Origin of the sequence: Mesorhizobium sp. LHD-90, assembly GCF_030929505.1 — a bacterium.
Lineage (GTDB): Bacteria > Pseudomonadota > Alphaproteobacteria > Rhizobiales > Rhizobiaceae > Kumtagia.
Window position 1 is genome coordinate 167,030 of record NZ_JAVFVV010000012.1, and the last position, 47,740, is coordinate 214,769.

General features: G+C 65.2%; 45 protein-coding genes (1 of these 45 only partly in view). 32 read left to right on the plus strand and 13 right to left on the minus strand.

Translation table 11 applies throughout. The features are described 5' to 3' along the window. Positions 1-1,117, plus strand: the 3' portion of a protein-coding gene (gene gntF, locus RB623_RS18545; RefSeq protein WP_308058395.1) for a guanitoxin biosynthesis pre-guanitoxin forming N-methyltransferase GntF. It extends 203 nt beyond the left edge of the window; only the last 1,117 of its 1,320 coding nucleotides appear in the window; the start codon falls outside the window, past its left edge; the stop codon is at positions 1,115-1,117. A 158-nt stretch (positions 1,118-1,275) separates the two neighbouring features. Further along, the gene (locus RB623_RS18550; protein ID WP_308058396.1) at positions 1,276-2,418 is read left to right on the plus strand and encodes an alanine--glyoxylate aminotransferase family protein; all 1,143 of its coding nucleotides are present in this window, start codon (positions 1,276-1,278) and stop codon (positions 2,416-2,418) included. Positions 2,419-2,486: 68 nt separating this feature from the next. Here the strand turns inward: RB623_RS18550 and RB623_RS18555 are convergent, their stop codons facing one another. From RB623_RS18555 to RB623_RS18580, 6 genes are all read right to left on the minus strand, one after another. Then, entirely contained in the window at positions 2,487-2,834 is a 348-nt protein-coding gene (locus RB623_RS18555) for an ArsC family reductase (protein ID WP_308058397.1), read from the minus strand. Between the two features lie 70 nt (positions 2,835-2,904). Then, entirely contained in the window at positions 2,905-4,725 is a 1,821-nt protein-coding gene (locus RB623_RS18560; protein ID WP_308058398.1) for an indolepyruvate oxidoreductase subunit beta family protein, read from the minus strand. Next, complete coding sequence (locus RB623_RS18565) at positions 4,718-6,871, minus strand: indolepyruvate ferredoxin oxidoreductase subunit alpha (protein ID WP_308058399.1); 2,154 nt, start codon at positions 6,869-6,871, stop codon at positions 4,718-4,720. Before RB623_RS18565 ends, RB623_RS18560 begins: the two co-directional genes overlap by 8 nt. A gap of 184 nt (positions 6,872-7,055) precedes the next feature. After that, a complete protein-coding gene (locus RB623_RS18570; protein WP_308058400.1) occupies positions 7,056-7,538 on the minus strand; it encodes a MarR family transcriptional regulator in 483 nt (160 codons plus the stop codon). Next, a complete protein-coding gene (locus RB623_RS18575) occupies positions 7,538-9,106 on the minus strand; it encodes an NAD(P)/FAD-dependent oxidoreductase (protein WP_308058401.1) in 1,569 nt (522 codons plus the stop codon). Before RB623_RS18575 ends, RB623_RS18570 begins: the two co-directional genes overlap by 1 nt. Positions 9,107-9,372: 266 nt before the next feature. Beyond that, positions 9,373-10,161, minus strand: a complete 789-nt coding sequence (locus tag RB623_RS18580) for a cyclase family protein (protein WP_308058402.1) — start codon at positions 10,159-10,161, stop codon at positions 9,373-9,375. Between the two features lie 118 nt (positions 10,162-10,279). Between RB623_RS18580 and RB623_RS18585 the strand changes: the two genes are divergently transcribed. The 18 genes from RB623_RS18585 (at position 10,280) to RB623_RS18670 (ending at position 29,329) form a co-directional block, all read left to right on the plus strand. Further along, positions 10,280-11,854 carry an NAD(P)/FAD-dependent oxidoreductase gene (locus tag RB623_RS18585; protein WP_308058403.1) on the plus strand — a complete coding sequence of 525 codons (1,575 nt, stop codon included), beginning with the start codon at positions 10,280-10,282 and terminating at the stop codon, positions 11,852-11,854. A gap of 59 nt (positions 11,855-11,913) precedes the next feature. Then, positions 11,914-12,318: a RidA family protein gene (locus RB623_RS18590; RefSeq protein ID WP_308058405.1), complete on the plus strand. Its 405-nt coding sequence runs from the start codon at positions 11,914-11,916 to the stop codon at positions 12,316-12,318. Positions 12,319-12,356: 38 nt separating this feature from the next. Next, positions 12,357-13,886 carry an ABC transporter substrate-binding protein gene (locus RB623_RS18595; protein ID WP_308058406.1) on the plus strand — a complete coding sequence of 510 codons (1,530 nt, stop codon included), beginning with the start codon at positions 12,357-12,359 and terminating at the stop codon, positions 13,884-13,886. Positions 13,887-14,100: 214 nt separating this feature from the next. After that, complete coding sequence (locus RB623_RS18600; protein WP_308058407.1) at positions 14,101-15,108, plus strand: ABC transporter permease; 1,008 nt, start codon at positions 14,101-14,103, stop codon at positions 15,106-15,108. Continuing rightward, positions 15,101-15,946, plus strand: coding sequence for an ABC transporter permease (locus tag RB623_RS18605; RefSeq protein WP_308058408.1), 846 nt, complete (start codon positions 15,101-15,103; stop codon positions 15,944-15,946). The genes RB623_RS18600 and RB623_RS18605 overlap by 8 nt, the downstream gene beginning before the upstream one ends. Beyond that, positions 15,943-16,821, plus strand: a complete 879-nt coding sequence (locus RB623_RS18610; protein WP_308058409.1) for an ABC transporter ATP-binding protein — start codon at positions 15,943-15,945, stop codon at positions 16,819-16,821. Before RB623_RS18605 ends, RB623_RS18610 begins: the two co-directional genes overlap by 4 nt. Positions 16,822-16,934: 113 nt before the next feature. Then, positions 16,935-17,768: an ATP-binding cassette domain-containing protein gene (locus RB623_RS18615; RefSeq protein ID WP_308058410.1), complete on the plus strand. Its 834-nt coding sequence runs from the start codon at positions 16,935-16,937 to the stop codon at positions 17,766-17,768. A 71-nt stretch (positions 17,769-17,839) separates the two neighbouring features. After that, the gene (locus RB623_RS18620; protein ID WP_374121700.1) at positions 17,840-18,439 is read left to right on the plus strand and encodes a VOC family protein; all 600 of its coding nucleotides are present in this window, start codon (positions 17,840-17,842) and stop codon (positions 18,437-18,439) included. 158 nt (positions 18,440-18,597) lie between these two features. After that, on the plus strand, positions 18,598-20,889 hold the full coding sequence (locus RB623_RS18625; RefSeq protein ID WP_308058411.1) for a bifunctional salicylyl-CoA 5-hydroxylase/oxidoreductase: 2,292 nt from the start codon (positions 18,598-18,600) through the stop codon (positions 20,887-20,889). Between the two features lie 223 nt (positions 20,890-21,112). Continuing rightward, a complete protein-coding gene (locus RB623_RS18630) occupies positions 21,113-21,871 on the plus strand; it encodes an SDR family NAD(P)-dependent oxidoreductase (RefSeq protein WP_308058412.1) in 759 nt (252 codons plus the stop codon). Beyond that, on the plus strand, positions 21,865-22,341 hold the full coding sequence (locus tag RB623_RS18635; protein WP_308058413.1) for a MarR family transcriptional regulator: 477 nt from the start codon (positions 21,865-21,867) through the stop codon (positions 22,339-22,341). Before RB623_RS18630 ends, RB623_RS18635 begins: the two co-directional genes overlap by 7 nt. Positions 22,342-22,352: 11 nt before the next feature. Next, on the plus strand, positions 22,353-23,156 hold the full coding sequence (locus RB623_RS18640; protein WP_308058454.1) for an enoyl-CoA hydratase family protein: 804 nt from the start codon (positions 22,353-22,355) through the stop codon (positions 23,154-23,156). Between the two features lie 176 nt (positions 23,157-23,332). Next, complete coding sequence (locus tag RB623_RS18645) at positions 23,333-24,490, plus strand: acyl-CoA dehydrogenase family protein (protein WP_308058414.1); 1,158 nt, start codon at positions 23,333-23,335, stop codon at positions 24,488-24,490. A gap of 20 nt (positions 24,491-24,510) precedes the next feature. After that, positions 24,511-24,963 (plus strand): cupin domain-containing protein, encoded by a 453-nt coding sequence (locus tag RB623_RS18650; protein ID WP_308058415.1) that lies wholly within the window; start codon positions 24,511-24,513, stop codon positions 24,961-24,963. A gap of 1 nt (position 24,964) precedes the next feature. Then, on the plus strand, positions 24,965-26,584 hold the full coding sequence (locus RB623_RS18655; RefSeq protein ID WP_308058417.1) for an AMP-binding protein: 1,620 nt from the start codon (positions 24,965-24,967) through the stop codon (positions 26,582-26,584). Positions 26,585-26,861: 277 nt separating this feature from the next. Then, positions 26,862-28,055, plus strand: coding sequence for a kynureninase (gene kynU, locus RB623_RS18660; RefSeq protein WP_308058418.1), 1,194 nt, complete (start codon positions 26,862-26,864; stop codon positions 28,053-28,055). Then, positions 28,052-28,891, plus strand: a complete 840-nt coding sequence (gene kynA / locus RB623_RS18665; protein ID WP_308058419.1) for a tryptophan 2,3-dioxygenase — start codon at positions 28,052-28,054, stop codon at positions 28,889-28,891. The genes kynU and kynA overlap by 4 nt, the downstream gene beginning before the upstream one ends. 42 nt (positions 28,892-28,933) lie before the next feature. Continuing rightward, a complete protein-coding gene (locus tag RB623_RS18670) occupies positions 28,934-29,329 on the plus strand; it encodes a RidA family protein (protein WP_308058420.1) in 396 nt (131 codons plus the stop codon). Between the two features lie 18 nt (positions 29,330-29,347). On the opposite strand, the gene RB623_RS18675 is transcribed toward RB623_RS18670, so the two are convergent. Genes RB623_RS18675 through RB623_RS18695 form a run of 5 tightly spaced genes read right to left on the minus strand, consistent with a single transcriptional unit; the run spans position 29,348 to position 34,250 of the window. Beyond that, the gene (locus RB623_RS18675) at positions 29,348-30,808 is read right to left on the minus strand and encodes an aldo/keto reductase (RefSeq protein WP_308058421.1); all 1,461 of its coding nucleotides are present in this window, start codon (positions 30,806-30,808) and stop codon (positions 29,348-29,350) included. After that, complete coding sequence (locus tag RB623_RS18680) at positions 30,792-31,808, minus strand: branched-chain amino acid ABC transporter permease (RefSeq protein WP_308058422.1); 1,017 nt, start codon at positions 31,806-31,808, stop codon at positions 30,792-30,794. Before RB623_RS18680 ends, RB623_RS18675 begins: the two co-directional genes overlap by 17 nt. Beyond that, positions 31,805-32,716: a branched-chain amino acid ABC transporter permease gene (locus tag RB623_RS18685; protein ID WP_308058424.1), complete on the minus strand. Its 912-nt coding sequence runs from the start codon at positions 32,714-32,716 to the stop codon at positions 31,805-31,807. Before RB623_RS18685 ends, RB623_RS18680 begins: the two co-directional genes overlap by 4 nt. Continuing rightward, positions 32,713-33,456, minus strand: coding sequence for an ABC transporter ATP-binding protein (locus RB623_RS18690; protein ID WP_308058425.1), 744 nt, complete (start codon positions 33,454-33,456; stop codon positions 32,713-32,715). Before RB623_RS18690 ends, RB623_RS18685 begins: the two co-directional genes overlap by 4 nt. After that, positions 33,453-34,250, minus strand: coding sequence for an ABC transporter ATP-binding protein (locus RB623_RS18695; protein WP_308058427.1), 798 nt, complete (start codon positions 34,248-34,250; stop codon positions 33,453-33,455). Before RB623_RS18695 ends, RB623_RS18690 begins: the two co-directional genes overlap by 4 nt. A 254-nt stretch (positions 34,251-34,504) precedes the next feature. Between RB623_RS18695 and RB623_RS18700 the strand changes: the two genes are divergently transcribed. The 4 genes from RB623_RS18700 to RB623_RS18715 all read left to right on the plus strand — a co-directional run bounded on the left by RB623_RS18700 (position 34,505) and on the right by RB623_RS18715 (position 37,968). Continuing rightward, positions 34,505-35,221: a GntR family transcriptional regulator gene (locus RB623_RS18700; RefSeq protein ID WP_308058428.1), complete on the plus strand. Its 717-nt coding sequence runs from the start codon at positions 34,505-34,507 to the stop codon at positions 35,219-35,221. Beyond that, complete coding sequence (locus RB623_RS18705; protein ID WP_308058429.1) at positions 35,214-35,561, plus strand: TIGR04076 family protein; 348 nt, start codon at positions 35,214-35,216, stop codon at positions 35,559-35,561. Before RB623_RS18700 ends, RB623_RS18705 begins: the two co-directional genes overlap by 8 nt. A gap of 10 nt (positions 35,562-35,571) precedes the next feature. Then, a complete protein-coding gene (locus RB623_RS18710; protein ID WP_308058455.1) occupies positions 35,572-36,621 on the plus strand; it encodes an aldo/keto reductase in 1,050 nt (349 codons plus the stop codon). An 87-nt stretch (positions 36,622-36,708) separates the two neighbouring features. Beyond that, on the plus strand, positions 36,709-37,968 hold the full coding sequence (locus RB623_RS18715; protein ID WP_308058430.1) for an ABC transporter substrate-binding protein: 1,260 nt from the start codon (positions 36,709-36,711) through the stop codon (positions 37,966-37,968). Positions 37,969-38,047: 79 nt separating this feature from the next. Here RB623_RS18715 and RB623_RS18720 read toward each other — a convergent pair whose 3' ends face one another. Continuing rightward, positions 38,048-39,166, minus strand: coding sequence for an LLM class flavin-dependent oxidoreductase (locus RB623_RS18720; protein ID WP_308058431.1), 1,119 nt, complete (start codon positions 39,164-39,166; stop codon positions 38,048-38,050). Positions 39,167-39,286: 120 nt separating this feature from the next. On the opposite strand from RB623_RS18720, the gene RB623_RS18725 reads away from it, so the two are divergent. Continuing rightward, entirely contained in the window at positions 39,287-39,883 is a 597-nt protein-coding gene (locus RB623_RS18725; RefSeq protein ID WP_308058432.1) for a winged helix DNA-binding protein, read from the plus strand. A gap of 1 nt (position 39,884) precedes the next feature. Next, positions 39,885-40,274: a cupin domain-containing protein gene (locus RB623_RS18730; RefSeq protein WP_308058433.1), complete on the plus strand. Its 390-nt coding sequence runs from the start codon at positions 39,885-39,887 to the stop codon at positions 40,272-40,274. A gap of 282 nt (positions 40,275-40,556) precedes the next feature. Here RB623_RS18730 and RB623_RS18735 read toward each other — a convergent pair whose 3' ends face one another. Beyond that, on the minus strand, positions 40,557-41,648 hold the full coding sequence (locus RB623_RS18735; RefSeq protein ID WP_308058434.1) for an LLM class flavin-dependent oxidoreductase: 1,092 nt from the start codon (positions 41,646-41,648) through the stop codon (positions 40,557-40,559). A gap of 126 nt (positions 41,649-41,774) precedes the next feature. Between RB623_RS18735 and RB623_RS18740 the strand changes: the two genes are divergently transcribed. From RB623_RS18740 to RB623_RS18765, 6 genes are all read left to right on the plus strand, one after another. After that, the gene (locus tag RB623_RS18740; RefSeq protein WP_308058435.1) at positions 41,775-42,566 is read left to right on the plus strand and encodes an aldolase/citrate lyase family protein; all 792 of its coding nucleotides are present in this window, start codon (positions 41,775-41,777) and stop codon (positions 42,564-42,566) included. Positions 42,567-42,766: 200 nt separating this feature from the next. Beyond that, a complete protein-coding gene (locus RB623_RS18745; protein WP_308058456.1) occupies positions 42,767-43,963 on the plus strand; it encodes a pyridoxal phosphate-dependent aminotransferase in 1,197 nt (398 codons plus the stop codon). A 77-nt stretch (positions 43,964-44,040) separates the two neighbouring features. Continuing rightward, positions 44,041-44,838: an ABC transporter substrate-binding protein gene (locus RB623_RS18750; RefSeq protein ID WP_308058436.1), complete on the plus strand. Its 798-nt coding sequence runs from the start codon at positions 44,041-44,043 to the stop codon at positions 44,836-44,838. Positions 44,839-44,931: 93 nt separating this feature from the next. Beyond that, on the plus strand, positions 44,932-45,603 hold the full coding sequence (locus tag RB623_RS18755; RefSeq protein ID WP_308058437.1) for an amino acid ABC transporter permease: 672 nt from the start codon (positions 44,932-44,934) through the stop codon (positions 45,601-45,603). Between the two features lie 59 nt (positions 45,604-45,662). After that, positions 45,663-46,034, plus strand: coding sequence for a nuclear transport factor 2 family protein (locus tag RB623_RS18760; RefSeq protein ID WP_308058438.1), 372 nt, complete (start codon positions 45,663-45,665; stop codon positions 46,032-46,034). A 43-nt stretch (positions 46,035-46,077) separates the two neighbouring features. After that, the gene (locus tag RB623_RS18765; RefSeq protein WP_308058439.1) at positions 46,078-47,367 is read left to right on the plus strand and encodes a cysteine desulfurase-like protein; all 1,290 of its coding nucleotides are present in this window, start codon (positions 46,078-46,080) and stop codon (positions 47,365-47,367) included. Positions 47,368-47,740 lie beyond the last annotated feature (373 nt).

Consider the following 47,740-nt stretch of genomic DNA (forward strand, 5'->3'; position numbering starts at 1 on the left):
GTGGGCCGGCGGACTGTCGGCCAGCCTCGGCGCCAACTGGCGACTGCTGGAGGCGACTGGAACCAGTACGAGCCTTCTCTCCAAACTGGCCTACGATCTTGCCGGACTCCGGACCAGGTGCGCCAGCGTCCGCCGCTTCCTGAGCGCGGCGGGATATGTGGTGTTCGAACTGGCAAAGGAGTCGCCCTACTACGTAGTAGCCTTCGGGCTCGCTTTCGCCAGCGATTCATTCACCGGTGAGGAAGCGCTTGTTTTCCTGGCCGGCGCCAATGCCGGCGCCGCGGCTTACGAGTACGGACTTGGCTGGTCGACCTCCATTCTCGTCGGGAAGGCCGGACAGGCGCAATACGCATCCTTCGAAGAAGAGTGGGCGCCGAGGCAATATCTCGCCGACTACTACAGCACCGTCGATGCCGACGAGAAGAATACAATTGCGTTTTTCACGGAGGCCGCGCGGCGGATGCCCGCGGGCGAGCCTGTGCTGGTTTTCGGCGCCGGCCCGACGCTTCATCATGCCTTTGCATTGGCAAGGCGAGCCTCCGAGATCCACATGGGAGACTATCTTCGCTGCAATCTGGATGAGATTTCCCGCTGGATCGGCGGCGAGAAGAGTGCTCACGACTGGCAGGCATTCGTTCGCTACACACTCCAATGCGAGGGTGGCGAAAACCCCTCCCGGACGGACGTTCTTGCACGTGAGCGCCTTACGCGCGCCAGGATCACCGCCCTGCTGCAAGTCGACATCCGCAACGACCGTCCATTGGCAGGCACGCAACGATGCTATGCGGCGGTGCTGAGCGCCTATTGCGTCGACTCGGCGACGGACAATCTCGACGATTGGCGACATTACATGCGGCGGATCGTCGAACTGGTGCAGCCCGGTGGGACACTTTTTGTCGCGGCTCTCGGCGAAACACGCAGCTACTTCGTGGGCGGGAAGGTTTTTCCGAGCCCGTCGATCGGCGCGGCCGACATGGAAAGCGTGCTGAAGGATCACTTTCCGCCAGCGGAACTGACGATCAGGACTGTGTCCGTGCCGGAATGCGCAGCACACGGCTATGCGAGCATCATTCTCGCCGCCGGCCATGACCGAAGGGCAAAGCCCAGACCGGAATAATGACCGGCGGTCGACTCGGCAACGCCCTGGATGGCGCCGATTGGACTAAATCGGTTTTAGCACATTGCTAAATTCTTTAAATTTTACTTAGTGCGCTCCTTTACCTCATATGTCCTCACCGAACGGCGCTGGCGGCGCGCTCGCGGGAGGACAGGGCCATGAATGCGTTTTCCAGGAATGCGTTTTCGACCGTAGCGTTTTCGCCGCCGGCGCGGCTGCTGATGGGGCCGGGGCCGTCCAATGTCGCGCCAGAGGTGCTGGCCGCACAGGCGCAGGCCACGATCGGCCATCTCGACCCGGCCTTCGGCGAGTTGATGGAAAGCATCAAGGACCAGTTGAAGGCGGCGTTCCGTACGCACAACCGCGTGACGTTTCCGCTTTCGGCGCCGGCTTCACTCGCCATGGAGATGGCGCTGGTGACGCTGCTGGAGCCCGGCGACACCGCCATCATCGCCCAGAACGGCGTGTTCGGAGGGCGCATGGCGGAGATCGCCCGGCGGGCGGGCGCCGAGGTAAAACTCGTCGCCGGCGAATGGGGCCGGCCCGTCGACCCGCACGATGTGCGCGCGGCGCTGGCCGAGGCGCCGCACGCGAAAGTTTTGGCCTTCGTGCATGCGGAAACCTCGACCGGCGCGCTTTCCGACGCGGCGACGCTGTGCCGGCTGGCGCGCGAGGCGGGCATGATGAGCGTGGTCGACACGGTGACCGGGCTCGGCGGCGTGCCGGTTTCGGTGGACGAATGGGGCGCCGACGTCGTCTATTCCGGTACGCAGAAATGCCTGTCGGCGCCGCCCGGCCTGGCGCCCATCACTTTTTCGGACCGGGCCGTGGCGGCGGTGAAGGCCCGCAAGACGCCGGTGCAGAGCTGGTTCCTCGACCTCGGCCTGATCCTCGGCTACTGGGACGGAGAAGGTGCGCGCTCCTATCACCACACCGCGCCGGTGAACGCGCTGTTCGGCCTGCACGAGAGCCTGCGGCGGCTGCTTTCGGAAGGGCTGGAGGCGGCCTGGGCGCGGCATGAAGCCAACCATGAGCTTCTGGCCGAACGGCTGGAGGAACTGGATTTCGCCTTCGTCGTCGACAGACCATACCGGCTGCCGCAGCTCAACACCGTGTGGATACCGCAAGGCATCGACGACGCGCCGGCGCGGCGGCGGCTGCTCGACGAGTTCGGCATCGAGATCGGCGGCGGGCTGGGGCCGCTGGCCGGAAAGATCTGGCGCATCGGCCTGATGGGCGAGACTTGCCGGGCGGACAATGTCGAGCGCCTGGCGGAGGCGATCGCGGTCGTGAAGGGCTGAGGCGGGCGGCCGCTTCTGATGGCGTGCGAGCGCTTGGGGCGAAGGCGTCGGAGCGTATGCCGGGTTAGTCACCCGACCGCCTGCTCATAGACCTCCGGCTTGAAGCCGACGGTGAGTTTCCCGTCGATGTCGAGCACCGGCCGCTTGATCATGGTCGGATGTCTTAGCATCAGGCTGACCGACTTCGCCTCGTCCAGTCCGGCCTTGTCGGCGTCCGGCAGTTCGCGAAACGTGGTGCTGGATTTGTTGAGCAGCTTTTCCCAGCCGAGTTTTTTCACCCAGCCGCGCAAGGTCTTCTCGTCCAACCCCTCGGCCCGGTAGTCGTGGAAGCGGTATTTTCGGCCGTGGCCGTCGAGCCAGGTCCACGCCTTCTTCATCGTGTCGCAGGTCTTGATGCCGTAGATGGTGATGGGCAAGGGGGGCTCCTGGAATCGATGGATGCGCCTTTGTATGAGCCATCGGAACGATTGGCCATCCGCGATCGGTCTACTGCCCCAGCGACGCCACCGTCTTCAGCGCGCCGTCGAGCATATCCCCCTTCTCGTCCTTCAGCGCCGCCTCGCGCAGGCGGCGGATCCAGTCGGCGGCATCGGTGCGGCCCTTGACGAGGTCGAGGCCGGAGAGCACGCGCTCGAATTTCGACTGGGCGCGGGCGTGGGTGTCGGAATAACCCTTGATCAGCCGGCGGCATTCGAGGATCTCGACCGCCAGCGCGTAGTCCGTGGCAACATGATCTAGTGCGAGTGCGTACCAGCGCTCCAGGTGCTCGGTCTCGACCGCATGGCGCAGCAGCTTTCGGCGCCAGCGACGCAGGCCGCCGATGATCCACAGCGTGGCGAAGCCGGCAAAACCGTCGGTGCGCACATGGCGGCCGCGGTTGATGCGCCGGTCGAGCCAGGCGGAAAATTTCGGCCGTGCTTCTATGTAGCGGCCGAGGCCGGCCGGCATGGTGCCGCAAAATTCCTCGATGCGCGGATGGAAATATTCGGTGACGCGCAGCACGTTCTCGTCCCTGACGCCGACCTCGCGGCGCACGCGCGCGGCGCGGGTGGAGCGGGTCTTCAGGTCGGCGACGCGGATCATGTCGTCGTAGCACATGGCGTTGGCGAGATGTTTTGCCGCGGCCACCGACAGCGCGTAGTTGTGCGTGGGGGAGTCGAGAGCGACGGCGCGGGCGAGCCGGTCGAGATATTCGCCGCCATAGGCGAGATCCTGGTAGTCCACGACCTTTTTCAGCCCGCGCGCGGCCATGTCGCGGACGGGTTCGGGAAGGGCTGAGATGCGTGCGGTGAGGGTTTTCCAGCCGGCGAGTTGCGAAGCGGGGCCGGAGACTCCGAATTCGGTGGGGTTTGCGCCGCCCCTCACCTGGCTGCCGCCATCTTCTCCTCGCAAGGACGGGGAGAGGGACGCTGTGTCTCGGGTTTCGCTAACCTTCAACGACGCAGAAGACGCTGCGGGCGCGACGACAGCCCCCTTCTCCCCGTCCTTACGGGGAGAAGGTCCCGGCAGGGGGGTCCGAAGGACGGGCGGCGCCGACATTTCGGTCGAGGACGCCGAGTCGGCAGCGGTTGCCGAGCTAGGGGTCAGATGCGCTTTGCCCTGATCGGGCAAGCCTCCCGGCCCGGAACCATGTGGCGGCACCGACGCCTCACCCCCTGCCCGCTCATAGGCGCCAGCAAACGCGGCAAGGCTCTGCTTGACGCCCCGGCCTCCGGCGCCGATCGCCGCCTCGTAGCTTTCGCGCGGGAATGGCAGCGCGCCGGAGCCGGCGAGCGCGCCGAGCAGGCTGGCGGAGATGACGGAGCCGGCCTGGACGGCGATCCTTTCCATGTCGAAGGTGACGAAACGTTTGGAGGCGGCCTCGGCGGCGGCCAGCACCTTCGGCGAGGAGGCGCGGCCGTCACCAGGTTCGATCTTTTCCGAGACGGCGGCGATGCGGTGCGAGGAGGCGATCAGCGTCGTGCGGTCGGGCGTGACGAAGCCGCGCATGATGGCGCGGCCGGCTTCCATCAGTTCGGCGGCGACCAGGATGTCGACGTCGCCTTGCGCCGGCGACAGCGCGAAGACCGGGCGGCGGCCGGTGTCGCGGCACATCTCGATGTAATAGATGGTGGCGCCGGTGCGCTGGGCGACGCCTGCGACCGAAGTGGACTGGGCGAGGTAGCCGCTGCGCTCGGCGGCATCGACGATCCAGTCACCGAGAACGCCGCCGCCCTGGCCGCCGACGGCGAGCAGCGCGAGCTTTATGATCTCGCCGTCTGCCGGCTCGTGGGTGCCTTCGGGCAGGATGATGACGGGCTCAGGCATCGGCGAAGGTCAGTCGCCGGGATTCGCGGAACCGCTGCAGCAAGCCGATCGCCTTGCGGCGGATGCGGTCGAGCAAACGGTCCCAGCCGCCCGGATTGTGGACGGTGTCGGCGCGGTAGAAGGATGGGCAGAGCACGGCGGCGTCCGCCACCTCGCCGCAATTGCCGCAGCCGACGCAGCTCTGGTCGATATGGGCGACCGGATCGTCGCGCAGCGGGTCGTCGAGCGACTTCACTGACAGCGACGGGCAGCCGGAGAGCCGCATGCAGGCGTGGTCGCCGGTGCAGATGTCCTCGTCGACGCCGAAGCGCGGTTTCACCACCGTCTCGCCGCCCTTGATGGCCTTGTCGAGCAGCGGGCGCTCGCGGCGCTGCCTGTTCAGCATACATTCGGACGAGGCGACGATGACCTTCGGGCCCTTCTCCTCGGTGGTGAGGGCCTCCCTCAGGGTCGCTTGCATCTTGGACACGTCATAGGTGCGGTCGATGTGGCGCACCCATTTGACCCCCATGCCCTTCACCGCCTCGGTGATCGGGTGTTTTGTCGACTTCGAGCGATTGGTGGCGCGCGAGGACAAAATGTCCTGGCCGCCGGTGGCGGCCGAGTAAAAATTGTCGACCACGACGATGACGCCGTCGTTGCGGTTGAACACCGCGTTGCCGATCGAGGAAGTCAGGCCGTTGTGCCAGAAGCCGCCGTCGCCGACGAAGGAGATGGAGCGTTTTTTGGCGTCCGGCGAATTGAAGGCGGAGGCCGAGGCAGGGCCGAGGCCGTAGCCCATCGTGGTGGCGCCGAGCTCGAAGGGCGGCATGATCGAGAACAGATGGCAGCCGATGTCGGAGGCGATGTGGTGTTTTCCCAGTTCCTGCTCGACCAGTTTTGTCGCGGCGAAGATCGGCCGTTCGGGACAGCCCGTGCAGAAGCCGGGCGGACGCCCGGGCACGACGCGCGACAGGTCGGGAATTTCGTGGCCGTTGCCGGCCTTGTTGGGCGCGCGCACCGCGGCAGGAAGCATGTGCGGCGCCTCGGCGCGCAGGAAGGCGCCGAGGCCGTCGAGCATCACCTGACCGGTATATTCGCCTGCCATCGGCAAAAATTCCTTGCCGACGAGTTTGGTGTCGCGCCCGGCCTTGTGAAGCATGGCGGCGAAGGCCTGCTCGATATAGTTGGGCTGGCCCTCCTCGACGACGAGGACGGCGTCCTTGCCCTCGCAGAAGTCCAGAAATTCGTCGTCGACCAGCGGGTAGACGGCGTTGAGCACGTAGAGCGGAATTTGCGTGTCGCCGAAATTGTCGGCGAGCCCGATGCGCTGCAGGGCGCGGATGACGGCGTTGTACATGCCGCCCTGCATGACGATGCCGACCGAGCCATTTTCGGCGCCGAAAAACTCGTTGATCTTGTTGCGGCGGATGAAATCGACGGCGGCGGGCCAGCGCTTTTCCACCTTCTCCTTCTCGTGCAGGAAAGAGGCCGGCGGCAACACGATACGGCCGGTGTCGCGGCGCGGGGCCGATAGTGCGTCGGCGACGGTCATGGCTGGACGCTTGTTGTCCTTGGCGATGAACTGGCCGTGCACATGGCAACAGCGGATGCGCACCTCCATTATCACCGGCGTGTTGGAGGCTTCCGAGAGCTCGAAACCGTCCTCGACCGCCTTGACGATCGACGGCAGGTTCGGCCGAGGGTCGAGCAGCCAGACCTGGCTTTTCATGGCAAAGGCGTGGCTGCGCTCCTGCATGATCGAGGAGCCTTCGCCATAGTCCTCGCCGCATATGATCAGCGCGCCGCCGGTGACGCCGCCGGAGGCAAGGTTGGCGAGTGCGTCGGAAGCGACATTGGTGCCGACGGTCGATTTGAAGGTGGCGGCGCCGCGGATCGGGTAGTGGACGGATGCCGCCAGCATCGCGGTGGCGGTGGCTTCCGAGGCCGAGGCTTCGAAATGCACGCCGAGTTCGCCGAGAATGTCCTGGGCGTCGGCCAGCACGTCCATCAGATGGCTGATTGGCGCGCCCTGGTAGCCACCGACATAACCCACGCCGCATTGCAGCAGCGCCTTGGTGATGGCGAGAATGCCTTCGCCGGAAAATTCCTCGCCGGCGCCGAGGCGGAGTTTTTTGACTTCCTCTGCGAAGGACCGTTCAGCCATGAGGTGTCTCCATATGGAGGTCCAGATAGGTTGTGCCCCCTCCACCGCCTCCGGCGGTCCCCCTCCCCCGCTCCGCAGGGGAGGAACCAGCGGCGCCGCTTGATCCTCCCCCGTTTACGGGGGAGGGGGACCACGCGTAGCGTGGTGGAGGGGGCGTCGAGGACGACGGTTGAATACCCATCCGTCAAATCTCATGCTTCCGGATGTTCTTCAGCATCTTCTGCAACGTCACGATGAGGGCCGAATATTCGTCCTCGCCGATGTCCTCGAACATCGCCTCGAAGGCGGCGTGCATGGCCGGCCAGGCGCGGCCGAACTCGGTGCGGCCATCGTCGGTCAGAAAAACCTTGCGCACGCGGCTGTCGGTCTCGCCGGTCTCGCGGCGCACCAGTCCGTGCGCTTCCAGCGCGTCCAGGGTGCGCGACAGCGTCGACTGCTCGATGACGGTGTAGACCGACAGGTCGCCGACGGTGACGCCGTCCATCACCGACAGCACGGCCAGTGTGCGCACCTGCGGGATGGTGCGGTGTTTCTTGCGGAAATCCTCGCGCAAAGTGGCGTTGTAGCGGCCCATGATGCGGTTCATCAGATAGGGCGCAAACTGCTGCAGCCCGATCTGGCCGAGCGTCGAGATGGGCACGCGTTTCTCGGCTACCTTCTGGTCCATCAGAGCCTGCTCCCGAGAAGGAAGCCGGAGCCGCCGCCAAGTCCCGCGCCCGGATGGGTGGAGGCGCCGATGTGATAGAGATTCTTCACGTCGGTCTCGTGGTTGCGCGTGCCCTTGAACGGCCGCCACAGGAACGCCTGGTCGATGGTCGAGGAGCCGCCATAGGGGTCACCGCCGACGAGGTTGATGTTCATGGTCTCGAGATCGGCCGGCGAATAGCTTTTTCGCGCGATCACGGTTTCCTTGAAGCCGTCGATATGGCTTGCAAGGATCGCCTCGGCGCGGTCGGCGTAGGCTTCGCGCAGTTGTTCGGTCCAGCCGCCATCGGCGACGATCAGTTTTCCGGCGGCGTCGCCCTTGATGTGGCGCGGCGCCTCGGGAAGCTGCAGCCACAGGATCGCCTTGCCGGCCGGGCAGCGCGACGGGTCGAGCGCATGCGGTTGGCCGACGCAGATGGTCGGCACGTCCGGCAGCATGCCCCGCGCGGCCTCGTTGCAGGCCTTCGACACGCCGTCGAGGCCGGGCGTCAGATGCAGCAGCGCCACTTGGCCCAGCCCTTCGCCCTTCCAAGCCGGCGGGCGGTCGAGCGCGTAGTGGATCTGGAAATTGCCCTTGCCGTAGCGAAAATTCTTCACCGCGTCCGGCTCGCCGGCGGGTTTTGCACCGCCGAGCAGGCGGTCGTAGAGCTGTGTCGGCGTGACCGAGCAGATGACCCCCTTGCTCGCGGAAATCTCCTGGCCGGAGGCAAGCCGAACGCCGGTGGCGCGGCCGCCTGCCTGCACGATCGAGGCGACGTCTGCGCCGGTTCGGATTTCTCCGCCGCGCTCGCGGATGAGCTTTTCGAAGGCCGAAAGCAGGTTTTTCCCGCCGCCCTTGACGATGGACGCGCCGGCCGCCTCCAGCGCGAAGGCGATGACTTTAGCGATCTGGCCGGAAAAAGCGTCTTCGGGGCCGAGACCGGCATGCAGCACCCAAGGCGCCCATAAGGCCCGGGTCAGGTCCGATTCGTAGCCGCTTTCCAGCCAGCCGCGCGCCGGCACAAGCGCCTCGCCAAGGAATGCCGCCAGCCCACGCGGGCCGCGCCGCCACGCTTCGCCCGCCAGCAGCTTGAAGGTCGGATAGCTCCAGAGATTGCCGCCGAGCAGCGAAAACAGCAGGCCGGCATTACGCTCGATGCCGCCGACGTCGTTTGCGTGCCGGTCGCCATCGCCCGGCTCGATGGCGTTGAGGGCGGCGATATTGGCGGCGCGGTCGGTGCGGATGATGGCGTGGCTGCCGTCCGGCCGCAACACGCCGGTCGGCGTCACCGTGTGGCAGAACTCGAGGCCGTGCCGGGCAAGGTCGGACCCAAGCGCCGCATAAGCCGGGCCGGTGATGAACAGCACGAAAGTGGTGGCCATCACGTCGTGGACAAAACCCGGCGCGGTGATCTCCTCGGTGCGGACGCAGCCGCCGATACGGTCGTTGCGCTCCAGCACAAGGACTTTTCGGCCCTTGCCGCCGAGGATCGCCGCGCAGACGAGAGCGTTGATGCCGCTGCCGACGATGATGTGATCGGGAGCGGTCATGGGGTTTGCGCCCTTACCCTCCCCCTTGTGGGGAGGGTCGATGAGCAGGCGGAACGAAGTGAAGTCTGCGAAGCGGGGTGGGGGTAGACGTAGGGCGCCGAGAACCCGAGATCATTTGCGCGGCGCAGACGTGATAGCGTCCTCACCCCCACCCCGTCTCTCTCGCCTTGCTTCGCAAAGCTCGCTCGCCGACCCTCCCCACAAGGGGGAGGGTAAGAGATCGTGCCTCCGGCCGCGCGCATGACCTACTCCTAGGCCGCTTGGTCCTACCTCGCCACCAGCGCCAGGGCGCGGATCGGGCTGCCGGTGCCGTGCTCGATCTTCAGCGGCGCGACGATCAGGATGGCGCCGCGGGCCGGCAGCTTGTCGAGGTTGCACAGGCTGGCGAGGCCGTATTTGTTGGCCTTGTGCATCAGCGTATGGGCCGGGAACGGCGGCTCCATGCCGCCCGCCTTGCCGGCATCGGTGCCTATGGTCTGCGAACCCCAGCCGGCGACGTCCTTCTCGATCAGATAGATGATCGCCTCGGCGGTCGGGCCGGGCGTGTGCGGGCCGGTCTCGTTGGCGTTGAGGAACTCCGCCTCGGAACCGCCGTGCCGGTCCCAGTCGGTGCGCATGACCACCCATTCGCCGGGATTGATGGCGCCGTGTTTGGCTTCCCACGCCTTGATGTGGTCGACGGTGAGCAGGAAGTCCGGGTCGGCGGCGGCTTCCTTCGAGCAATCGATGACATTGACCGGTCCGACGAACTTTTGGGCCGGAATGGTGTCGGTGGCGCCGTCGGCATAGTCCTTGCCGGAGATCCAGTGGATCGGCGCGTCGAAATGCGTGCCCGAATGCTCGCCGAGCTTCAGCCAGTTCCAGGCCCACCACGGGCCGTTCTTGTCGTATTCGGAGATCTTGTGGATCTCGACCTTGGGCGTGTCGACCGCCAGCTCCGGCGGCAGCTTGATCAGCGGGGTGTCGGGGCCGAGCGGCGCCGAAAGGTCGACCACCTCGATGCCGCCCGAAAGCAACTGGCCGGCGAGTTCGCCGAGAAGTTTCTGCTTGTCCATGATCGTCGTTCCCTCTTGCGGTGTCACCCAAAGACTCTGCGGTCGTTGACATATCCTACTAGACGAAAACCCATGCATCTGCAATTATCTTTAAGCCTAAAACAAAATGGGTGGGGGCGTGAGCGAGTTCGACGCCATACTGGTCGGGGCGGGCCACAACAGCCTGGCATGCGCCGCGCATCTGGCCGCGAAAGGCTGGAAAGTCGGCGTTTTCGAACGCAACGCGACGCTTGGCGGCGCCGTCAGGACGCAGGAATACACGCTTCCCGGTTTCCGTCACGATTTCGGCGCGATGAATCTGAGCCTGTTCGCCGGCTCGGCCTTCCACAAAATGTATGCAAATGAATTGAAATCGCATGGGCTCGAATTCGCGCCCGTGGCCGATTGTTTCGCCAGCGTCTTCCCCGACGGCAAATGGTTCGGGGTGAGCACCGACCTGGAAAAAACGGCGACGCGCATCGCAGCCTTCTCGTCCGCCGACGCCGATGCATGGCGAAAGCTGGTGGCGGCGTTTCCGGGTGAGGCGGAGCATCTGTTCCGCCTGCTCGGCTCGCCGATGGGTTTTCGCGCGCTGGCCGGCACCGGCTGGAATCTCTGGCGGAAAAAGGGGGTTTCCGGCGCGCTCGACACCGCCCGGCTGCTGCTGTCGTCGCCGCGCGCCTGGCTGGACGAGAATTTCGCCTCGCCGCATGTCAAGGCGACGCTGGCCGCCTGGGGCATGCATCTCGACTTCGCACCCGACATCGCCGGCGGCGCGGTATTCCCATATCTGGAATCCATGGCCAACCAAAATTTCGGCATGGTGCTCGGCAAAGGTGGGGCCGACACGATGATCCGGGCGCTGGAGAACATGGTGACCGCGGCGGGCGGAAAAATCTTCACCAATGCCGATGTGGCCGAGATCACAACGGCGGGCGGCAAGGCCACCGGCATCCGGCTCGCCTCAGGCGAGACGCATAGTGCGGCGAAGGCGGTGATCGCCGGCGTCGCACCAGGCGCCTTGGCGGGCAGGCTTTTGCCCAACGGTTCCGGCGATGCGGGATTTGACACGGCGATGAAAAAATTTCGCCACGCGCCGGGCACCATGATGATCCACCTGGCATTGGACGATCTGCCCAACTGGCAGGCGGGAGCCGAGCTTCGGCAATTCGCCTATGTGCATCTGGCACCGTCGCTCGACCAGATGGCGAAAACCTACAGCCAAGCAATTGCCGGCCTGCTGCCCGACGAACCGGTGCTGGTGGTTGGCCAGCCGACTGCGATCGATGCTTCCCGCGCGCCGGCGGGAAAACATGTGCTGTGGGTGCAGGTGCGGGCGCTGCCTGCCGAGATTGCCGGCGATGCGGCGGGCGAGATCCAGCCGGCCCCGTGGGAGACCGTGAAAGAGCGGTATGCGGAGCGCGTGCTCGACATCATCGAGCACTATGCGCCGGGGCTGCGCGGAAAAATCCTCGGGCGCGCGATATTCTCGCCGCTCGACCTCGAACGCGAGAATCCGAACCTGGTGGGCGGCGACCAGATCTGCGGCAGCCATCATATCTCGCAGAATTTCCTGTTCCGGCCGGCACGCGGCTTCGCCAAGTGGAATACGCCGGTGGAACGGCTGCATCTGACGGGCGCGGCGACCTGGCCGGGCGCCGGCGTCGGCGCGGCATCGGGCTTCATGCTGGCCCGGCAGCTTGCGGGCCGTTGAAACGACAAACGAATAGGACGCCGCCTCAACGGGCCGGCGAGGAACGAATGGAGGTGCCGATGAAACGCAAACCGATCAATCCGGCAACCATGTACAAGGCGACACCGTATGGGTTCTCCCATGCCGTGGAGCAGAATGGCGGGCGCACGCTGCACATGTCTGGCCAAGTGGCCTGGAACGCGGCAGGCGAACTCGTCGGCAGGGGCGATCTGGCCGCGCAAACGCGGCAGGCGCTTGCGAACTTGAAGCAGGTGCTGGCCGAAGTGGGCGGCACGCCAGCCAACATCGTGCGGCTGAGAACCTATGTCGTCGGCCACACACCGGACAAGCTCGGCCCAGTCACGGAAGAGATCCTTGCCTTCTATGGCGACACCGTGCCGGCCGCCAACACGTGGATCGGCGTGCAGGCGCTCGCAATGCCCGACTTCCTGATCGAGATCGAGGCGACAGCAGTTCTAGACTGAAAATTCAGCTCACAATCAACAACATGGGGAACATTGTCATGACTATGAACAGACGCGAACTTCTCGGCTACGGCGCTTCGGCGCTCGGCGTGGCGGCGATCGGCATGCCGAACATCGCCCGCGCGCAGGCGAGCGAACTGACCATCGCCTACAACGTCAACCTGCCTTCCTGGGACCCGACCACCGGCCCCTCGGCCGTCAACCCGACCATCCAGGGCATCTACCAGTCGGTGTTCGACCAGTTCATCCCGCAGGCGCCCGACCTGTCCTTCGGTCCCGGCCTGCTGACGCAATGGGGCTGGAACCAGGACCGCACCAAGGTGATGATGACCGTGCGCGAGGGCGTGACCTGGCATGACGGCTCGCCGTTCACGGCGGAGGACATCGTGTGGTCGCTGCAGCGCGCCGGCGACGAGAAGACCGGCAACCCGATCCAGTTCGTGTGGAAGAACGTCAACAACTTCAAGATCGACGGCAACACCATCACCGGCGACGTCGTCCAGTTCGACCCGGTCTATTTCAAGTGGATGTCGTTCCTCACCGGCTACGTGCTGCCAAAAGCCTATTATGAGAAGGTCGGCGCTGAAGGGTTTGAGGCAAAGCCCATCGGCACCGGGCCGTACATGGTCGACAAGTTCGAGCGCAACGCCTTCCTGCGGCTGAAGGCCAACCCCAACTACTGGGGCGGCAAGCCGGCCTTCGAGAACGTGACCATAAAGTTCGTGACCGACGCGGCGAGCCGCGTCGCCGAGATCGAGTCCGGCTCCTCGCAGGTCACGCTGGAAATCCCCTACGAGGAATACGACCGGTTGATTGGCAAGGACGGACTGGCCGGCTCCTGCGACACCGTCTCCGACATCGGCATGGTGTTCTTCAACGACATCGACGTGATGAAGGACGCCAATGTGCGCAAGGCGGCCGTCATGTCGGTGGACAAGAAGCTCCTGGTCGACCGGCTGCTGCGCGGCTACGGCCTGCCCATTGACACGCTGGAGACCCCGGAATACGCGGCCTTCGACCCGTCGATCAAGGTCGAATACAATCCGGACAAGGCGAAGGAACTGCTGGCTGCGTCAGGTTATTCCACCGACAAGCCGGTAAAATTCACGATCCAGACCACCAAGGGTTTCAAGCCCAAGGACTACGAGATGATCCAGGCGATCGTCGGCATGTGGCGCAAGGTCGGCATCGAGGCCAACATCGAGGTCTACGAGATCGCCAAGCATTACGAGCTGCGCGCCGCCGACCATCTCGCGCCTGCCGCCTTCTACAACTGGGGCAATTCGATCGGCGACCCGACCACCTCGACCGGCTTCGCAATGTACGGGCCGAGCCCGCATTCGGTCTGGGACGGCCAGGACGTCATCGACGCGATCAACCCGCTGTGGGCCGAGCCGGACGAGGCAAAACGCATCGCCGGCTGGAAGGCGGTGTCGAAACTGATCGCCGACAACGCCTATGTGCTGCCGCTGCTGCAATATGCGCAGCCGATCGTGCATGCCAAGGGTGTGAAGGTGGTGCCGCACAAGTCGGGTGCGCTGCTGCCCGCTTTGATGACGCCGGCGTGAGGCTGGCCGAAAATTCGCCAGGACGGGCTGCAAATGTCGATTTCTGCGCTTCCGGTGCTCACGTACCCAAACGTACGCTCCGCTCCGGTTCTCGAAATCACCATTTTCGCCTCGTCCTGACGAAATTTTGGGACCAGCCTCTGTAGCGCTCAAAACTGGTGTTCACCGTCGTCTGCGACGGCTGGCATTGCCTTGTTCCGATGCACGGACAAACATGATCCTGCAACGCTTCCTAACGCGACTGCTCACCATGGCCGTCACGCTGTTCGGCGTGGCGGTGGTGGTGTTCGTCGTCATCCGCATCGCGCCGGGCGACCCGATCGCCATGATGCTGCCTCCCGGCGCCAGCCAGGCCGACATCGACCGGCTGCGGGCGCTTTACGGGCTGGACAAAAGCATCGTCGAACAATTCTTCATCTGGCTGGCGGGCGTCCTGCACGGCGATTTCGGCACCTCGATCTCACTCAGGCAGGACGTGCTGGGCCTAGTCATGAACCGCCTGCCGGCGACGCTCGAACTGTCGATCGTGGCGCTGCTGATCGCCGTTGCGGTCGGCGGCGTGCTGGCGGTGATCGGAGCGCGCGAGCGCGGCACGGCGGTCGAGGCCGGCATCGACGTCGCCAACGGTGCGGCGCTTTCCATTCCCGACTTCCTTTGGGGGCTGGCCTTCATCCTCGTCTTCGGCGTGCTGTGGCCAGTGTTCGAGATTTCCGGCCGGGTCTCGCCGCGGCTGGAACTACCCTTCGTCACCCAGTTCTACCTGTTCGAAAGCATCTTCCGGCTGCGCTTCGATCTGACGAAGGACCTGCTCAGCCATATGTTCATGCCAGCGCTGGCGCTTGCCCTACCTCTGGCGGCGATCATCGCGCAATTGCTGAAACAGTCGCTGAAGGAACTGCTGTCGCTCGACTATGTCGTGCTGGCGCGGGTGAAGGGGTTTTCCGAGACGCAGGTGATCTTGCGCGAAGCATTGAAAAATGCGGCCCTGCCGACGCTGACGCTGGTCGGCGTGCAGTTCACCTTCCTGATTGGCGGCACCGTCATCGTCGAGCGACTGTTCTCCTACGAGGGGCTCGGCAACATGGCGATCGACGCGGTGATCAACCGCGACCTGCCGCTGATCCAGGGCATCGTGCTGGTGTTCGCGCTGCTGTTCGTGCTGATCAACCTGGCCGTCGACATGCTCTACGCCGTGCTCAATCCGAGGCTGCGTCATGGCTGACGCGCGCACGGCCAAGACCTCGAACGCCCGCATCTGGCTGGCCGGCGGCTGGCTGCTGGTGGCGCTGCTCGCCACCATCTTCGCACCGCTGTTGGCGCCGCAGGACCCGCTGGCGCAGGACCTGCTTTACGAGCGCCTGCCGCCCTTCTGGATGCAGGGCGCGGAGCCGGGTTTCTGGCTGGGCACCGACAGCCTCGGCCGCGACCTGCTCTCGCGCATTATTTACGGCGGGCGGGTGGCCTTCCTCGTCGCCTTCGCGGCGGCGGCCGCTGCCTGCATCGTCGGCTCGGCGCTGGGTCTGGCCGCCGGCTATTTCGGCGGCTGGACCGACCGCGTCGTGTCGCGCATCGTCGACATCTGGATGGCTTTTCCGCCGGTGCTGTTCGCCATCCTGCTGGTCGCAGTGCTCGGCACGGGTTTGAGTTCCGTCATCATCGCAATTGCCGTGATCGACTGGACGCGCTTCTGCCGCGTCGTGCGCGCCGAGGCGATGGGCCAGGCGCGCATGGACTATGTCGAAAGCGCCCGCATCGCCGGCTTCGGCCGCTTCGACATCATGCTGAAGGAAGTGCTGCCCAACGTGCTGCCGGCCATCGTGGCGCTGTTGTCGCTGGAGATGGGCATCGCGGTGATCGTCGAGGCCATCCTGTCCTTCGTCAACCTGTCGATCTCCACCGACGACCCGACCTGGGGCGGCATCATCGCCGAGGGGCGGCTGTCAATCCACCAGGCGTGGTGGGTGCTGGTGTTCCCGCTGGTCACGCTGTTCCTCACGGTACTTTCGTTCAGCCAGTTCGGCGAGGGGCTGAAAGCCAGATTCGATCCGGTGCTGAGATGATCCCCGCCCTCGAAATCTCCGGCCTCAGCGCCACGCTCGCGAACGGTGCGCGCGTGTTGCGCTCCGTATCGCTGACGGTCGAGCCCGGCGAGGTGCGCGCGCTGGTCGGCGAAAGCGGCGCGGGAAAGAGCATGATCGGCAAGGCGGTGCTGGGCGTGCTGCCGCCCAGCGTGCGGATCGCCGAGGGGCGGATCGGGCTGGAAGGCACCGACCTCGGCGATCTTTCGGCCAAGGCGCGGCGCGCGCTGATCGGGGCGAAAACCGCCCTGATCCCGCAGGACCCGCTGACGGCGTTGAACCCGTCGCGCCGCATCGGCCCGCAGACGACGGACCGGCTGACCAAAATCCTCGGCTGGGACGGCACGCGCGCCGATGCCCGCATCCGGCAACTGCTCGACGAGGTGCAGATCCGCGACCCCGAGCGGGTGCTGCGCAGCTATCCGCACGAGCTTTCGGGCGGCATGCGCCAGCGCGTGCTGATCGCCGCCGCCTTCGCCGCCGAGCCCCGGCTGATCGTCGCCGACGAACCGACCACGGCGCTGGACGTGACCGTGCAAAAGCAGATCTTGCGGCTGATCGCCGCCTTGCAGCGCGAGCACGGCACGGCGATCCTGTTCGTCACCCACGACCTCGGCGTGGTCGCCAAGATCAGCCAGAAAGTCACTGTGCTTTATGCCGGCAAGGTGGTCGAGGAGGCCGACACCCCTGCCCTCTTCGCCGATCCAAAACATCCCTACACGCGGGCTCTGATGGCGGCGACGCCGAAATACACCGACCCGTTCGCCTCGCTGAAGCCGGTCGACGAAGCGGTGCTGGCCGGCCTCGCCACCGAGATCGCGGCGGCCGACCGCGACTGGAGGGCGCCGCATGGTTGAGGCGCGGAAATGCGGGGACAGTTTACTCAATTCCCCAGAAATTCGCAGTTCCACCTGGGTCTGGCTCGTGACGGAATTGAGTAAACTGTCCCCGTATTTCCGGAGACCGCGCCATGGCTGACCCCATGTTTTCCGTGCGCGGCCTGAAGGTCGCGCTGCCCGACATGGCGCGAAAACCCGCCTTCGGCAGCGCGCCGAAGATCGAAATCTTGAAGGGACTCGACTTCGACCTGCCGCGCCACCAGGTGACGGGCATCGTCGGCGAATCCGGCTCGGGAAAATCGACGCTCGGCCGCGCGCTGGTGCGCCTGCTGGAACCAAGCGAAGGCGCGGTGACGTTCGACGGGCGCGACATCACGCATTTGCCGGAGGGAGAACTGCGGCCGCTGCGCCGCGACCTGCAGATGATTTTTCAGGACCCGATGTCGTCGCTCAACCCGCGCCGCACCATCGGGGCGATCATCGCCGCGCCGCTCAGGCAGAACGGCATGGCCGGCAATCTCGCCGGGCGCGTGGCGGAGGCACTGCGGCGCGTCGGCCTGCCCGAAAACTTTGCCAAGCGCTACCGCCACGAACTGTCCGGCGGCCAGCGGCAACGCGTCGGCATCGCGCGGGCGCTGGCGCTGGCGCCGAAATTCGTGCTGGCCGACGAGATCGTGTCGGGTCTGGACGTGTCGACCCAGGCGCAGATCCTGACGCTTCTGGAAAAACTCGCCTCCGAGATGGGGCTCACCGTCGCCTTCATCAGCCACGACCTGTCGGTGATCCGGCGCCTGTGCAAGCAGGTCATCGTCATGCGCCACGGGCAAATCGTCGAGGCCGGGCCGACGGACAAGATTTTCGCCGCGCCGCGGGATGCCTATACGCGGGAACTCATCGCCGCGATCCCGCTGCCGGAAATCGATGCCGGTTGGCTGGGCGAGCGCCAGGGCAAGGAGGCCGTCTGACGTTTTCCGAAGCGCCGGGCCAGCGGGCGCCCGGCGCGGCAACACAACCGCCCGCCAATGGGAGACGTGACATGCAGAACTTTATTCGCGGCGCCGTTTTCACACTGGCGCTGGCCACCGGCAGCAGCGCGGCGCTGGCAGATTCCATCCCCGGCATGCGCGGCCACGACCACACCGGCGTGACCGTTCCTGACATCCCACAGGCCGTCGACTTCTTCACCAATGTTATCGGCTGCCAGAAGGCGATGTCGTTCGGGCCGTTCGCCGACGACAAGGGCACCTTCATGAAGGACCTGCTCGGCGTCGATCCGAAGGCCGTCATCGAGGAGATCACGCTGGTGCGTTGCGGTTTCGGCTCGAATGTCGAACTGTTCAAATACACCGCGCCCGACCAGAAGGATCTGCAAGCGAAGAACAGCGACATAGGCGGCTTCCACATCGCCTTCTATGTCGACGACGTGGCCGCCGCAAAAACCTATCTTGAAGGCAAGGGCGTGGCGACGCGCATGGGGCCGCTACCCGTCAACGAAGGCCCTGCCGCCGGCCAGACGATCCTTTACTTCCAGGCGCCCTGGGGCCTGCAGTTCGAAGCGATCAGCTACCCGAACGGCATGGCCTATGAAAAGGACGCCTCGACCGTGCTGTGGAGCCCGAAGGAGCCTGGTAAGTAAACCGGAGCAGCACCCGCCACCCCCTCGCCTTCGCGGCACGGACATGCGTCGCCACCGCGGCGACGCAGACGGGATCGTTCGCAACTTCGAAACTTTAAGCTTGAAATAATTTCGCCTCCCGGCGATACTCGATTCCGAAATCCAGCGGAGGTCGCATCATGAAGGTTGCGGTTCTCGGCGGCGGTCCCGCCGGCCTCTATTTTGCCATATCGATGAAGCTGCGCGACTCGGCGAACGACGTGACCGTCATCGAGCGCAACAAGCCCGACGACACGTTCGGCTGGGGCGTCGTTCTGTCGGCCGAGACGCTGGAGAACCTGACCAAGAACGATCCGGTCAGCGCCGTGTGGATCAGGCGCTACTTCGCCTACTGGGACGACATCGCCGTCATCCACAAGGGCGTGCGCACCGTCTCGACCGGCCACGGTTTCTGCGGCATCGGCCGCAAGCGGCTCTTGACGCTGCTGCAAAGGCGCGCCCGCGAACTCGGCATAAAACTGCAGTTCGAAACCGAGGTGCCGGACCCGAAACCCTATATGGAGACGCACGACCTCGTCGTTGCGGCCGACGGACTGAACTCGCGGTCGCGCGCGGCCTTCGCTGAGGTGTTCAAGCCCGACATCGACGTGCGCAAATGCAAGTTCGTGTGGCTCGGCACAAACCAGAAATTCGACGACGCCTTCACCTTCATCTTCGAGCAGACCGAACACGGCTGGGTGTGGGCGCACGCCTACCAGTTCGACCCCGACACCGCGACCTTCATCGTCGAATGCAGCCAAGAGACGTGGGACGCCTTCGGCTTCGGCGCGATGACGCAGCAGGAATCGATCGCGACCTGCGAGAAGATCTTCGAAAAACATCTCGGCGGCCATCCGCTGATGACCAACGCCAACCACATACGCGGTTCGGCCTGGATCAATTTCCCGCGCGTGCTGTGCGAACGCTGGTCGCACAAGAACCTGGCGCTGATGGGCGACGCGGCTGCATCAGCGCATTTTTCGATCGGCTCGGGCACGAAACTCGCGCTGGAAAGCGCCGTGGCGCTGGCCGACTACGTGCATTCCGAGCCGAACCTTCCGGCCGCCTTCGAGAAATACGAGAGCGCGCGGCGCACGGAGGTGCTGAAGCTGCAATCGGCGGCGCGCAATTCGCTCGAATGGTTCGAGGAGGTCGAGCGCTACCTGCATCTCGACCCGGTGCAGTTCAACTACTCGCTGCTGACGCGCTCGCAGCGCATCAGCCACGAAAATCTCAGGCTGCGCGACCCCGCCTGGCTGGGCGACGCCGAAGCTTGGTTCCAGCGGCAGTCCGGCAGCATCGGCAATCTGCATCGCGCGCCGATGTTCGCGCCGTTCCGGTTGCGCGAGTTGAAACTGAAGAACCGCGTCGTCGTCTCGCCGATGGCGCAGTACAAGGCCGTCGACGGCTGCCCGACCGACTGGCATTTTTCGCATTATGCCGAGCGCGCCAAGGGTGGCGCCGGGCTGATCTATATCGAGATGACCTGCGTCAGCCCCGAAGGCCGCATCACGCCGGGCTGCACCGGCTTTTATGCGCCGGAGCACGAGACGGCGTGGAAGCGGCTGGTCGATTTCGTGCACCATGAGACCGAAGCAAAGATCTGCGCGCAGGTCGGGCATTCCGGCCCGAAGGGCTCGACCCAGCTCGGCTGGGAGGAAAGCGACGCGCCGCTTGCTACCGGCAACTGGCCGGTGATGGCGGCGTCCGACGTGCCGTGGTCGCCGCGCAACCAGGCGCCGAAGCCGATGACCCGCGCCGACATGGACCTGGTGCGCGACCAGTTCGTGACTTCGGCGGAAATGGCGGCGCGCTGCGGCTTCGACATGCTGGAGATCCACGCCGCCCACGGCTACCTGCTCTCCTCCTTCATCACGCCGCTGACCAACCGGCGCAGCGACGACTATGGCGGATCGCTCGAAAACCGCATGCGTTATCCGCTGGAGGTTTTTCATGCCGTGCGCGCCGTCTGGCCGGCGGAAAAGCCGATCTCGGTGCGCATTTCCGCCAACGACTGGGTGGGCGGCGACGGCGTGACGCCGGCCGAGGCGGTCGAGATCGCGCGTATGCTCCAGTCGGCCGGTGTCGACATCTGTGACGTGTCGGCCGGGCAGACCTCGATCCGGGCGCGGCCGGTCTACGGCCGCATGTTCCAGACGCCGTTCTCCGACCGCATCCGCAACGAGACCGGCATGGCGACCATGGCGGTCGGCAATATTTTCGAGCCGGACCATGTCAACTCGATCCTGATGGCGGGGCGTGCCGACCTCGTCTGCCTGGCCCGCCCGCACCTCGCCGACCCGTACTGGACGCTGCATGCCGCCGTCAGCCTGAATGACCGCGACGTAAAATGGCCCGATCCTTACCTGCCCGGCCGCGATCAGATCTATCGGCTGGCCGAGCGCACCGCGACGATGGGGCTCAAGGTATGAGTGGCGCGGCGGCGATTTCACCCCAGTTGAGGGGGAGATGGCCCGTAGGGCCAGAGGGGGTCAAAGCAGTAGTGCGCAGCGCTTCTTCTTCCAGCGTTGAGTCTGAAGGTTGGAGCGCGGCCGCTTGGACCCCACCCGGCCGCTACGCGGCCGTCCTTCGGACCCCCTCAAGGGGGAGGGAACGCTGGCCGCTTGGGCGGCGCCAACCATCGAGGCCGCACCCATGACCCCCTTACGCCACGCGCTGGTGACAGGCGGCGGGTCCGGCGTCGGCCGAGCGATCGCGCTGGCACTGGCGGATGACGGTATCGACGTGACGATCTGCGGCCGCCGCGAGGCGCAGCTTGCGGCGGTGAAGGCGGAGAGCGACCGGATCCACGGGATCGTCGCCGACGTCACCGACGAGGAGTCCGTCGCGGCGCTCTACGAAAAGTCGGAAACGGCGCGCGGGCCATTCGACATCGTCGTCGCCAATGCAGGCATGGCAGGCAGCGCGCCGGCGCACAAGGTTTCGCTGGTCGACTGGCAGCAGACGCTGGCCGTCAACCTCACCGGCGCGTTTCTGACAGTCAAGCCGGCGCTCGCCGGCATGGCGAAACGCAAGCAGGGCCGGATAATCTTTGTCGCCTCCACCGCCGGGCTGAAAGGCTACGCCTATGTCGCGCCCTATGTGGCGGCCAAACACGGCGTGGTCGGGCTCATGCGGGCGCTGGCGGCGGAAAACGCCAGGACCGGCGTGACCGTCAACGCAGTCTGCCCCGGCTTCGTCGAGACCGACATGCTGGATGAATCCGTGCAAAGGATCGTCGAAAAGACCGGCCGCAGCGAGGAGGAAGCACGAAAATCGCTGGCAGCGACCAATCCGCAGAACCGCTTCATCCAGCCGGACGAGGTGGCTGCGGCGGTGCTGTGGCTGTGCTCGGATGCCGCGCGCTCGATCACCGGTCAGGCGATCTCGGTTTCGGGAGGCGAGACATGGTGAGCGCCCCGCTTTCCGCGCCGGACATCTCGAAGGACAGCAAGGAGCGGCTGCGGCTGTGGATCCGGCTCTTGCGCGCCTCGCGCACCATCGAGGCCGAACTGCGCGAGCGGCTGAAGAAGGATTTCGACACCACCCTGCCCCGCTTCGATGTGATGGCGGCGCTCTACCGCGCGCCGGAAGGCATGCTGATGAGCGACCTGTCGCGCTTCCTCCTGGTCTCTAACGGCAATGTCACCGGCATCATCGACCGGCTGGTCTCGGAAGGGCTGGTGACGCGGGCGCGGCGCAACGGCGACCGCCGCACATCGATGGTGCGGCTGACCGAGAGCGGTATCGCCGCCTTCCGCGACATGGCGGCGGCGCATGAAGGCTGGATCGGCGAGTTGCTGGGCGGCGTCAGCGAGGAAGAGACGCGGCGGCTGGCGGGCATGCTGAAGGCGTTCCGCAGCAACTGGGAGGGACGGGAATGAAGGGCATCCAGATGGCCGGGCTCAAGCCGAGCCATTTCCTGTGGCAGGTGGACGGCAGGATCGCGCGCGTGCGGCTCGACCGGCCGGAGCGCAAGAACCCGCTGACCTTTGAATCCTACGCCGAGTTGCGCGACACGTTCCGCGATCTCGTTTATGCCGACGATGTCGATGCCATCGTGTTCCTGCCGAATGGCGGCAATCTCTGCTCGGGCGGCGATGTGCACGAGATCATCGGGCCGCTGGTCGACATGGACATGAAGCAGCTTCTCGCCTTCACCCGGATGACCGGCGACCTGGTCAAGGCGATGCTGAACTGCGGCAAGCCGATCATAACAGCCGTGGACGGCGTGGCGGTCGGCGCCGGGGCGATCATCACCATGGCCTCCGACATCCGCATCGCCACGCCGGAGGCCAAGACCGCCTTCCTGTTCACCCGCGTGGGACTGGCCGGCTGCGACATGGGCGCCTGCGCGATCCTGCCGCGCATCATCGGCCAGGGCCGCGCCGCCGAACTGCTTTACACCGGTCGCACCATGAGCGCGGCGGAAGGCGAGCGCTGGGGTTTTTACAACCGGCTGGTGGCGGCCGACGCGCTGGAGGCCGACGCGCTGGAAATGGCGGCGCGCATCGTCTCCGGCCCAACCTTTGCCCACGGCATCACCAAGACGCAGCTCAACCACGAATGGTCCATGGGGCTCGACCAGGCGATCGAGGCCGAAGCGCAGGCGCAGGCGATCTGCATGCAGACGCGGGACTTCGAGCGGGCGTATCGCGCGTTCGTGGCGAAAGAGAAGCCGGTGTTTCGGGGGGATTGAGATGACGGGCGCGACATTTCCCTCCCCCTTGAGGGGAGGGTGGCCGCGAAGCGGCCGGGTGGGGTCGCTGAGGCCAAACTCCAACGTATCTTTGAGTTGCGGACTTCCGCGGCGACCCCTCCCGCCTCGCTTCGCTCGGCACCCTCCCCTCAAGGGGGAGGGAGAAGGGAGCACTCATGCCTGATCGCTCCTTCCTCAACTGGCCATTCTTCGAGGACGGGCACCGCGACCTCGCGGAGCACCTTGATGCGTGGTGCGCAAAAAACCTGCCGGTTGACCATCACGATGTCGACGCCGCCTGCCGCGACCTGGTGAAAATGCTCGGGCGCGACGGCTGGTTGAAGCCGACCGCGCTCGACACCGAAAATTCCGCGCCACTCGACGTGCGCACGCTGTGCATCACGCGCGAGACGCTGGCCAGGCATGACGGGCTGGCGGACTTCGCCTTTGCCATGCAGGGGCTCGGCACCGGCGCGATCAGCCTGTTCGGGTCGGACGAGCACAAGAAATGGCTGGCCAAGACGCGCGCCGGCGAGGCGATCTCGGCCTTCGCCCTGTCGGAACCACGCTCCGGCTCGGACGTCGCCAACATGGACATGACTGCCACGCGCGATGGCGGCGACTATGTTCTCAACGGCGAAAAGACCTGGATCTCCAATGGCGGCATCGCCGACCTTTATGTCTTCTTCGCCCGCACCGGCGAGGCGCCGGGCGCGAAAGGCATTTCCTGCTTCCTCGTGCCCGCCGACACCAAGGGGATGGAGATCGCCGAGCGGCTGGAGGTCATCGCGCCTCATCCGCTGGCACGTCTTGCCTTCGACGGTGCGCGCGTGCCGGCCTCGGCGATGATCGGAAAACCCGGCGACGGTTTTCGGATCGCCATGTCGGTGCTCGACGTGTTCCGCTCGACGGTGGGCGCGGCCGCCCTCGGCTTCGCGCGGCGGGCGTTGGACGAGAGCATTTCGCGGGCGAGCCAGCGAAAACTGTTCGGCGCGCCGCTCGCCGAGTTGCAGATGGTGCAGGGCCACATCGCCGACATGGCGCTCGACGTCGATGCGGCGGCCCTTCTGGTCTATCGCGCCGCCTGGACGAAAGACATGGGCGCAGCGCGCGTCACCCGCGAGGCGGCGATGGCGAAACTCTTCGCCACCGATAAGGCGCAGGAGGTGATCGACAGGGCCGTTCAACTGCATGGCGGCGACGGCGTGCGGCGTGGCCACATCGTCGAAAGCCTCTACCGCGAAATCCGGGCGTTGCGCATCTATGAAGGCGCATCGGACGTACAGAAGGTGGTGATCGCGCGGCAGGTGCTCTCGGAATTCAGACAATCATAACAGGGGAAAGGACTGCGAAAATGGCGAAGGAACTTGCAAAAGGCATCACCGCGAACGGCTCCGGCTTTGATGGCGTGAAGTGGAACATTCTCGGCCAGACCTATTTTCCGAAGGCGGTCTGCGAATCGACATTCGCCTTCGAGACCAACAGCGCGCCAGGCCAGTTCGTGCCGGTCCACATCCATCCTGACCAGGAGGAATTCATCCTCGTGCAGGAGGGCCAGCTCGAACTGAAGCTCGACGGCGTGTGGTCGACAGCGAAGGCCGGCGATCTGGTGCGCATGCCGCGCGGCATCCCGCATGGCTATTTCAACAAATCCAACAAACCGTGCCGCGCTTTGTTCTGGGTGTCGCCGGCCGGCAAGTTGAAGGAACTGTTCGACGAACTTCACGACAAGACTGACATTCCGACGATCATAAAACTGTCGGCCGAGCACGATGTCGATTTCCTGCCGGAAGAAGCGAACGCGTAAAATGCTCGGTCCCTCCGCTCACACGGACACCTTTGCGCGCGACAACCTGCCGCCGCCGCAGGAGTCGCCGGATTTCCTGCTCGACGGTTTCGACTATCCCGAATACTTGAATGCCGCCGTCGAACTGACCGACCGCATGGTCGAAAAGGGGTTCGGCGACCATACCGCGCTGATCGGCAACGGGCGGCGGCGGACTTACAAGGAACTGTCGGACTGGACCAACCGGCTGGCGCATGCGTTGACCGAAAACTACGGCGTCAAGCCAGGCAACCGCGTGCTGATCCGCTCGGCCAACAACCCGGCCATGGTGGCCTGCTGGCTGGCCGCCACCAAGGCCGGCGCCGTGGTGGTCAACACCATGCCGATGCTGCGCGCCGGCGAACTCACGCAGATCGTCGACAAGGCCGAGATCGGGCTCGCGCTGTGTGACACGCGCATCAAGGACGAGATGGTCGCCTGTGCCAAGGACAGCCGTTTCCTCAAGGCAGTGATCGGTTTCGACGGCACGGCCAACCACGATGCCGAACTCGACCGTATCGCGCTGGACAAATCGGTGCGCTTCAAGGCGGTGCGGACCGGGCGCGACGATGTCGCGCTGCTCGGCTTCACCTCCGGCACGACCGGCGTGCCGAAGGCCACCATGCATTTCCACCGCGATCTGCTGATCATCGCCGACGGTTATGCGAAGGAAGTGCTGGAGGTGACGCCCGACGACGTGTTCGTCGGCTCGCCGCCTCTGGCCTTCACCTTCGGGCTTGGGGGTCTCGCGATCTTCCCGCTGCGCTTCGGCGCGGCGGCGACGCTCTTGGAAAACGCCTCGCCGCCCAACATGGTCGAGATCATCGAAAAGTACCGCGCGACAGTGAGTTTCACCGCGCCGACCGCCTATCGCGCCATGCTCGCCGCCATGGAACAGGGCGCCGACCTGTCGTCGCTGCGCGTTGCGGTCTCGGCCGGCGAGACGCTGCCCGCGCCGGTGTTCGAGGACTGGACGAAAAAGACCGGCAAGCCGATCCTCGATGGCATCGGCGCCACCGAGATGCTGCATATCTTCATCTCCAACCGGTTCTCCGACGCCGCGCCCGCCTGCACCGGCAAGCCGGTGACCGGCTACGAGGCAAAAATCGTCGACGAGGAGATGAACGAACTGCCGCGTGGTGAGGTCGGGCGTCTTGCGGTGCGCGGCCCGACCGGCTGCCGCTACATGGCCGACGAGCGCCAGCGCAAATACGTGCGCGATGGCTGGAACCTCACCGGCGATTCCTTCGTGCAGGACGAGGCCGGCTTCTTCCACTTCGCCGCGCGGTCCGACGACATGATCATCTCGTCGGGCTACAACATCGCCGGGCCGGAGGTGGAGGCAGCACTTCTCGCCCATGTCCATGTCAGGGAATGCGCGGTGATCGGCGTCGCCGATGCCGACCGCGGCCAGATCGTCGAGGCGCATGTCGTGCTGGCGGAGGGGGTTTCCGGCGACGATCTCATGCGCAAGATTCTTCAGGATCATGTGAAGGCGACGATCGCGCCGTACAAATATCCGCGCTCGGTGAAGTTTATCGAGGCCCTGCCGAAGACGCAGACCGGAAAGATCCAGCGGTTCAGGTTGAGGGAGGGGAAATGACTATGCCCGCGTCCTTCACGATGGCTACTGCCCTCGCATTTGGAACAGTGGAGGCAGTTACAAGAAGCGCAATGTCGGCGGGACAGCGCCCCCCTCTGTCCTGCCGGACATCTCCCCCGCTTGGGGGGAGATTGGCCGACCGCTTGGGCTTCGCCAATCGCCGACGTTGCAGGAAAAGCGGCGGCGCTGAAGCTGCTAATCTCCCCCCTTGCGGGGGAGATGTCCGGCAGGACAGAGGGGGGCGCTGTCCCGCCAGCCTGTCCGGAAGCGTGCAGTCATGACCGACTTCGCCAAAACCCGGGCGCTGTTCCACGTCCCCGAAGGCATCGTCTATATGGACGGCAATTCGCTCGGACCGCTGCCGATCGCAGCGAAAGAGCGTGTCGCGAAAATGCTGACGGACGAATGGGGCGAGCAGCTCATTCGTGGCTGGAACAGTGCAGGATGGTACGTGCAGCCGCGCAGGGTCGGGGACCGCGTCGGAAAACTGATCGGCGCGCCAGAAAACACCGTCGTCATGGGCGACACGCTGTCGATCAAGGTTTACCAGGCGCTGGCCTCTGCGCTCGATCTCAACCCCAAGCGCAAGGCGGTGCTTTCCGACAGCGGGAATTTCCCTTCCGACCTCTATATGGCGCAGGGCCTGCTCGGCTCGCTCGGCAAGGACCATGTGCTGAAAGTTGTCGAGCCGGAAGAGGTCGAACAGGCGATCGACGAGAGCGTCGCCGTGCTGATGCTGACCGAGGTCGACTATCGCACAGGGCGGCTGCACGACATGAAGGCGCTGACTCAAAAGGCGCATGCGGTGGGCGTCATCACCATCTGGGATCTCGCCCATTCGGTGGGCGCCCTGCCCGTCGACCTGACCGCAGCGCAAGCCGACTTCGCCGTCGGCTGTACCTACAAATACCTGAACGGCGGGCCGGGCGCGCCGGCCTTCATCTATGTCGCGCCGAAACATGCGGAGACCGCCCGCCCTGCCCTGTCCGGCTGGATGGGCCATGCCGCGCCGTTCGCGTTTGACCTCGACTACGCGCCGGCGCCCGGCATCGAGCGCATGCGCTGCGGCACGCCGCCGGTGATCGCGCTGACGGCGCTGGACGCCGCGCTCGACGCCTGGGAGGGCGTGTCGATGCAGGAGGTGCGGAAAAAATCGATCGAGCTGATCGACCTGTTCATCGCCGAGGTGGAGGCGCGCTGCCCCGACCTCGTGCTCGCCTCGCCGCGCGACGGGCAAAAACGCGGCAGCCAGGTGTCGTTCCGCCATGCAAAGGGCTACGCCATCATGCAGGCGCTGATCGCGCGCGGCGTCATCGGCGATTTCCGCGCGCCGGACGCCATCCGCTTCGGTGTCACGCCGCTCTATCTGGCGCGCGACGATGTGGTGCAAGCCGCCGAAACTCTCGAGGACATCATGACGAACCGGCTGTGGGACCGGCCGGACTATCTTCGCAAGGCGGCGGTAACGTGAGCGGCAAGCCATACGATCCGGCGCGCGAGGGCGCGGAGATGTCGTTCAAGGACCGCATGTCCTACGCGGACTATCTGCGCCTCGACCGCGTTCTGGATGCGCAGGAGCCACTGTCCAAGGCGCATGACGAGCTGCTGTTCATCATCCAGCACCAGACCTCCGAACTGTGGATGAAGCTCGCCATCCACGAGATCCGCTCGGCGATCCGGGCAATCCACGACGACGAGTTGCAGTCGGCCTTCAAGATGCTGACGCGCGTCGCCCGCATCTTCGAGCAGTTGAACAGCGCCTGGGACGTGCTGCGCACCATGACGCCCAGCGAATACACGGAATTTCGCGGTTCGCTCGGCCAGTCCTCCGGCTTCCAGTCGTGGCAGTACCGGGCGATCGAGTTTCTGGCGGGAAACCGCAACCTCGCCATGCTCGGCCCGCACGCGCATCGCGAGGAGCTTGTCGCGGCGCTGGAAGACATCTTGGCCGGGCCCAGCCTCTACGACGAGGCGCTGCTGCTGCTCGCCCGCAACGGCTTCGACATCGGCGACGATGGGCGACGCACGGAGTGGCGCGAGACGCGCGCCGAGAACGACAAGGTGCTGGCGGCCTGGAAGGCGGTCTATGCCGCGCCGCAGGAACATTGGCTGCTCTACGAACTGGCGGAAAAGCTGGTCGACTTCGAGGATTACTTCCGCCGCTGGCGGTTCAACCACGTGACCACGGTCGAACGCATCATCGGCCTGAAGCGCGGCACCGGCGGCACAGCAGGCGTGTCCTATCTGCGCCGGATGCTGGACGTCGTGCTGTTTCCGGAACTGTGGAAGGTTCGGACCGAACTATAAGCCGTTGTGGCCAAGAAGAATTTTGAACGTCTAGGAGACGAAATGCACACGATCCTTCAGCCGGAAGGTTGGGCCAAGCCCATCGGCTACGCCAACGGCGTCGCAGCTCGCGGGCGGCAGGTGTTCGTCGCCGGCCAGGTCGGCTGGAACGGCCAATGCCAGTGGGAGACCGACGATTTCGCCGGACAGGTGCGACAGACGCTTCAGAATGTCGTCGCGGTGCTTTCCGAGGCGGGCGCCGGGCCGGAACACATCACCTCGATGACCTGGTATTTCACCGATAAGACCGAATATCTGGCCAATCTCAAGGGCATAGGCCAGGCCTACCGAGAAATCATCGGCCGCAATTTCCCGGCGATGGCCGCCATGCAGGTGGTGGCGCTGGTCGAGGACCGCGCGAAAATCGAGATTCAGGCGATCGCAGTCGTTCCGGAGTGAAGTCGGGTCACTAACACCTTAGTCGACCACTGCTTCCGCCTCGATCTCGACCTCGTAATCGCCGATCAGGGCTCCGGTTTCGATCAAGGTATTGGCCGGCTTGATGTCGCCGAACACGCAGCCATGGGCGCGCGACACAGGCTCCCATTGGGCGGCGTCGCGCAAATAGATGCGGGTGCGAACGACATCCTCCAGCGAGCCACCGAGTGCCGAAATGGAAGCGGCGATCTTGTCGAGGATGTAGGTGGTCTGAGCGCCGGCGTCGCCGGGCGCGATGCAGCGGTCGGCGGCATGCGTGGCCGTGGTGCCCGACACGCAAATGGTGTCCTTGACCCGCACGGCGCGGCTGTAGCCGGCGATCGGTTCCCAGACGCTGCCCGACGAGACCTGGCTGCGGCCCGGCCGGCCGGGCACCGGCTCCGCGGTATAGATCGACGGGATGGTATCGAGGTGATGGCTCAAATCGCCGGAGGCGGTGAGATAGGGCGGCCTGCGGTATTCGTCGCCGCAGTCGCCGGGAATGGGTTTGGTAGCGGCGAAAGCGGCGTCCAGGGCAGCACGATCCTCGGCGTTCAGCGAGAATCCAAAAACCTTCAGATTGTCGGCACGGTGCTCGCTCTCGCCGAGACGCGCGCCAACGATCGCGGCGGCAACGGCATTGTGGTCCAGTACCCAGCGAGTGGCAACGTTGGAGACCGACACGCCATGTTTTCGCCCGATTGCGGCGGCGGCGCGCAGAATGCCCTGGAAAGCTTCCCAGCCGCCGGCCGTGTCGATGAAGCGCTTGTATTTGGAGCGGCTCCAGTCAGTGATTGCGGTGGGCTCCGGCCGGCCGAGCCATCTGTCGGCGAGGAAGCCGCCGCACAGAGTGCCGTAAGCGAGCAGTTTCACCCCCCTCGCCCGGCAGAGGTCCGACAGGGCGCCGGCGGCGCGGCGGTCGACCAGCGAGAAAGACACCTGATTGGTGGCGATCGGCACGCCGTCGGCCAGCGCCAGCGCCAGATGCGCGGCGTCGAAATTGGTGACGCCGATCGCGCCGATCAGCCCTTCCTCCTTTAGCCGCGCCATCTCGTGCAGGGCATCGAGCCAGGCGGGATGCTCAAAGGTCCACCAGTGGAACTGAAGCAGGTCGACCTTGTCGACGCCAAGCCGGTCGAGGCGTTCCCGCACGCCCTTGCGGACGATGTCGGCCGTCATAGAACCGGGCTCCGGGCACCATTTCGTTAAGGCAACGGGCCGTGGGTCGTGCTGGTAGCGGGCGAGCAGCCGCCCCGTGATCAGTTCGGCACTGCCATAATGATCGGCCATGTCGAACGTGTCGAAGCCGGTACGGGCATAGGCGTCGAGCGCGTCGGCGCCCTGCTCCGGGTCGAGCAGCGTGCCGTCCTTTTCGAGGTCGGCGACCTGCCACAGGCCGCAGACAAGGCGGCTGATCGACAGGATTTCATCAAGCGCGATGCGGTCAGGGATTGCCGGCACGGGACGTCTCCTTGTCGGTTGGTTGCGGCCCGGCGCGGCGCAATTGCGACAACCGGCCGAGATGACGCGAGACGACGCGCTCCTCGCCCAGAATGCCGCGCGGGCGCAGCAGCAGGATGGCGCAGAGGGCGACGCCGATCATGACGATCTGCAAGGCGGCGGCGCGCGCCTGCTCACCCGGCGGGAACAGTGCGGCGAACGCGCCGGCAGATCCGGCCCATATGCCCCAGACGAGCACCGCGCCGAGGATGGCGCCGCGATTGTTGCCGGAACCGCCGACGATCAGCATGGCCCAGACCTGGAAGGTCAGCATCGGCACATAATTGTCCGGCGCGATGAAGCCGATGAAATGCGCCTGTGCAGCGCCTGCCAGCCCCATGATACCGCCACCGATGGCAAAGGCCTGGAGACGGAATTTCGTAGCGTTCTTGCCCAGCGCGCGGGCCGCCGCCTCGTCCTCGCGGATGGCGCGGAGCACGCGGCCCCACGGGCTACGCACGAGGCGTTCGAGCGCGAGGTAGAGCGCTACGACGACAGCGGCGAGCAGCGCCAGGTTGGCGAGGGAGAAGGCGAGCGGATTGCCGGCCAGGTCGGCGAATGGACGGGGAATGAAGCCGATACCGAACGGCCCGCCGGTAACCGGCTCGAGGTTGAGGGCGACGAGTTGCACGGCGACGGCGACGCCGAAAGTGGCGATGGCGAGATAGTCGGCGCGCAGGCGGATGGTCAGCGCTCCGATAAGGAAGGAGACCAGCCCGGCGGCGAGCGCCGCACCCAGCCAGCCAACGGCGATCGGCATGCCGAAGCCGCCGAAACGCTCCGGCGTGTCCGGCGTGGTCAGCAACGCCGATACATAGGCGCCGATAGCCACGAAGCCGGCGACGCCGACATTGAACAGGCCGGTCTGGCCCCATTGCACGTTCAGCCCCAGGCACATGATGGCGTAGGTCAGCGCCATGGTCAGGAAGAAGGCCGCGTAGGCGACCAGTTCAACGCTCATTCCGGCCTCCCGAAAATGCCTTGCGGGCGGATGAGCAGGACAAGAACGAGGATGACGAAGGCGATGGCGGCTCGCCATTCGGCGCCGATCAGTTGCACGGCAAAGGCCTCGGAAAGGCCGACGATCAGCCCGGCGAGCATGGCGCCGGGAACGCTGCCGATGCCGCCGAGGATAGCGGCGGCGAAGAGCGGCAGCAGCAGGTCGAGACCCATCTGCGGCCGCACCTGCACCAGCAGGCCGGCGCTTATGCCGGCGACGGCGGCGAGCCCCGCGCCGAGCAGCCAGACCACGCGGACCACCTTGCGCACCTCGATGCCGACGACGCCCGCCAGCGCCGGGTTTTCGCTGACGGCGCGCATCGAACGACCGATCGCGGTGCGGGTCAAAAGCAGGTGGATGGCGACCACCAGCACGGCCGCGACGGCCAGGGACAGAAGCTGGTCGGGCGTCGCGCGAATACCGCCGCCGAGCGGCAGGGCGATCTGCAGCGCCTGTGTGTAATAGGCCGGCTTCGACGTGAAGATGAATTCGAGCAGGCTGCGCAGCGTCAGCGCCGCGCCGAAACTCGCCATGACCATGATGATGACGGTGCTACGCTGACTCCGCAGCCGGCCGAACAGCAGCGCGTCGACGACCAGCGCAAGGCCGCCGGTGAGCGCCACGGCCGCGAGCAGGCCGATCGGCAGCGCCCAACCGAACGAGAACGGGCCGATCGGCGCCAGGAAACCGCCGGAAACCGCGCCGAGAACGCCGGCGACGGCAAGCGCGAAATAGGCGCCCCAGGCGATGAGCTCGCCATGTGCGAAATTGGCGAAGCGCAGGATCGAATAGGTCAGCGTCACGCCGACAGCCCCAAGTCCGATCATCGAGCCGGTGATGAGCCCATCCATGAGCGCCTGCGGGTTCACGACGCCCTCCGCTCGTGGCGCACGCCGAGATAGAGTTCGGCGACGATCGGGTCGTCGGCCAGCGTCGCAGCCGGACCCTCGTGGCGCACGAGGCCTTCGACCAGGATGACGGCGCGGTCGGCGATGGCGAGCGCCGCCTTCACGTTCTGCTCGACCAGGATGATGGTGACGCCGGCCTGGTTGATCGATTTGAGCCGGGAAAACACTTCGCCGACGATTTTCGGCGACAGGCCGGCCGAGGGCTCGTCGAGGATCAGCACTGCGGGCTCGACGATCAGGGCGCGAGCAACAGCCAGCATCTGGCGCTGGCCACCGGAAAGCTGCCCCGCCCGCAGCGACGGCCGCGCCGCGAGGTCAGGGAACATTTTATAGAGGTCGGCGATGCGTCGCGCCTGCCGCTCCCTCGGCAGGATGTCGGCAGCCAGCCGCAGATTGTCCTCGATGGTCAGCGTCGCGAAGATGTTTTCGGTCTGCGGCACGAAAGCCAAGCCATGCCGGATTTTTTCATGTGCGGGAACGTCGGTGATGTCCGCGCCGCCCAGCAGCGCCGTTCCGGAGTGGATGGGAACAAGGCCGGCGATGGCCTTGACGAAAGTCGACTTGCCCGCGCCGTTGGGGCCGAGGACGACGACCAGTTCACCCTTGCGGACGGAGAAATCGACGCCACGCACGATCGGCAGGTCGCGCTCGTAGCCGGCGACGAGGTTTTGTGTAGCAAGCGCCGGCTGAGACGTACTCATGCCGCCACTCCGCCGAGATAGGCATCGACCACGGCCGGATCGCGCGACACGTCGGCCGGTGCACCCTCGGTGAGATAGCGGCCGGCGGCCATGACGACGACGCGCCCGCACAGCCGCGACACCATCTCCATATTGTGCTCGATCAGCAGGATCGATTTTCCCCGGGCGTTGAGGTCGAGCACGCGGTCGATGATAAGTTCGAGCAGCGTCGGGTTAACGCCCGCCGCCGGCTCGTCGAGCAGAATCGCCTGCGGGTCGGCCATCAGGATGCGCGCCAGTTCGAGCAGTTTTCGCTGGCCGCCGGAAAGCACCCGCGCCGGCTCGCCCTCTAGATGCGACAGAGTGACGAAGTCCAGCAGCGACCGCGCTTTCTCGACAGCCGCCCTCTCCTCCGCCGCCACGCGGCCGGGCCGCAAGAAATTCATCCAGATGCTCTCGCCGGCCTGGTGTTGGCCACCGGCCAGCACGTTTTCCAGCACCGTCATCTCTGCGAAAGGTTTTGGGATCTGGAAGGTGCGGCCAACGCCGCGCTCTATGCGCCGCTCCGGGCCGCGCCGCGACAGATCCTCGCCGGCAACGACGATCGTACCGGCGGTCGGTTTCAGGCTGCCGGCCAGCAGGTTGAACAAAGTCGTCTTGCCGGCGCCGTTGGGGCCGATCAACCCCAGCATCTCGCCTCGTGCCAATGAGATCGACATGCCGTCGACAGCCCGCAGCCCGCCGAACTGTTTCACCAGCCCGCGCGCCTCGATGAGGGGGGACGTCGGACCGTGTTGCGCTCCTGCCTTTGGCATGTGGGTGGCCGCGAATTTTTGATAGATGATGTTTGATCAAACTTTACAGCGAAGAACATTGCAACTAGAAAATTGAGGATTGTCGGCTCACGGCTCTGACGGCGGCGACCAATGTCCGATCGGCGAAATGCAGTCCGCGAATTTTATGACGAGCGCTGGCTGCTTGCGGCATCGGGTGCGGTTGCGACGCATAGGATCAGCACACAGCGCTTCGGCGCCAACTTTCAAGACAAATGCGCCACGGGTCATTCCACATGAGCCGGCGCGGCGCGCTTTCTCCGGTGGGGCGTGAGACGCTGCACGACCGCGTCTATTCGGAACTGCGCCGCTCGCTGATCCACGGCATGTTCGACGCCGGCGACATGCTGCGCATCCAGGACCTCGCGGAAACCTTGCAGACCAGCACCATGCCGGTGCGCGAGGCCCTGGGGCGGCTGGTTTCTGAACAGGCGCTGGAGGCGCTGCCCAACCGCACCGTGCGCGTGCCGCTGATCACCCGCGAGCGGCTCGATGACCTCGCCCGCGCCCGCCGGCTGATCGAGGGCCAAGTCACGGCGCTGGCGCTGCCCCGGCTGACGGCCGACGATTTTTCCCGCCTGCGCCACTTGACCGAGGATTGCGAGGAGGCCTTCCGCAAGGTGGACGAGGACAAGGCGCATCACACGTCGGAACTCAACCACGATTTCCATTTCTACATCTATCGCGCCGCCGGATCGCCGGTGCTGATCCCGATCGTCGAAAGCCTGTGGCTGCAATCCGGTCCCTATGTGCGCGCCGCCGCGCAGATCCACGACGAGCACCGCGACATCTCTGCCACGCACTACCACTGGGCGCTGATCGAGGCGCTGGAGCGAGGCGACGAGGCGGGTTCGGTCGCGGCCCTCACCGACGACATCACCCGCTCGTTCAACCTCGTGCGCAGCCGCCTCGATGCCGACGACACGAAAGAGAGGAGCGTGGCCTATGGCTGAGCGCGACGATTCCTTCGACCTGTTCGACCTGCGCGTCGAGGTGGTGGCCGACGAGGGCGCGAAGATCTATTGCGGCGCCAAGGTCGGCGATCATTTCGAACTGCGCGGCGAGATGCTGCACCTGCCCCCCGGCCAGGGCATCTCGATCTATTCGCTGTCGTCCGTGCTCCCGCTTCTCGCCGCCAAGCAGCGGCCCACGCACAAAAACGACTGGATGACCACGGACGCCGAGATCGCCTGCCCCGACCCGCATTGCGGATCGCGGCTCAGGATCACGCGGCTCGGGCTGCGCCGCTTCAGCCATGCCGAGACCACGGCGGTGCCGCTCGATGACGAATGAGGCGACGACCATGCAGCGCATAAAACTCGCGCCGGACTATGAGATCTCTCGGGTCATCCGCGGCGGCTGGCAGATGGCGTCAGGCCACGGCGCGGTGCGCAGCGACGATCCCGTCGCCGACCTGATCGCCTTCGCCGACGCCGGCATAACCACCTTCGACTGCGCCGACATCTATACCGGCGTCGAGGACCTGATCGGCCGTTTCCGTCTCCGCTACCGCGACCTGCGCGGGCAGGAGGCGCTGGACCACATCAAGGTGCACACCAAATTCGTGCCCGACCTCGAAATCCTGCCGCGCATAAGCAAAAGCCAGGTGGAAAGCCTGATCGACCAGTCGCTGCGGCGGCTAAAGATGGAACGGCTCGATCTCGTGCAGTTCCACTGGTGGGATTATGCGGCGGACCGCTGGCTGGAAACGTCGGTCTGGCTGGAGGAACTACGGCGGGCCGGCAAGATCCACAAGGTCAGCGCCACCAATTTCGACACCGGCCGCATGCTGCAAATGATCGAGGCCGGCGTGCCGCTGACCTCCATGCAGGTGCAGTATTCCCTGCTCGACAACCGCCCGGCAAAACGCAAGGTCGCTGCCGCGATCGAGCATGGCGTCTCGCTGCTCTGCTACGGAACGGTGGCGGGGGGCTTCCTCGGCGACCGCTGGCTGGGCGTGGCCGAGCCTGATGATGCGCTGGAGAACCGGTCGCTGGTCAAATACAAATTGATTATCGACGACATCGGCGGCTGGGATCTTTTCCAGGCGCTGCTGAGAACCCTGCGTGGCATCGCCGACCGGCATGGCGTCGACATCGCCACGGTCGCAAGTGCGGCGATGCTATCCCGTCCGGCTGTGGCGGGCGTCATCGTCGGGGCGCGCACCCGCGACCATCTCGATGCCAATCTCGCCATTTCCGACGTCGCGCTGACTGAGCAAGACAATGCGGGGATCACCGCTGTGCTGGCGGGCGCAAAGGAACTGGAGCATGACGTCTACACGCTGGAGCGCGACCGACACGGCCGCCACGGCTCGATCATGAAATACAATCTGAACAAGGGGGCCGCCTGACGCCCGCGCCAGGCGACCCGGACTGACTTTTATCTGCAAATGAACCAACGGCCGCCGGGAGTCGGTCAAACCAGAAGGGGAACTGACATGAAAAAACTACTGCTTGCCACCACGCTGCTGACCGCCATGGGCGCCCTGCCCGCCATGGCCGCCGATTGCGACATCACCGTCGGCGTCGTCATGGAACTGACCGGCCCGGCCGGCGCCTACGGCCAGGCCGGGGCGAAATCGGTCGAGATGGCGTTCCGCGATTTCAACGAGGCGGGCGGCGTCGGCGGCTGCAAGCTCGTGACCGACACGCGCGACAGCCAGAGCCAGGGCAACGTCGCCGTCGACCAGGCGACGCAGCTCGTCAACATCAAGAAGGTGCCGGTGGTCATCGGCGGCATCATCTCGTCGGTGTCGATCCCGATCCTGACCTCGGTGACGGCGCCTGCCGGCGTCGTGCAGGTGTCGCCCGCCTCGTCCTCGCCGACGCTGACCCAGCTTGCCCGCGACGGCAAGACCAACGGCGTGTTCTTCCGCACCATCACGTCCGACGCGCTGCAGGGCACGGCGGCGGCGAAATACGCCATCGACCAGGGGCTGAAGAAGATCGCCATCATCCACGTCAACAATGATTTCGGCGTCAACATGATGAAGGAGTTTTCGGCCGCCTACACAAAACTCGGCGGCACGATCACCTCGACCACGCCCTACAACGAGAAGCAGGCGAGCTATTCGTCGGAGGCCAGTGCCGCCATGGCCGGCGAGCCCGAGGCGCTCTACCTCGTCAGCTATCCGGTCGACGGCGCAACCATCGCGCGCGCCTGGATCTCCGGCGGCGGGCCGGCAAAATTCCTGCTCAATGACGGCATGAATTCTTCCGAGTTCATCGACGCGGTCGGGGCTCAATATCTCAACGACGCCTTCGGCACCTCGTCGGGCACCGCCAAGACCGCCTCCACCGACTATTTCTACGGCGGCTACGAGGCCTTCTCGGGCGGTATCAAGCCGGACGCGCCGGCGGCCGACCGCTCCTATGACGCCGGCGCGATCGTGGCGCTCGCCATCGCCAAGGCCGGCAAGGGCGACGCGGCGGCGATCAAGGCGGCGATCCCGGAAGTCACGGCTGCCGGCGGCGAGCCGATCCATGCCGGCAAGGACGAGTTCGCCAAAGCGCTGGCGCTGATCAAGGAAGGCAAGCCGATCAAATACGAAGGCGTCATCGGCCCGGTAACCTTCGACCAGTATGGCGACATCACCGGACCGTTCCGCCTGTGGCGGATCAAGGACGGCCAGGTGACCACCGTCGGCGAGATGAGTGCCGAGGAGGTCGATAAGGTCAAGGGCGAACTGGCGAAGTAGGCCTCGGCGCGGCGAAGGCCGGCGCTGTGTGCGGCGCCGGTCTCTTTGCGGATCGGAAGCTGCCCCTGACCGTGTAGCCTCAGGCAGCCGCCGCAGCTTGAGGCCGAGCAATGCGGATGCCACGCTGTTCGAGCAGCGGCAGCACATGATCGCGGAAATACGGGAACTCCTCGACATAATCGACGAACGACAGCGTCGTTCCCTTGAACCCGGCCTGATGCAGCGAGGCGATGCCGTCGGCGACCTGCTCGGGCGTTCCGGTCAGCGGGAAGCCCCCGTGGCCGGCCGCCATGCGGTCGCGGATCAGCGCAAGCAGATCGTGCGGGAAGGACTGCGCATGGGCGAATTGCAGGCGGACCAGATTGTCGACCGCCTCCCAGTCGGCATTGGTCTGGCCGAAATGCTGGAGGTAGTCCTTCGCCTCCTTCTCGGTCGGGCGGCAGACGACATGGCAGAAGGTCAGCACGTCGATGTCGCGCCCGGCCTCCCTGCCCTGATGTTTCAGCGCGGCGGTCTCGTCCTTCGAGCGCGACAGGTCGATCGCCGGCGTGAACAGGAAGTCGGCGTTACGCACCGCGAATTTGCGGCCCTGCTCGGAACCGGCGGCGTTGAGGATCGGCAGCGGCGTGGACGGGCGCGGGTCGCCCAGCACGTTCTTCAGCGTGAAGAACTTTCCGTCCCAGTCGAAGGCTTCCTCACGGCTCCACAGCGCCTTGACGATGTCGAACCACTCCTGCGCGTAGCCGTAGCGGGTCTCGTGGTCGTCGGGCAGCGTCAGGCCGAGCGCCTCGTATTCCGGCTTGTTCCAGCCGGCGACGATGTTGAGGCCGATGCGGCCGCCGCTGATCTGGTCGATGGTGGCAAGCTGTTTTGCCACCACCACCGGGTGGTTGGCGGCGGTATGCGTCGTGGCGAAAACGGTGATGTCCTGCGTATGCGCCAGCAAGCCGGCGGCCCAGGTGATGGTCTCCAGCACATTGCCGTGGAAATTGGTCTCGCCGCCGTAGCCGATCCATCGGGCGATCGGCAGCATGAAATCGATGCCGGCCGCATCGAGCAGCTTTGCCAACTTCAGATTGTTGTCCCACGAGCTTTTCCAGCGCTCCGGAAGCTTGGTCACCGTCATGCCGCCAGAGCAGTTGGACGCAAAAGTGCCGAGCAGGAACTGGTCACGGTCGAACATGCGGTTGCGCGTCATCGCATTCTCCTCCATCGATGAACCCATTTTAGATTTAATTTTATGATAGAAAGTCTATTTGATTTTCAATGTGGACGCAAGGTCAGGGCTGAGGCATCTTCCGCCCGGAGGAGATTGTTGATGACGCGCCGCACCCCGTCCGCCGAGCAGCCGAAGAAGATGCTGGACCGGTCCTGGCATCTTGCCCGCACCCCGCAGGAGATGGACGTGGCGGAACTCGAATACGCGCTGATCCGCTGCTTCGAGGCGTTCGGCCACTGGCAGGCGGAGTGCCTGGCCTCGGTCGCCGACTTTTCCGCCAGCGGCCCGGAGAACGCGCTGCTGCACATGATCCGCATGAACGACCGGCCGAAAAGCGTGCGCGACCTCGCCCACATGGCCAACCGCCAGGACATACCCAACATCCAGTACAGCCTGCGCAAGCTGATCAAGGGCGGGCTGGTGGTGCGCAGCGGCAGCGGCCGCTCCGGCGTCACCTACGACACGACTGAGCGCGGGCGCGACGTCTGCGACCGCTACGCCGACGTGCGCGCCGACCTTTTGATCGACCCGGTGACGCGCTTGCCGGACCTCGCGGAGCGCCTGCGGGACGCGGCGCGGGCGCTGGACCTGATGACCGGCATCTACGAACATGCGGCGCGCGGCGCTGCCACCCACCGGCACAGGCCAGGAGGCGCCCCGCAGGCGCCCGTCAAGATTTCACAGGGGAGGATATGACATGCTGAAGATCGCCGTTGCCGCGCTGTCGCTGGCGCTGCTGACCGCGACCGGGTTCGCGCAGGAGGCGCCAGCCGGCATCAAGCGCACGCCGCTGCAAAAGCTCGCCTATCCCGACGGCTATACGGTGATGATGGGCACCGCCGAAATCCCGCCGGGCGGCGCGTCGGGGCGGCACACGCATCCCGGCGTCGAGACCGGATACATCTTGGAAGGCGAGGTGCTGATGTCGGTCGAAGGCCAGCCCGACCAGACGCTGAATACCGGCGATTCCTATCAGATTCCGGCCGCCGCCGCGCATGACGTGAAGACGGTGGGCGACAAGCCGGCCAAGGCGCTGGCGACCTATGTGGTCGAAGCGGACAAGCCGCTGGCGAGTCCTGCGCCATGAGGTTTTGGTTCGCCTGCAGCCAGTTGAAAGACCATTGACCGACCACTCCGTTCAACACCCCTCATCCGACCTCGCTTCGCTCGGCCACCTTCTCCCACAGGGGGAGAAGGGAGAGCACTGCCGCTTCGTCTCCGCAAATCTCCAGCGTCGGCGATCGGCAGCAAGGCCGGCGCGAAACTCCCCCTTCTCCCCTTGTGGGAGAAGGTGGCCGAGCGAAGCGAGGTCGGATGAGGGGTGTTGGACGGAGTGCGAAACTCAACCGCAATTTCCACCTATCCTGCCCTACACCCGATACCCCGCCTTCCTCAGCAGCGGCAGGACACGGTCGCAGAAATAGGGCAGCTCCTGCGTATAGTTGACGAAGGACAGCGCGATACCCTCGTAGCCCTGCCCGGCTATGGCGACCATCTCCTCCGCAATGATCTCCGGCGATCCGACCAGCGGATAGCTGCCCGCGCCGCCGGCAAAACGCTGGCGGTAGCGGTCGTAGGCGTGGGCGTCGTGCGACTGCGAGAATTCCTTCTTGCCGGCCATATGCGCGTCGACCGCCGCGTGGTCGGCCATGGTCACGGCATAGCGGTCGTAATAGGCGCGCGCTTCTTCCATCGTTTCGCGGCAGACGACATGGGCGACAGTGTAGCAGCCGACGGTGCGGCCGGCCTTGTCGGCGCGCTCGCTTATGTCGGCGACATGTTTGCCGGCATCGGACAATTCGGAGAAGGTGGTGAAGAGATAGTCGCAATGGGCGGCAGCGAAATCACGGCCCGGCCCACCGAAAGCCGCGTTCATCGTCACAGGGCGCGGCGCCTGAAGGCTGGCGGGGCGGCTGACGGCTTCCTTGAGATGGTAGTAGGTGCCGTCATGGTCGAGCGGCTCGTCCGAGGCGTAGAGCTTTTCGACGATGTCGATCCATTCGGCCGCCTGGTCATAGCCCTTCTCGACCAGCGGTGTGCCGAACATGCCGAATTCCTTCGGGTTCCAGCCGCAGACGATGTTGAGGCCGGCGCGGCCCTGGCTGATGTGGTCGACGGTGGCCAGCGCCTTCGCCGCATAGAGCGGATGCACCAGCGGCACATGCACGGTCATGAACAGGCCGATGTTTTCGGTCGCCGCCGCCAGCCCCGCCGCCCAGGTGAAGGTCTCGAAGGAATGCTCGCGCACCCTGTTCCTGCCGCCAAAGCCCTTCCAGCGGGCGATCGGCAGGAAAAAATCCAGTCCGGCGCGGTCGGCGATCTGCGCGGCAGTCAGATTGTCCGGCCAGTTCGCCGTCCAGCGCTCCGGCACATCGGTTATCGCCAGGCCGCCGTCGGCGTTGGTGGAAAAGACGCCAAGCTTCAGCCGGTTCGGGCCTTTGAGCGGATGCGGTTTCGCCATGCGGTTTTCCTCCGGAGCGGCACGCTACGGCTTGGCCGAAATATTTCAAGCATGAAACGTCTGCCCGCTTCGCGGCGGCGGCATCTGGGCTTATGTCTCGTCGCAGGTGGACCGAAGGAGAAAAAGATGACCGGCTTTCGCGAAAAATGTTTGGGCCGGCAGGCCATGGTCGGCACGTTCGCCGCGATCCCGCATCCGGTGGCGGTCGAGGTCGTCGCGCAGGCCGGTCCGGATTTCCTGTGCATCGACTGGGAGCACGCGCAGATCGGGCGGGACACGCTCGAAAACCTCGTGCGCGCCGCCGACATCCACCAAGTGCCGGCGATGGTGCGCGTGCCGGGCCATGCGCCGGAGGCAATCGCGGCGGCACTCGACAGCGGCGCCAGCGGCGTGCTGGTGCCGCGTGTCTCCACCGCCGAACAGGCGCGCGCCGTGGTCAAGGCGTCGCGCTATCCGCCGCTGGGCGAGCGCGGCGTTGGGCCGGGGCGCGCTGCCGGATACGGCTACCGCATCTTCGACTATCTCGGCCGCGCCAATGCCGAAATCCTCGTCGCCGTGCAGGTCGAGACGGCGGAAGGTTTTGCCAATGCCGCCGAGATCGCCGCGACGGACGATGTAGACGTGGTGTTCGTCGGGCCGGGCGACCTTTCCGTGTCGCTCGGCGCGATCGGTCCGGACGGCGCCGAAAAGCTCGGCCAGGCGATCGGCGCGATCATCGAGGCAACGCTGGCAGCGGGCAAGATCGCCGGCATCTTCTGCGCCAAACCAGAAGATACCTCGCGATGGGCAGCAAAGGGCGCAAGCTTTTACATCCTCGCCAGCGACACGATGTTTTTGGGGGCGGCTGTGGAGGCGGGCTGCGGGGCGGCGCAGAAGGGCGCGGCAGTCAGCGGAGCCGACGGTGTCCGGAATGGCTGAGCCGAGGCAGGCCTGCCGTTATGCATGACCTGTCCTTGAAGAAAATGCCGCATCAATCTTTTTAAGCTTAAAACTTTCACCTTGAAAACCGCCGCGCTTCGGATAAGCATTCCGTTGCTGATCGCGTCAGCCGCCTGAAAGCTCATCCAGCGACGCCATCCGCTTGTTGTACGCTCGAAGGGTTTTTGTCCTTGTCTTTCATGCCGCCCCAGTCGTCGTCCGTGGCCAAGGCGCGCTACGCATTCGACGGCATTCGCGCCCAGATCCGCGACCTGCACACCGAAACCATCGCCAACCTCGCCATGCGCGCCCGCGAGATCGGCGACGTCATCGCTCTGTGGTACGGCGAAGGCGACATGGTGACGCCGGCCTTCATCCGCGACGCCGCAAAACAGGCATTCGACGACGGCCTGACCTTCTATATCCCCAACATGCGCGGCTACGAGCCGCTGATCGAGGCGCTGTCAGAGTATCAGACACGCTTGCACGGACAGCACATCCCGGTTTCTCGCACGACGGTGACGCCGAGCGGCATGCAGGCGCTGTATTTCGCGCTGGAACTCCTGGTCGATGTCGGCACCAACGTCGTCTATGTCGCGCCGCAATGGCCCAACATCCACAACGCCATCCACCTGATCGGCGGCGAGCCGCGGCCCTTCCATCTCGATTTCGACGGCGACTGGCGGCTCGACCTCGAAAAACTGTTTGCCACGTGCGACGCGCGCACCCGCGCCATCTTCCTGTCGACGCCTTCCAATCCCACCGGCTGGACGGCGAGCCGCGAGGAGATGCTGGCGCTGCTGGAGTTCAGCCGACGCACCGGCATCTGGATCATCTCCGACGAAGTCTATGCCCGCCTCTATTTCGACGGCGAGGTGGCGCCTTCCATCCTGCAGGTCGCCGAGGACGGCGACCGGGTGCTCGCCGTCAACAGTTTTTCCAAGGCCTGGGCGATGACCGGCTGGCGGCTGGGCTGGCTGACGCATCCCTCCGGCGTCGCCGACCAGCTCGGCGCGATGACGCAATACATCAACAGCGGATCGGCCGGGCCGATCCAGGCCGGCGCCAACGCCGCCATCCGCCAGGGCGAGCCGCTGGTCCACGAGATCCGCCAGCGGATCAAGACCGGGCTCGACCTCGCCTACGACAAGCTTGCCCTCATACCCGGCATCGTCCTGCCGAAAAAGCCGCGTGGCGGCATGTACGCCTTCTTCGCGCTGGAGGGCCAAAACGACTCGCGAAAAGCCTGCGCGGACATCCTCGAAAAAGCGCATGTAGGGCTGGCGCCCGGCTATCTGTTCGGCAGCTCGGCCAACGCCTTCCTGCGCATGTGCGTGTGCCGCGATGCCAGGCAGATCGAGACCGCGCTCGACCGGATGGTCGAAGCGATGAAATGACGTTCCGCCAGAAGGCGGGACGGCAACAATCCGCGCAGACACGAGCTGCGCGGATCAACAAGCAAGGGGAACGTACCATGAGCTTTACACGCCGCAACCTTATCATTCTCGCCGCCGCGATCGGCCTTGCCGCCGGCCCGCTCGCCGCCCATGCCGAGGGCGTGCTGAATGTCGGCTCCTACCCGAACAATCCGCCCTTCGAATACAAGGCCGAGAGCGGCAATTTCGAAGGGTTCGAGGTCGACATCGTCACCGACGCGGCAAAGCGCATCGGCATGACGGTCAACATCCAGGGTCTTGACTTCCAGCCGCTGTTCGCAGCCACCAGCTCCGGCCGCATCGACGTGGCGATCTCGTCGATCACCATCACCAAGGAGCGGCTCGGCTCGCAGTCCTTCACCCAACCCTACTACGATTCCGACATGGGCGTCGCCGCCAAGACCGACGGCACGGTGAAGACGTTGGCCGACCTCAAGGGCAAGATCGTCGGCGTGCTCTCCGGCTCGACCGGCGACAAGTGGTCGAAGGACAATCAGGCGGCCCAGGGTTTTGCCGAGATCAAGGGCTACAACACCCAGCAGGAAGTGCTGCTCGACCTCGCTGCCGGCCGTGTCGACGGCGTTGTCAGCGACGTCCCCGGCATGGAATATGCCTTCACCAAGATGAAGGGCCTCGCCGTGGTCGACCGCATCAAGACGGGCGAGCAGTACGGCTTGATGGTCACCAAGGACTCGCCGCTGCTGGAGAAGCTGAACGGCGCGCTGACCGAGATGAAGAAGGACGGCACGCTGGCCGCCATCCACAAGAAGTGGTTCGGCACCGATGCGCCGGCCGGCTCGTCGACGGTCACCGAAGCGCCAATGCCGAAAGCCTGATTCTTTTAAACCCATCGCGGATCTGCGTCGTGCCGGCTTCCGCCGGCACGATCGTTTCGGAGACAAGCGCCAAGCCTTTGGTCGGGGACGCCGATGACCTTGCTCGACACCTTCTTCAACGCCGAGGTTCTGGCCTCGGCTTTCCCGGCGCTGATGCGCGGCCTCATAAACACGCTGCTGCTCGGACTGATGAGCATCGGCATCGGCGTGCCTGCCGGCCTGCTGATCAGCCTGGTGCGTCTCTATGCGCCAAGGCCGATCCGCTGGCTCGCCATCGGCTACATCGACATTTTCCGCGCCATGCCGATCCTGGTGGTGCTGATCCTCATCTACTACGCCCTGCCTTTCGTCGGCATCCGCCTGTCATCGTGGGCGTCGGCCGTGATGGCGTTCTCGCTGGTGCTGGCGGCCTATTCGGCGGAAGTGTTCCGCTCCGGCATCGAGAGCATCCCAAAAGGCCAGTTCGAGGCGGCGCAGGCGCTGGGTCTCCCTTTCCTGCTGACGCTGCGAAAAGTCGTGCTGCCGCAGGCGGTCCGCGTCGTCATTCCGCCGACCACCAGCAACTGCGTGTCGATGTTCAAGGACACGTCGCTGGCGTCTGCCGTCGCCCTGCCCGAACTGCTCAAGGAAGCCAACGACGCCCAGGCGCTTTACGCTAATCCGTCGCCGCTGATCGGCGCGGCGCTCGTCTATCTCGCCTTCCTTTGGCCGATGGTGCGGCTGGTCGGCTATGTCGAGAAACGCGCCAAGACGGCGGTGCGGTGACTCAGGATCTCATACCCGGAACGTGCACGGACAAGATATCGATCATCAGGAGACGGGCGATGGATATTCGATCGACATTGACGGAGCTGTGTGAGGCATTCAACGCGCACGATCTTGATCGCATCATGGGGTTCTTTGCCGACGATTGCGTCCTGGAGATGCCCAGGGGAAGCAAGCCCTGGGGTTCTCGCTTCGAGGGCAAACGAAATGTTCGCGAAGCACTGGCGATGCGCTTCGCAGGCCTGCCCGATGTCCACTACGGCGACGACCAGCATTTTGTGGATTCGGCCGCCGAGACCGGGATGTCGAAATGGACCCTGACGGGGACCAGCCCGGACGGGACGAAAAAGGAAGTCCGGGGTTGCGACTTCTATACGTTTCGCGACGGCAAGGTGATCCGCAAGGACTCGTACTGGAAAATCGTCGAATAGGAGCCCGATGTTGGCCCACCCGAACCACCCACAAGGAACGCCCGTGAACCAGCACCTGACCCTTGAAGCCGAATCCACGTCATTTCCGGTGGAAAGAATCCGCGCCATGTTCCCGGCTCTGAAGCAGGCCGGCGACTTCATCTTCTTCGACAATGCCGCCGGCGCGCAGATCCCGCAAAGCGTGCTCGACGCCGTGACCAACCATCTAGTCGGCCACAATGTGCAGCGCGGCGGCCGCTATGGGCGCAGTGTCACCGTGGACCGCTCGGTGGCGGAGGCGCGCGAGAGCGTCGCCCTGCTTATCAACGCCTACAGGCCGGAGGAAATCTGCTTCGGCATGAACGCCACCTCCTTTATCCGCCTCGTCAGCCTCGGCATCGGCCAGATGCTGGCCAATGCGAAAGGGGACGGGCGCGACGAGATCATCGTCACCGATATGGACCACGACGCCAACATCGCCACCTGGCTGGCGCTGGAACCGGCTGGCGCAAAATTCAAATGGTGGCGCATGCGCGAGGACGGCAATCTGCATGTCGACGACCTCGCCCCGCTGCTCTCGGAGCGCACGCGGCTGGTGGCCTGCACGGTGACGGCGCATTCGATCGGCTCGATCGTCGATGTCGCGGCCGTGGCGGCAATCGCCCACGCGGCGGGTGCCGAAGTCTTCCTCGACTGCGTGCATTTCGGCCCGCACGGGCTGATCGACGTGCAGATGTGGGACTGCGACTACCTCGTCTGCTCCGGCTACAAGAACTTTTCTCCGCACATGGGTTTCCTGTGGGGCCGCTTCGAGACGCTGAAGCGCCTGCCCACCTTCCGCGAGGATTTCATCCCCGACGAGCCGCCCTACAAGGTGGAGGCCGGCACCTTCGTCTACGAAAATGTCTCCGGCATGGACGCGGCGGTGCGCTACCTCGAATCGATCGGCCGCAATTTCGCGCCCGCCAACAACCGCTCGCGCCGCGAAAACATCGTCGCCGGCATGGCCGAAATCCGCGCCTACGAGATCTTCCTCGCCCGCGAGATGCTGCGCGTCTTGAACGGCGTCGGCGCGACGATCTACGGCATCGGCGATGAGGCGCACATCGAGCAGCGCGTGCCGACCTTCTGCTTCAACATCGGCAAACTGTCGCCGCAGACGATCGTGGAAGAAATGGCCGCACTCGGCATCGGCATCCGCGACGGCCACATGTACGCGCCGCGCCTGATGAAACGCCTCAACCTCTCCATGGACAGCGGCTGCATCCGGGTGTCGCTGGTGCATTACAACACGGTCGAGGAGATTTTGAGGTTCGAGGCCGCGCTGAAGGATGTTATCGCGAGGAATGGGTAGGCTCAACAGAAGTCAGGTCGTGCCGGGGATAGCCAATAGTTATGCGTCAAATCCGGCGCGCATGGAGCGCTCGACGGTCGATAAGGGAGTGGCTTCGCTATCCGTTCTTTTTTGCTCTTTCCCTTTAAAGGCCATTATCCGAGGCTCGAAACTGCCGTCATTGTTGATGTCTCGACATTTTCAGTGCGCTTGATACCATGCGCGGCGTGGACACGAAATTGCTAAAAATTGGACGAGGCGCGGCAATTGGGAGTGGTCTAGGTGTGGGCTTTCAGAAGGTTGTCCATTCGGACCTGACCGAGGAGACTGGAGTTACCACGCTTCAGATTCGTCGGAGGGTCCGAATGAACATTCATAAGAATGCCCGTCTCAC

What these genes read in the sequence shown, in the direction of transcription:
- RB623_RS18655 (WP_308058417.1), top strand. Translation starts at nt 24,965, where the DNA reads ATGCTCGGTCCCTCCGCTCACACGGACACCTTTGCGCGCGACAACCTG.
- RB623_RS18705 (WP_308058429.1), top strand. Translation starts at nt 35,214, where the DNA reads ATGGCTGAGCGCGACGATTCCTTCGACCTGTTCGACCTGCGCGTCGAG.
- RB623_RS18625 (WP_308058411.1), top strand. Translation starts at nt 18,598, where the DNA reads ATGAAGGTTGCGGTTCTCGGCGGCGGTCCCGCCGGCCTCTATTTTGCC.
- RB623_RS18735 (WP_308058434.1), bottom strand. Translation starts at nt 41,648, where the DNA reads ATGGCGAAACCGCATCCGCTCAAAGGCCCGAACCGGCTGAAGCTTGGC.
- RB623_RS18565 (WP_308058399.1), bottom strand. Translation starts at nt 6,871, where the DNA reads ATGGCTGAACGGTCCTTCGCAGAGGAAGTCAAAAAACTCCGCCTCGGC.
- RB623_RS18760 (WP_308058438.1), top strand. Translation starts at nt 45,663, where the DNA reads ATGGATATTCGATCGACATTGACGGAGCTGTGTGAGGCATTCAACGCG.
- RB623_RS18640 (WP_308058454.1), top strand. Translation starts at nt 22,353, where the DNA reads ATGGCCGGGCTCAAGCCGAGCCATTTCCTGTGGCAGGTGGACGGCAGG.
- RB623_RS18605 (WP_308058408.1), top strand. Translation starts at nt 15,101, where the DNA reads ATGGCTGACGCGCGCACGGCCAAGACCTCGAACGCCCGCATCTGGCTG.
- RB623_RS18560 (WP_308058398.1), bottom strand. Translation starts at nt 4,725, where the DNA reads ATGCCTGAGCCCGTCATCATCCTGCCCGAAGGCACCCACGAGCCGGCA.
- RB623_RS18645 (WP_308058414.1), top strand. Translation starts at nt 23,333, where the DNA reads ATGCCTGATCGCTCCTTCCTCAACTGGCCATTCTTCGAGGACGGGCAC.
- RB623_RS18620 (WP_374121700.1), top strand. Translation starts at nt 17,840, where the DNA reads ATGCAGAACTTTATTCGCGGCGCCGTTTTCACACTGGCGCTGGCCACC.
- RB623_RS18630 (WP_308058412.1), top strand. Translation starts at nt 21,113, where the DNA reads ATGACCCCCTTACGCCACGCGCTGGTGACAGGCGGCGGGTCCGGCGTC.
- RB623_RS18580 (WP_308058402.1), bottom strand. Translation starts at nt 10,161, where the DNA reads ATGGACAAGCAGAAACTTCTCGGCGAACTCGCCGGCCAGTTGCTTTCG.
- RB623_RS18745 (WP_308058456.1), top strand. Translation starts at nt 42,767, where the DNA reads ATGCCGCCCCAGTCGTCGTCCGTGGCCAAGGCGCGCTACGCATTCGAC.
- RB623_RS18700 (WP_308058428.1), top strand. Translation starts at nt 34,505, where the DNA reads ATGAGCCGGCGCGGCGCGCTTTCTCCGGTGGGGCGTGAGACGCTGCAC.
- RB623_RS18570 (WP_308058400.1), bottom strand. Translation starts at nt 7,538, where the DNA reads ATGGACCAGAAGGTAGCCGAGAAACGCGTGCCCATCTCGACGCTCGGC.
- RB623_RS18680 (WP_308058422.1), bottom strand. Translation starts at nt 31,808, where the DNA reads ATGAGCGTTGAACTGGTCGCCTACGCGGCCTTCTTCCTGACCATGGCG.
- RB623_RS18575 (WP_308058401.1), bottom strand. Translation starts at nt 9,106, where the DNA reads ATGACCGCTCCCGATCACATCATCGTCGGCAGCGGCATCAACGCTCTC.
- RB623_RS18550 (WP_308058396.1), top strand. Translation starts at nt 1,276, where the DNA reads ATGAATGCGTTTTCCAGGAATGCGTTTTCGACCGTAGCGTTTTCGCCG.
- RB623_RS18695 (WP_308058427.1), bottom strand. Translation starts at nt 34,250, where the DNA reads ATGCCAAAGGCAGGAGCGCAACACGGTCCGACGTCCCCCCTCATCGAG.
- RB623_RS18690 (WP_308058425.1), bottom strand. Translation starts at nt 33,456, where the DNA reads ATGAGTACGTCTCAGCCGGCGCTTGCTACACAAAACCTCGTCGCCGGC.
- kynU (WP_308058418.1), top strand. Translation starts at nt 26,862, where the DNA reads ATGACCGACTTCGCCAAAACCCGGGCGCTGTTCCACGTCCCCGAAGGC.
- RB623_RS18635 (WP_308058413.1), top strand. Translation starts at nt 21,865, where the DNA reads ATGGTGAGCGCCCCGCTTTCCGCGCCGGACATCTCGAAGGACAGCAAG.
- RB623_RS18740 (WP_308058435.1), top strand. Translation starts at nt 41,775, where the DNA reads ATGACCGGCTTTCGCGAAAAATGTTTGGGCCGGCAGGCCATGGTCGGC.
- RB623_RS18615 (WP_308058410.1), top strand. Translation starts at nt 16,935, where the DNA reads ATGGCTGACCCCATGTTTTCCGTGCGCGGCCTGAAGGTCGCGCTGCCC.
- RB623_RS18725 (WP_308058432.1), top strand. Translation starts at nt 39,287, where the DNA reads ATGACGCGCCGCACCCCGTCCGCCGAGCAGCCGAAGAAGATGCTGGAC.
- RB623_RS18590 (WP_308058405.1), top strand. Translation starts at nt 11,914, where the DNA reads ATGAAACGCAAACCGATCAATCCGGCAACCATGTACAAGGCGACACCG.
- RB623_RS18610 (WP_308058409.1), top strand. Translation starts at nt 15,943, where the DNA reads ATGATCCCCGCCCTCGAAATCTCCGGCCTCAGCGCCACGCTCGCGAAC.
- RB623_RS18730 (WP_308058433.1), top strand. Translation starts at nt 39,885, where the DNA reads ATGCTGAAGATCGCCGTTGCCGCGCTGTCGCTGGCGCTGCTGACCGCG.
- RB623_RS18755 (WP_308058437.1), top strand. Translation starts at nt 44,932, where the DNA reads ATGACCTTGCTCGACACCTTCTTCAACGCCGAGGTTCTGGCCTCGGCT.
- RB623_RS18600 (WP_308058407.1), top strand. Translation starts at nt 14,101, where the DNA reads ATGATCCTGCAACGCTTCCTAACGCGACTGCTCACCATGGCCGTCACG.
- RB623_RS18750 (WP_308058436.1), top strand. Translation starts at nt 44,041, where the DNA reads ATGAGCTTTACACGCCGCAACCTTATCATTCTCGCCGCCGCGATCGGC.
- RB623_RS18710 (WP_308058455.1), top strand. Translation starts at nt 35,572, where the DNA reads ATGCAGCGCATAAAACTCGCGCCGGACTATGAGATCTCTCGGGTCATC.
- RB623_RS18715 (WP_308058430.1), top strand. Translation starts at nt 36,709, where the DNA reads ATGAAAAAACTACTGCTTGCCACCACGCTGCTGACCGCCATGGGCGCC.
- RB623_RS18670 (WP_308058420.1), top strand. Translation starts at nt 28,934, where the DNA reads ATGCACACGATCCTTCAGCCGGAAGGTTGGGCCAAGCCCATCGGCTAC.
- RB623_RS18595 (WP_308058406.1), top strand. Translation starts at nt 12,357, where the DNA reads ATGACTATGAACAGACGCGAACTTCTCGGCTACGGCGCTTCGGCGCTC.
- RB623_RS18650 (WP_308058415.1), top strand. Translation starts at nt 24,511, where the DNA reads ATGGCGAAGGAACTTGCAAAAGGCATCACCGCGAACGGCTCCGGCTTT.
- RB623_RS18720 (WP_308058431.1), bottom strand. Translation starts at nt 39,166, where the DNA reads ATGACGCGCAACCGCATGTTCGACCGTGACCAGTTCCTGCTCGGCACT.